The 57,671-nt window shown below is 32.5% G+C and carries 50 protein-coding genes (2 of these 50 running past the window's edge); 35 read left to right on the top strand and 15 right to left on the bottom strand.

Going from position 1 to position 57,671, the window contains the following annotated elements; genetic code table 11:
- Window positions 1-370 carry the 3' portion of a PDDEXK family nuclease gene (locus BXY80_RS09290; RefSeq protein WP_162843296.1) on the top strand. Its footprint begins 131 nt before the window's first position, so only the last 370 of its 501 coding nucleotides appear in the window; the start codon falls outside the window, past its left edge; its stop codon occupies window positions 368-370.
- Window positions 371-448: 78 nt separating this feature from the next.
- Here the strand turns inward: BXY80_RS09290 and BXY80_RS09285 are convergent, their stop codons facing one another.
- The 7 genes from BXY80_RS09285 to uvrA all read right to left on the bottom strand — a co-directional run bounded on the left by BXY80_RS09285 (window position 449) and on the right by uvrA (window position 12,094).
- Window positions 449-925 (bottom strand): hypothetical protein, encoded by a 477-nt coding sequence (locus BXY80_RS09285; RefSeq protein WP_120201247.1) that lies wholly within the window; start codon window positions 923-925, stop codon window positions 449-451.
- Window positions 922-1,188: a DUF202 domain-containing protein gene (locus BXY80_RS09280; RefSeq protein WP_120201245.1), complete on the bottom strand. Its 267-nt coding sequence runs from the start codon at window positions 1,186-1,188 to the stop codon at window positions 922-924. The genes BXY80_RS09285 and BXY80_RS09280 overlap by 4 nt, the downstream gene beginning before the upstream one ends.
- Window positions 1,188-2,792 carry a class I SAM-dependent methyltransferase gene (locus BXY80_RS09275; RefSeq protein WP_120201244.1) on the bottom strand — a complete coding sequence of 535 codons (1,605 nt, stop codon included), beginning with the start codon at window positions 2,790-2,792 and terminating at the stop codon, window positions 1,188-1,190. The genes BXY80_RS09280 and BXY80_RS09275 overlap by 1 nt, the downstream gene beginning before the upstream one ends.
- A gap of 100 nt (window positions 2,793-2,892) precedes the next feature.
- Entirely contained in the window at window positions 2,893-5,304 is a 2,412-nt protein-coding gene (locus BXY80_RS09270) for an alpha-ketoacid dehydrogenase subunit alpha/beta (protein WP_120201242.1), read from the bottom strand.
- A 152-nt stretch (window positions 5,305-5,456) separates the two neighbouring features.
- Window positions 5,457-8,288 carry a gluzincin family metallopeptidase gene (locus BXY80_RS09265; protein WP_245977235.1) on the bottom strand — a complete coding sequence of 944 codons (2,832 nt, stop codon included), beginning with the start codon at window positions 8,286-8,288 and terminating at the stop codon, window positions 5,457-5,459.
- Between the two features lie 136 nt (window positions 8,289-8,424).
- Window positions 8,425-9,114 carry an LOG family protein gene (locus BXY80_RS09260; protein ID WP_120201240.1) on the bottom strand — a complete coding sequence of 230 codons (690 nt, stop codon included), beginning with the start codon at window positions 9,112-9,114 and terminating at the stop codon, window positions 8,425-8,427.
- Window positions 9,115-9,262: 148 nt separating this feature from the next.
- Window positions 9,263-12,094 (bottom strand): excinuclease ABC subunit UvrA, encoded by a 2,832-nt coding sequence (uvrA, locus tag BXY80_RS09255; protein WP_120201237.1) that lies wholly within the window; start codon window positions 12,092-12,094, stop codon window positions 9,263-9,265.
- Window positions 12,095-12,197: 103 nt separating this feature from the next.
- Here uvrA and BXY80_RS09250 point away from each other — a divergent pair, with 103 nt between their 5' ends.
- Window positions 12,198-12,722, top strand: coding sequence for a hypothetical protein (locus BXY80_RS09250; protein ID WP_120201568.1), 525 nt, complete (start codon window positions 12,198-12,200; stop codon window positions 12,720-12,722).
- A gap of 34 nt (window positions 12,723-12,756) precedes the next feature.
- Here BXY80_RS09250 and BXY80_RS09245 read toward each other — a convergent pair whose 3' ends face one another.
- The 5 genes from BXY80_RS09245 to BXY80_RS09225 are packed head-to-tail and all read right to left on the bottom strand — an operon-like array spanning window position 12,757 to window position 17,352.
- A complete protein-coding gene (locus BXY80_RS09245; protein WP_120201235.1) occupies window positions 12,757-13,401 on the bottom strand; it encodes a class I SAM-dependent methyltransferase in 645 nt (214 codons plus the stop codon).
- Window positions 13,402-13,411: 10 nt separating this feature from the next.
- Window positions 13,412-14,134 (bottom strand): hypothetical protein, encoded by a 723-nt coding sequence (locus BXY80_RS09240; protein ID WP_120201233.1) that lies wholly within the window; start codon window positions 14,132-14,134, stop codon window positions 13,412-13,414.
- The gene (locus BXY80_RS09235; RefSeq protein ID WP_120201231.1) at window positions 14,124-15,035 is read right to left on the bottom strand and encodes an ATP-grasp domain-containing protein; all 912 of its coding nucleotides are present in this window, start codon (window positions 15,033-15,035) and stop codon (window positions 14,124-14,126) included. The genes BXY80_RS09240 and BXY80_RS09235 overlap by 11 nt, the downstream gene beginning before the upstream one ends.
- Window positions 15,036-15,044: 9 nt before the next feature.
- Window positions 15,045-16,748, bottom strand: a complete 1,704-nt coding sequence (ggt, locus tag BXY80_RS09230; RefSeq protein WP_120201229.1) for a gamma-glutamyltransferase — start codon at window positions 16,746-16,748, stop codon at window positions 15,045-15,047.
- 1 nt (window position 16,749) lies between these two features.
- On the bottom strand, window positions 16,750-17,352 hold the full coding sequence (locus BXY80_RS09225) for an acyl carrier protein phosphodiesterase (protein ID WP_120201227.1): 603 nt from the start codon (window positions 17,350-17,352) through the stop codon (window positions 16,750-16,752).
- A gap of 40 nt (window positions 17,353-17,392) precedes the next feature.
- Here BXY80_RS09225 and BXY80_RS09220 point away from each other — a divergent pair, with 40 nt between their 5' ends.
- The 3 genes from BXY80_RS09220 to BXY80_RS09210 are packed head-to-tail and all read left to right on the top strand — an operon-like array spanning window position 17,393 to window position 21,378.
- Window positions 17,393-18,463 (top strand): acyltransferase family protein, encoded by a 1,071-nt coding sequence (locus BXY80_RS09220; protein WP_162843295.1) that lies wholly within the window; start codon window positions 17,393-17,395, stop codon window positions 18,461-18,463.
- Window positions 18,460-19,848, top strand: coding sequence for a phosphoglucosamine mutase (gene glmM / locus BXY80_RS09215; protein WP_120201223.1), 1,389 nt, complete (start codon window positions 18,460-18,462; stop codon window positions 19,846-19,848). Before BXY80_RS09220 ends, glmM begins: the two co-directional genes overlap by 4 nt.
- 24 nt (window positions 19,849-19,872) lie before the next feature.
- Window positions 19,873-21,378: an aminotransferase class V-fold PLP-dependent enzyme gene (locus BXY80_RS09210; RefSeq protein WP_120201221.1), complete on the top strand. Its 1,506-nt coding sequence runs from the start codon at window positions 19,873-19,875 to the stop codon at window positions 21,376-21,378.
- Here the strand turns inward: BXY80_RS09210 and BXY80_RS09205 are convergent.
- A complete protein-coding gene (locus BXY80_RS09205; RefSeq protein WP_120201218.1) occupies window positions 21,373-22,272 on the bottom strand; it encodes a lysophospholipid acyltransferase family protein in 900 nt (299 codons plus the stop codon). The genes BXY80_RS09210 and BXY80_RS09205 overlap by 6 nt on opposite strands.
- A 62-nt stretch (window positions 22,273-22,334) precedes the next feature.
- Between BXY80_RS09205 and BXY80_RS09200 the strand changes: the two genes are divergently transcribed.
- Complete coding sequence (locus tag BXY80_RS09200) at window positions 22,335-22,985, top strand: rhomboid family intramembrane serine protease (protein ID WP_120201216.1); 651 nt, start codon at window positions 22,335-22,337, stop codon at window positions 22,983-22,985.
- A 35-nt stretch (window positions 22,986-23,020) separates the two neighbouring features.
- On the opposite strand, the gene BXY80_RS09195 is transcribed toward BXY80_RS09200, so the two are convergent.
- Window positions 23,021-24,181 carry a TlpA disulfide reductase family protein gene (locus BXY80_RS09195; RefSeq protein WP_162843294.1) on the bottom strand — a complete coding sequence of 387 codons (1,161 nt, stop codon included), beginning with the start codon at window positions 24,179-24,181 and terminating at the stop codon, window positions 23,021-23,023.
- Between the two features lie 132 nt (window positions 24,182-24,313).
- Between BXY80_RS09195 and mnmE the strand changes: the two genes are divergently transcribed.
- The 13 genes from mnmE to BXY80_RS09130 all read left to right on the top strand — a co-directional run bounded on the left by mnmE (window position 24,314) and on the right by BXY80_RS09130 (window position 37,199).
- Window positions 24,314-25,702 (top strand): tRNA uridine-5-carboxymethylaminomethyl(34) synthesis GTPase MnmE, encoded by a 1,389-nt coding sequence (gene mnmE / locus BXY80_RS09190; protein WP_120201213.1) that lies wholly within the window; start codon window positions 24,314-24,316, stop codon window positions 25,700-25,702.
- Window positions 25,703-25,823: 121 nt separating this feature from the next.
- Window positions 25,824-26,285: a helix-turn-helix domain-containing protein gene (locus BXY80_RS09185; protein ID WP_245977233.1), complete on the top strand. Its 462-nt coding sequence runs from the start codon at window positions 25,824-25,826 to the stop codon at window positions 26,283-26,285.
- Between the two features lie 7 nt (window positions 26,286-26,292).
- Window positions 26,293-27,387, top strand: coding sequence for a site-specific integrase (locus BXY80_RS09180; RefSeq protein WP_105473073.1), 1,095 nt, complete (start codon window positions 26,293-26,295; stop codon window positions 27,385-27,387).
- Complete coding sequence (locus tag BXY80_RS09175; RefSeq protein WP_105473072.1) at window positions 27,387-28,334, top strand: DUF6617 family protein; 948 nt, start codon at window positions 27,387-27,389, stop codon at window positions 28,332-28,334. The genes BXY80_RS09180 and BXY80_RS09175 overlap by 1 nt, the downstream gene beginning before the upstream one ends.
- A 160-nt stretch (window positions 28,335-28,494) precedes the next feature.
- Window positions 28,495-28,794, top strand: a complete 300-nt coding sequence (locus tag BXY80_RS09170; RefSeq protein WP_036122936.1) for a helix-turn-helix domain-containing protein — start codon at window positions 28,495-28,497, stop codon at window positions 28,792-28,794.
- The gene (locus BXY80_RS09165) at window positions 28,791-29,087 is read left to right on the top strand and encodes a helix-turn-helix domain-containing protein (RefSeq protein ID WP_120201211.1); all 297 of its coding nucleotides are present in this window, start codon (window positions 28,791-28,793) and stop codon (window positions 29,085-29,087) included. The genes BXY80_RS09170 and BXY80_RS09165 overlap by 4 nt, the downstream gene beginning before the upstream one ends.
- Window positions 29,074-29,982: a BT4734/BF3469 family protein gene (locus tag BXY80_RS14015; RefSeq protein ID WP_120201208.1), complete on the top strand. Its 909-nt coding sequence runs from the start codon at window positions 29,074-29,076 to the stop codon at window positions 29,980-29,982. The genes BXY80_RS09165 and BXY80_RS14015 overlap by 14 nt, the downstream gene beginning before the upstream one ends.
- Window positions 29,979-31,724, top strand: a complete 1,746-nt coding sequence (locus BXY80_RS09155; RefSeq protein ID WP_120201207.1) for a DUF3987 domain-containing protein — start codon at window positions 29,979-29,981, stop codon at window positions 31,722-31,724. The genes BXY80_RS14015 and BXY80_RS09155 overlap by 4 nt, the downstream gene beginning before the upstream one ends.
- A gap of 208 nt (window positions 31,725-31,932) precedes the next feature.
- The gene (locus BXY80_RS09150) at window positions 31,933-32,826 is read left to right on the top strand and encodes a bestrophin family protein (protein ID WP_120201205.1); all 894 of its coding nucleotides are present in this window, start codon (window positions 31,933-31,935) and stop codon (window positions 32,824-32,826) included.
- Between the two features lie 113 nt (window positions 32,827-32,939).
- On the top strand, window positions 32,940-33,464 hold the full coding sequence (locus BXY80_RS09145; RefSeq protein WP_120201203.1) for a YqhA family protein: 525 nt from the start codon (window positions 32,940-32,942) through the stop codon (window positions 33,462-33,464).
- A gap of 3 nt (window positions 33,465-33,467) precedes the next feature.
- Entirely contained in the window at window positions 33,468-33,968 is a 501-nt protein-coding gene (locus tag BXY80_RS09140; RefSeq protein ID WP_120201201.1) for a GreA/GreB family elongation factor, read from the top strand.
- A 177-nt stretch (window positions 33,969-34,145) separates the two neighbouring features.
- On the top strand, window positions 34,146-36,122 hold the full coding sequence (uvrB, locus tag BXY80_RS09135) for an excinuclease ABC subunit UvrB (protein WP_120201199.1): 1,977 nt from the start codon (window positions 34,146-34,148) through the stop codon (window positions 36,120-36,122).
- Between the two features lie 78 nt (window positions 36,123-36,200).
- Complete coding sequence (locus BXY80_RS09130) at window positions 36,201-37,199, top strand: NADP-dependent oxidoreductase (protein ID WP_120201567.1); 999 nt, start codon at window positions 36,201-36,203, stop codon at window positions 37,197-37,199.
- 107 nt (window positions 37,200-37,306) lie between these two features.
- On the opposite strand, the gene BXY80_RS09125 is transcribed toward BXY80_RS09130, so the two are convergent.
- Window positions 37,307-38,506 (bottom strand): alcohol dehydrogenase catalytic domain-containing protein, encoded by a 1,200-nt coding sequence (locus BXY80_RS09125; protein ID WP_120201197.1) that lies wholly within the window; start codon window positions 38,504-38,506, stop codon window positions 37,307-37,309.
- Window positions 38,507-38,748: 242 nt separating this feature from the next.
- Here BXY80_RS09125 and BXY80_RS09120 point away from each other — a divergent pair, with 242 nt between their 5' ends.
- From BXY80_RS09120 to BXY80_RS09045, 16 genes are all read left to right on the top strand, one after another.
- Window positions 38,749-39,219 (top strand): Dps family protein, encoded by a 471-nt coding sequence (locus BXY80_RS09120; RefSeq protein WP_120201195.1) that lies wholly within the window; start codon window positions 38,749-38,751, stop codon window positions 39,217-39,219.
- A 355-nt stretch (window positions 39,220-39,574) separates the two neighbouring features.
- Entirely contained in the window at window positions 39,575-39,877 is a 303-nt protein-coding gene (locus BXY80_RS09115) for a helix-turn-helix domain-containing protein (RefSeq protein WP_120201193.1), read from the top strand.
- Window positions 39,874-40,197 (top strand): 4-fold beta flower protein, encoded by a 324-nt coding sequence (locus tag BXY80_RS09110; RefSeq protein WP_120201191.1) that lies wholly within the window; start codon window positions 39,874-39,876, stop codon window positions 40,195-40,197. Before BXY80_RS09115 ends, BXY80_RS09110 begins: the two co-directional genes overlap by 4 nt.
- A gap of 17 nt (window positions 40,198-40,214) precedes the next feature.
- Window positions 40,215-42,257 carry a cytidine/deoxycytidylate deaminase family protein gene (locus tag BXY80_RS14055; RefSeq protein WP_120201189.1) on the top strand — a complete coding sequence of 681 codons (2,043 nt, stop codon included), beginning with the start codon at window positions 40,215-40,217 and terminating at the stop codon, window positions 42,255-42,257.
- Window positions 42,258-42,261: 4 nt separating this feature from the next.
- Complete coding sequence (locus BXY80_RS09100; RefSeq protein ID WP_147376122.1) at window positions 42,262-42,969, top strand: hypothetical protein; 708 nt, start codon at window positions 42,262-42,264, stop codon at window positions 42,967-42,969.
- 46 nt (window positions 42,970-43,015) lie between these two features.
- The gene (locus tag BXY80_RS09095) at window positions 43,016-45,127 is read left to right on the top strand and encodes a Piwi domain-containing protein (protein ID WP_120201184.1); all 2,112 of its coding nucleotides are present in this window, start codon (window positions 43,016-43,018) and stop codon (window positions 45,125-45,127) included.
- Window positions 45,099-45,497 (top strand): DUF6660 family protein, encoded by a 399-nt coding sequence (locus tag BXY80_RS09090; RefSeq protein WP_245977232.1) that lies wholly within the window; start codon window positions 45,099-45,101, stop codon window positions 45,495-45,497. Before BXY80_RS09095 ends, BXY80_RS09090 begins: the two co-directional genes overlap by 29 nt.
- A 92-nt stretch (window positions 45,498-45,589) precedes the next feature.
- A complete protein-coding gene (locus tag BXY80_RS09085) occupies window positions 45,590-49,924 on the top strand; it encodes a CusA/CzcA family heavy metal efflux RND transporter (protein WP_120201182.1) in 4,335 nt (1,444 codons plus the stop codon).
- Window positions 49,925-49,928: 4 nt separating this feature from the next.
- Window positions 49,929-51,134: an efflux RND transporter periplasmic adaptor subunit gene (locus tag BXY80_RS09080; RefSeq protein WP_120201180.1), complete on the top strand. Its 1,206-nt coding sequence runs from the start codon at window positions 49,929-49,931 to the stop codon at window positions 51,132-51,134.
- 2 nt (window positions 51,135-51,136) lie between these two features.
- On the top strand, window positions 51,137-51,550 hold the full coding sequence (locus BXY80_RS09075) for a Fur family transcriptional regulator (protein ID WP_120201177.1): 414 nt from the start codon (window positions 51,137-51,139) through the stop codon (window positions 51,548-51,550).
- 56 nt (window positions 51,551-51,606) lie between these two features.
- On the top strand, window positions 51,607-51,969 hold the full coding sequence (locus BXY80_RS09070; protein WP_120201175.1) for a DUF3703 domain-containing protein: 363 nt from the start codon (window positions 51,607-51,609) through the stop codon (window positions 51,967-51,969).
- Window positions 51,966-52,553, top strand: a complete 588-nt coding sequence (gene merTP / locus BXY80_RS09065; protein ID WP_120201173.1) for a mercuric transport protein MerTP — start codon at window positions 51,966-51,968, stop codon at window positions 52,551-52,553. The genes BXY80_RS09070 and merTP overlap by 4 nt, the downstream gene beginning before the upstream one ends.
- Before the next feature lie 5 nt (window positions 52,554-52,558).
- On the top strand, window positions 52,559-52,765 hold the full coding sequence (locus tag BXY80_RS09060) for a GDCCVxC domain-containing (seleno)protein (RefSeq protein WP_120201171.1): 207 nt from the start codon (window positions 52,559-52,561) through the stop codon (window positions 52,763-52,765).
- Window positions 52,766-52,775: 10 nt separating this feature from the next.
- Window positions 52,776-54,728, top strand: a complete 1,953-nt coding sequence (locus BXY80_RS09055) for a heavy metal translocating P-type ATPase (protein WP_120201169.1) — start codon at window positions 52,776-52,778, stop codon at window positions 54,726-54,728.
- A 71-nt stretch (window positions 54,729-54,799) separates the two neighbouring features.
- On the top strand, window positions 54,800-55,213 hold the full coding sequence (locus BXY80_RS09050; RefSeq protein ID WP_036122971.1) for an HYC_CC_PP family protein: 414 nt from the start codon (window positions 54,800-54,802) through the stop codon (window positions 55,211-55,213).
- 107 nt (window positions 55,214-55,320) lie between these two features.
- A protein-coding gene (locus BXY80_RS09045; RefSeq protein WP_120201167.1) for an efflux RND transporter permease subunit crosses the window boundary here: on the top strand, window positions 55,321-57,671 show its 5' portion. The gene runs 1,354 nt beyond the window's last position; the window shows 2,351 of its 3,705 coding nt (coding positions 1-2,351); it begins with the start codon at window positions 55,321-55,323; the stop codon falls past the right edge of the window.

The following is a 57,671-nucleotide window of genomic DNA, read 5'->3' as shown; positions in this document are numbered from 1 at the left end:
AGGTGTTATTCAACGAGATTATATTCCTGCATTACCAACATTTTACAATAAAGGAAAAGATTCAGAAAAAATATGTTTGTCTTATTTTATTACAATAGTTTATGAAGATGAAAATCTTAATATTTTAGATATAAATCTAATTTGTATGCCTAATGGTCAATTAGAAAATCATTATGGTAGTCGAGTTTTACAAGCTGGTAAAAATCCAGGGAAAACAAGATTTAGATTTACCGAAATTCCAACTTTCGAGTTGTTAGAAGTTCCAAAATCTAGAGTTAAGGTTATTTATTTTGATAAAAACATGGATGATGATTTAAAAAATAGATTGTCTTTTTATGAAGGAATTTTCGATGCGCAAGGAGATTCCTAGCTTGCTGCCAACTGGTTATATGGTAATAAATATAAGGTTTATCAGGGCTTATTTTCTGGATAAAGTAAGTTTTTTTGTTTAGTTTTCTAGTTCTTCTAAAGCCATGTTATAATCATACTGTAAGTCTTCATGCAGCTTACTTATAATCCTTTTAATTAATGCTATTTGTCGCTCGTAAATATTTGTTAAAGTAACATTTCTGTTAATTGATGGCGTAAAATTTTTAAGTTTTTTACAAAAATAGAGTAGGAGTTCTACTTCGGTTTCTTTCTTTAAAGAATAGCGTGCATACTTTTTTATGTTACGTAAAATCTTGCGCACACTCTTTTTAATATAGAAGTAGCTATCTCTATTAATAGTTTCAAATTGTTCATCTATTTCAACTTTTACAGTTTCTATATAGCCAGACTCGTCATGAGACTCAAACAATAAATAGGTAAGGAGCTCTTTGTTCTCCTTTTTAAATTTTGAAAGACGTAAACATAATTGCATTAACTCATCACTTGAGCGATGTTGTAATTCTTTTTTTATGGTAACTACAGATACTGCTTTCAAACTTTATAATGTTTTCTTATGGTGCGTTTAACTTTAAATAGCCGTATTAGACCAATGAGTAATATAATTGGAGATATACAAAGTAAAACAATTCCAAAAGGTTTTAACTCAGAGAAAATCTCTAATTTCATTATAGTAAATCCCGTACCTAAAAAAACTATAAAGGTTCTAAAATATGCCAAAAAGGTTCTTTCGTTTGCTAGTTTTGTTCGTTCTATTGCTAACCAATCTCTAATGATTAAAGGTGCTGTTTCTTTATCCATTACTTACCTTTAAGGAGATTTACACTTACTGTTGCTAACTCGTTATTTGGGAAAGTTGTAAAGTAATTTGGATCTGGATGTAATCCAGATTCTGCAGCGACTTTATTAAATACATCAACCTCTAATATGTATTGATCACTATAGCCATGAGTAGCATCATAAGCTGTAGCAGCTGTTTTACCAATATTTTTTGCTGTAAATTTTGGATTGATAGTATGTAATTCTATCATTAATAAGCCAAAGCGTTCAACGTAAGGTTTCCATTTTTGTAAATGTTCAAATAGAGAATCTTCAACCAAATTATTACTAATACGTTTACCTTGATATGTATAGGCTCCAGACGATTGACTTACTCTATTGGTTGCTTTTTTAGGAGCTTCCCAGATGCGATTGTGATCTAAAAAAGTACGTACATTAAGTAAATCTTTTAGCTCTATATTATAATCTTCTTTTAAGTCTTTTGCTAATAAATCTGGTCTACCAATATCTCCCCAAATTACTTTAGCCCAAATATCTGCTTTAATTAAATTAGCTCTTGTTACTTTTAAAGCTGCTTGATTAAAATCTGCTCCAACTAAAAGTAGCGGATGTTCGTCAAGCATTTTTCCTCTCTTGGTTTGATGCTCAATCACATCAAATATATGCTGAATAAATGCACCGTTACCACAACCCATATCCAAAATACCTTTAGGTTGCTCATCAATAGGTTTGTTAAATAGTTTAATAATGACTTGGTCAATAACCTTGAAATATGTTGAATGCGCGCCACCAGATCCCCAAACATTCATTTCTCTATCAACATGTTTTTCTGTGTCATCTGGAGAATCCGTTTTTAACACTAATGGATTTCCAAACATAAGTTCATCTAGCTTAACAAATGTTGGTAAGTAAGATACTGTAACACCATAGGCACTTGCACGTTTCGCAAAAAACAGCCCTTCATCTGTAAATTGATAGGTGTCTTTTTTCTTTTTAAACCAACCTAAATGCGTTAAAAAGTCTAGTATTTTTTTAAAACTTTCTGGGTCTTTGTGGTACTCTTGAGCTCTAAAAGAAGCTTCCATAAAGTATTTATGAAAAAACCCATTCATACCTAATAAAACAATAATTGGAGCAATGATGACACCTTCAATATGTTTTAAAATTTGATACTCTGTAGAAGCACTATTTTCTATGTTAAGTCCGAAATGAGATTTATAAGCTTTAAAAATACGTTCTAAAGCACTAAAAGCATCTGAGCCAATACGTTCTTCAGGAAATTTAACCGAATATGAAAGTAAGTTTACAGCATCTTTGTATGTGTGTGCTAAAGAAAATACAGTTTTGCTTTTCTCATTAACTTCATATTCAATATTGTCACTCGCATTATCGATGTGTTGAATTAGCCAGCCTTGAGATGATAAAATTCGTAAACCTATGTTTAGATAACCTTCATTAGCGTTAAACCGACTTGTTAAATCGTTAAGGTTTACTTTTTGATGTTCTAATAAATAATCTAAAACACCTTTTTTATGTAAAGCATATATTGTTGTTGCAGTAGCAATACCATCTAAATGTTTAAAGATAGTGCCTCTTAATTGTTCTTTATCTTGTTTTGAAAGCATATTAAATTGTTAGATTATAAATATAGAAAAAAAGCTCTTACTTATTAGTAGGAGCTTTGTTAATGTCTTTTTTTGATTTAAAATATGGTTAAATATTATGTTACCTCAATTTTGGAAAATCTGTAGGATTTACTTCATGCATTACATCATAAACAGCTTCAAAAATATCTTCTGCTGATGGTTTTGAAAAATAATCACCATCAGTTCCATAAGCTGGACGATGTGCTTTTGCTGTGAGTGTTTTTGGTTGGCCATCGAGATATTGAAATGCGTTTTGTGTATTTATAATTTCGTTTAAAATATAAGCTGAAGCGCCTCCAGGAACATCTTCATCAATAACCATTAAACGATTTGTTTTTGCAACACTCTTTACGATATCATGATTAATATCAAATGGTAATAACGATTGAATATCAATGACTTCGGCATCAATACCAACTTCTATAAGTTCTTTTGCAACTTGTTCAACAATTCTTAATGTAGAGCCATAAGAGACTAAAGTAATATCAGAACCTTCTTTTACAGTTTCAACAACTCCAATTGGTGTTTTAAATTCTCCAATATTATTTGGCATTTTTTCTTTTAACCTATAACCATTTAGACACTCAATTATTAGTGCAGGCTCATCACTTTTTAGAAGTGTATTATAAAAACCAGCAGCTTTAGTCATGTTTCTAGGAACTAAAACATGAATACCTCGTATTAAATTAATAACACCACCAAGTTGTGATCCTGAGTGCCAAATACCTTCTAATCTATGACCACGAGTACGAATAATAAGTGGCGCTTTTTGTCTTCCTTTTGTTCTATATTGTAATGAGGCTAAATCGTCACTCATTATTTGTAGTGCGTATAAGATATAATCTAAGTACTGAATTTCTGCTATTGGGCGTAAACCACGCATAGCCATACCAATACCTTGACCTAGTATGGTAGCTTCTCTAATACCTACATCTGCAACTCTAAGCTCACCATATTTTTCTTGCAAACCTTCTAAACCTTGATTTACATCTCCAATCGTACCAGCATCTTCACCAAAGATTAGTGTTTCTGGGTAATTGTTAAAAATGGCATCAAAATTATCTCTTATAATGACTCTTCCATCTACGTCGTTTGCATCAGTATCATAAGTTGGAAGGACTTCATTTATGTGTAGAGCAGATTTGTTTGATTCGCTATATAAGTGTGAGCTGTATTTTGGCTGAATTGTATTGATATAATTATTTACCCAAGATTTAAGAATTTCCTTTTCATCAGAAACTTCAGAAACTACATAACGTAGAACTTTTCTGGCTGCAGATAGAATATCTTTTCTAATAGGTTCTGTAATAGCAGTTAAATCTGAAATAATTTTATTAATAAAAACCTTATTAGCACTTACGTTTGCTATATTGGTTAATAATGTAATCGCTTCTTGTTGGTCTTCTTTTATTGGTTTAAGATAAGCGTTCCATGCGGCTTTTTTCCCATCTCTAACAGCTTTCTTTATAGTTTTATCAAAATCATCAAGTTCTTCTTGTGAGGCAATATTATTATTGATAATCCACTCACGCATTTTAACAACACAATCGTACTCGGCTTCCCAAGCTAAACGCTCTTTGCTTTTATAGCGTTCATGCGATCCAGAAGTAGAATGACCTTGTGGTTGTGTTAACTCAACTACATGAATCATTACCGGTACATGTTCTTCTCTAGCTATTTTTGATGCTTTTTGATATGTTTCTATTAAAGCAGCATAATCCCAACCGTTTACTTTTAATATTTCGTAACCTTTATTGTTTTTGTCCCTTTGTAACCCTTTTAAGATTTCTGAGATGCTTTCTTTTGTTGTTTGGTGTTTAGCATGAACAGAAATACCATATTCATCATCCCAAATACTAATAACCATTGGTACTTGTAAAACACCAGCAGCATTAATAGTTTCAAAAAACAAACCTTCACTTGTACTTGCATTACCAATTGTTCCCCAAGCTATTTCATTTCCTTTTTTAGAAAAATTGCTAGTGTCAATGTTTTTTACATGCCTATATATTTTTGAGGCTTGTGCTAAACCTAGTAAACGTGGCATTTGACCAGCAGTAGGAGAGATGTCTGCACTTGAGTTTTTTTGTTCTGTTAGGTTTTTCCAATCACCATTTGCATCTAAACTATGCGTGCCAAAATGACCACCCATTTGTCTTCCAGCACTCATTGGGTCTGCATCAATAGATGTGTGCGCGTATAAGCCAGCGAAAAATTGCTCAATACTTAGCTTGTTTATAGCCATCATAAATGTTTGATCTCGATAATAGCCAGATCGAAAATCACCATTCTCAAACACTTTTGCCCAAGCCAATTGCGGAACTTCTTTTCCGTCACCAAAAATTCCAAACTTTGCTTTTCCTGTGAGTACTTCTCTACGTCCTAATAAACTACACTCTCTACTTGTTACAGCAATTTTATAATCATTAATTATTTCTGATTTAAAATCATCGAAAGTGATGTCGTCTATAGTTTTAGAATTGCTTTGCATAGTAGAGTTATATAAGTTGCAAATTTAGCAAATTAGACTATCTTTTGCAAGATGCTAAAGTGTTATAATATTGAGAATATGATAAAAAAAACGTATTTTTTTTGATGTATCATAAAATAAATCTTAAAAAAAGGAACTTCGTTAAGAATTATTTAATACCATTTTCTTCTAAATAAACCTAATAATGTTTTAGGATCTACAGTAAAAATAAAGCGAATTTTTTGATCATAATTGTCTTGACCAATTTCCCATCCTAAGTTTGAATATATTGGAAAATATAATTCAAAATAATCTTGAACTAAGTTTAGTCGAATTCCAGAGTCATAAACAATTTTAGGGTCTAATCCTTTGTTTTTTAAGAAACCAAAATCACCATATGCTTGAATATAGCGCCAAATAGAAGTACTTACATTTGCGGTAGTCATCCATTGATTTGCAAATGGTGTATCTAGTTTAGATTTAAAGCCACCTTCAGAAATAACAAGTTGTTGACTAAAAATACCTGAAGCTTCAGAGCGCCCTAAGTAATTGTAATCAAATAAATAATCTGTTGGTCTATCTAATGCAAAACTAAAGTAGTCTGAAGAAGATTCTGTTTTATTATATAAAAATGTACCTGCAAAAAGCCTAATACTAAATTGCCTATTACTCTCAAAGAGTTTTCTATATTCATAATTTGCCGATACTTTACCAAATTTCTGACCAAACTGAAGGTCGTAGGATGCGTTAGAAAAATTAATTAAGCCAGGGTTGCCATATGAGTATCTTAAATTTACAACACTATAGTCTGGTTCATCTACATCAATAATGGCATTGTCACCAATATCTCTTGAAATACTTAAAAAGCGTAAGTTTAAATGCTGCCATTTGTTTGATCTAAAATCGTTATTGTTTCTAAAAGAAAAAGATAAGCTTGGTGTTAGTTTGGTTACAAAAGCATCTTCGGCAAATGATGAGTAACCAAGACCAACACCATAAGTAATACGATATAAATTTTTGTTTTCTATATTATGAGAATACGATATTGAACCGCCACCAGTTAATGACTTAGATTTAGTAGCATATTGTGGAGAAAGCTTATAGTTTAAACGTTTGCGCAATAACGTTTTGTTATAAAATTTAGTACCTAATGTTAGTCCATCATATATATTGTTAAACTCTACTAAAGGCATAATAAATATCTGATTGTAATTGGGGTCTTCAATATCTTTTACTAATCTAAATTGCAATGGTTTATTATTAAAAAAGAAACCTTTTAATGTTTTATAGTTATCTCTTAAATTAAATTCAGGTATGGTTTTATCATAATTTAGGGCCAATTTATTAGCACCTTCTCTAGGTATGGTAATTGTTTTGTCTTTAGCTATGTTTTCAATCCAAGATTTAGATAAAATAGAATCATTGTTAAGTGTAAACAATGAAATTGGCATATTATTATCTTCTTTATTTTTAATAGTTAATGTTATAGAATCTTCTGTTTTTATAACATCTTTAATTTTAAAGTCAATCTTTTTTCTTGAGTTAACATAATCTGTAAAAAACCAATCTAAATTTTTATTGGTTTTGCTTTTTAATAAGTTTTCGAATGCAATAGAATTTACTTGCTTTAACTTACTTTGTCTTAAAAACTCAGAAATTGTTTGTTCTAAAATGTTTGAGTTTATATAGTCGTCTAAATATTTTAAGCCTATACCTGCTTTATATTTTCCAGCAATATTGGCATTAAATTTTAAAAGAGAATCTTTAGATGTTGTTAAAGGCTGATCTCTATTTGTTCGAGCCATTTGCATAAAAAACAAATTGTATTGCTCATTATAGTGCAAATCTGAAGCATGAAAAGAGCGTATACCCCAAATATTGGCTAAAGTTCCTAAAAGCTTGGTGTCTGGATAGTTGGTTTCTACATACTTCATTAAAAAGTAAGTTTGTAATCCTTCAATAAGCCAATAATCTTTTCTAGGGTTTGTTAATAGTGTGTTCTTTAAATAATTATAAAGTGCTGTTTTAAGTAGTTTTAATTCATATTGAAAACTGTCAGGAAACGGTCTAATAAAATCTGGCAATTGATTTAAACCGTAAAGCGGGTCTTTTTTATAATCACTTTTTGTAATTAATAACCTCTCATGCGGATAGCTACCTAGATTTTCACTAACAAAATTTGTTATTTTATCAGTAATCATTGCTAGTTCTTCTGGAGGAAGACCTTCATTATTAAGGTTAGAAACTATTGTAAATTTATCTGTTTGAACAAATTTATAATCTGAAAATTTATTTAAGATTAAGTTTGTATTAACTCTATCCTTTCCGTTTAAAAAAACGGTTTGCGTACTGTCATTTTGTTTTAAACTAGCAGTGTTTAACTCAGAAACAAAAGCGTAATTTTTTGGGAACTCAATTTCAAAAGATAAATCTGCTTTTGGTATAAAAAGGTCATCAAGGTTTTTATTGCTGTAGTAATGCCATTTACCATTATAAACTGAAGGCGTGATGTACCAATATTTTAAATTAAAATTAGCATCTTCGCTTATACCGTAACCTGTAAATGTATCGTCTGGTAAAATAACATTATAGTCTAAAGTTATATTATATGAGTTTAACGGAAGCAGCGGCTGTTTAAGTTCTACTTTTATTACATCTGGATGATTGGCAACTCTGTTGAATAATAGCTGAACGTTATTTTCCTTAATACTATTAATAGAGGTTATACCTCTTTCTTCATCTTTAGCAAAGTGAAATTTATTGTTAAATTCTTCGGCAAATCGTTTTGCTAATGGTGTTTTTTTTGACGAATAGCTATTGTTCCAATCATTTAAAAATAGGGTATACAAAGTATCATTACTTGTATTTTGATATACTATGTTTTGAGTAATATTTATGCTCTTATTAGGGACATCAAATTTTGCTTTTAACTCAATACTGTTTTGGGCATGTATTTGAATATAAACAGTTGATAGAGCAACTAAAAAAAGAGTACGTAATTTCAATGTAATACAATAAATTTTTAAAGATTGTTATTTTGAAGCCTTATGTTGAAAACTTAATTAAAGGTTTTCTTCTTTAGATAACGAATGGTTTATAGTTATAGTCTTTACAAGTTGAGTTAAATTAGTTATACTTTGGTTAGAAGTTTGGACTCAACCCATATTCTTTATAGAAATTATCTAAAATACTTATTACTTCGTCTGAATTATCTACCATGTGAATTAAGTCTAAATCTTTAGCACTAATGTTTTCAAATTTTTCTAAAAGTGTGCTTTTTACCCAATCCATTAATCCTGACCAAAAATCAGTACCAACTAGAATAATTGGAAATTTTTCAATTTTATTAGTTTGTATTAAGGTGATAGCTTCAAATAATTCGTCTAAAGTTCCAAAACCTCCAGGCATAACAACAAAACCTTGCGAGTATTTTACAAACATTACTTTACGAACAAAGAAGTAGTCAAAATCTAAACTTTTATCGCTATCTATATATGGATTATCGTGTTGTTCAAAAGGTAATTCAATATTTAAACCAACAGAAGTTCCGCCAGCTATATGTGCACCTTTATTACCTGCTTCCATAATTCCTGGTCCACCACCAGTAATTACACCATAACCATGATTAACAATTTTTTCTGCTATTTCTGTTGCTAATTTGTAGTATTTGTGGTCTGGTTTTGTTCTTGCAGAACCAAAAATAGAAACACATGGTCCTATTTTACTTAGTTTTTCATACCCATTAACAAACTCTCCCATAATCTTGAAGATTGCCCAAGAGTCGTTTGTTTTAATTTCATTCCAACCTTTATGGTTTTGTTCTTTCCTCATATTTTATTCTTTAATTTTTAGCTTTTAGCTTTTAGCTTTTAGCTTTTAGCTTATAGCTTATAGCTTTTGGCTTTTGGCTTTTGGCTTTTGGCTTTTGGCTTTTGGCTTTTGGCTTTTGGCTTTTGGCTTTTGGCTTTTTTACAATCTGCTAATTTAATTCTTTTTTAAGGAATTTTGCAGTGTAACTTTTTTTATCTTTTATAATTTGTTCTGGTGTGCCTTTTGCAACAACTTGACCACCACCTTTTCCGCCTTCATATCCTATATCTATAATGTAATCGGCCATTTTAATAACATCAAGATTATGCTCAATAATTAAAATAGTATTGCCTTTATCTACTAGCTTATTTAAAACTTGCATTAAAACACGTATGTCTTCAAAATGCAAACCTGTAGTGGGTTCATCTAAAATGTAGAATGTGTTTCCTGTATCTCGTTTGCTTAGTTCTGTTGCTAATTTTATACGTTGAGCCTCACCACCAGACAGTGTTGTGCTTTGTTGACCAAGCGTAATATATCCTAAGCCAACATCTTTAATAGTTTTTAATTTTTTGTGAATTTTCGGAATATGCTCAAAGAAATTTACAGATTCATTAATGGTCATGTTTAGCACATCACTAATAGATTTTCCTTTATAACGAATTTCTAAAGTTTCTCTGTTAAAACGTTTACCTTGACAGGTTTCGCACTCCACATAAACATCAGGAAGAAAATTCATTTCAATAACGCGTAAACCACCACCTTGACAAGTTTCACAACGTCCGCCTTTTACATTAAAGCTAAAACGACCAGGTTTGTAACCACGAATCATTGCTTCAGGAATTTTTGCAAACAAACTTCTAATTTCACTAAATGTACCAGTGTAAGTAGCAGGATTGCTTCTTGGTGTTCTACCAATAGGTGATTGGTTTATATCGATTACTTTATCTATATGTTCTAAACCCTTTATGCTTTTATATGGCATTGGTTTTTTTACACCATTAAAATAGTGCGCATTCATAATAGGATATAGTGTTTCGTTAATTAGCGTCGATTTTCCGCTACCAGAAACTCCTGTGATACCAATCATTTTCCCAAGAGGAATATCTATAGATACATTTTTTAAATTGTTACCTGTGCACCCTTTTAATGCAATTGATTTACCATTGCCTTTACGACGCTTTTTTGGTGTCTCAATTTCTTTTGTTCCGTTTAAATAATCGGCAGTTAGCGTATTATGAGTTAAAAGCTCTTCGGGCGTTCCTATGCTAATAATTTCGCCACCATATTTCCCTGCTTTCGGACCTATATCAATTACATAATCTGCACGCTCAATCATGTCTTTATCATGTTCGACTACTATAACAGAGTTGCCTATGTCTCTAAGTGATACTAATGAATTGATTAGTTTTTCATTATCACGTTGATGCAAACCAATACTTGGCTCATCTAAAATGTATAATACGCCAACCAATTGAGATCCAATTTGAGTTGCTAGCCTAATACGTTGCGCTTCACCACCAGAAAGTGATTTTGAGCTTCGATTTAGTGATAAATAGTCTAAACCAACATCTAGTAAAAATTGAAGCCTAGACTTAATTTCTTTAATTATTTCTTCAGAAATTTTTAATTGTTTTTCTGACAGTTGATTTTCTAAATCCTGAAACCAAGATGCAAGTTCAACAATATCTTTATGTGCTAACTCAGCAATGTTTAATGCATTTACTTTAAAGTACAAGGATTCTTTTCGTAAACGAGAACCTTCGCAATTGTTACATTGTACTTTATCCATATACTCTTTTGCCCAACGCTTTAAAGAGGTAGAATCTGAGTTTTTATATTGGCTTTCTATAAAATTGGCTACACCTTCAAATTCAATTTTATAATCGCGAGTAACACCAAGTGTTTTGCTTTCTACAGAGAATTTTTCGTTTCCGCCATATAAAATCATTTGTTTGGCGTCTTCAGGAATATCCTTATATGCATCAGCTAAATCAAAATCGAAACGTTGTGCTATAGTTTCAAACTGCTTAAAAATCCAACTGTTTTTTTGAGGGCCATGAGGTGCTAAAGCTCCAGCTTTTATTGATAATTTATCGTCTGGAACTATTTTATGTTTATTTACTTGATATAACTCTCCAATACCATTACATTTTTGACATGCACCTTTTGGTGAGTTAAACGAAAAATTATTTGGTTCTGGATTTGGATATGAAATTCCAGAAGAAGGACACATTAGGTTACGACTAAAATAACGCGCTTCATTTGTGTCTTGATCAATAACCATAAGCACATCATCACCATGATACATGGCAGTATTTATAGTTTCAGTTAAACGCTTGTCATTATCAACAGTATCATCAATTTTGAGTCTGTCGATTACAATTTCAATATCATGCGTTTTATAACGATCAAGCTTCATGCCTTTAACTAAATCGACAATTTCGCCATCTGTTCTTACTTTTACAAAGCCTTGCTTTGCTATTTGCTCAAATAATTCTCTGTAGTGGCCTTTTCGTGATCTAATAACAGGAGCAAGGATGTTAATGCGCTTTCCTTTAAATGTTTCTGAAATAAGCTGTTTAATTTGATCATCGCTATAACTAACCATTTTTTCGCCAGTATTGTAGCTATAAGCATCGCTTGCTCTTGCGTAAAGCAATCGTAAGAAATCGTAAATTTCTGTTATTGTACCAACAGTAGATCGTGGCGATTTGCTTGTTGTTTTTTGTTCTATGGCAATAACAGGAGATAGGCCATCAATTTTATCGACATCTGGTCGTTCTAATCCGCCTAAAAATTGTCTCGCATAAGCCGAAAACGTTTCGATGTAACGACGTTGTCCTTCAGCATAAATTGTATCAAAAGCCAATGATGATTTTCCGCTACCAGAAAGCCCAGTAATAACTACTAGTTTTTCACGCGGAATTGTAACATTAATATTTTTGAGGTTATGTACTCTAGCACCTTTAACCTCTATATGTTCTTCAAATTGACTCATAGAATAGCAAAGTTGCAAAGGTACAATTTTAGTTGTTAAATTATTGTGAAGTATTGCTTCAGATTTCTTATAATTGTTAACAGATTTTTTAAAAACAAACAATATGAAATTATTAGGAATTGGCTCAAGAATTAATCATAATGAATTTGGAAAAGGTGTCGTTACCAATGTAACGTCTAAACACTATTGGGTAACGTTTATTGACAATGGATTAGAAACTATAGATTTAGATAGTGATTTTGAAGTTATTGAAGCTGCCGAAGATGATGTTGATACTGTTAGTTTTTTTGAAGTAGAACGTAGTTTGGTTAAGATTTTAAAAAAGTGGAGTGATGCTACTGAAGTTGTTGCTATTGCTGATAAATGGAAAGGAGGAAAGCTTATCTTAGAACCAGGAGATACTAATTTACAAAGTAAAGAATTACCTATTGACAGCTTTTTTCATAAGATAACGATGGTTAGAGATCGTTTACGAGTTATGGAGCAAAAAGTGAACTCTAGTAATTTAGAAGAACAAGAAAAGATTGACTTGCAGCAATATATTACGCGTATTTATGGGAGTTTGACTACGTTTAACGTGCTTTTTAAACTAAAGACGCAGCAGTTTGTAGGGCAAAGGAGTAAATAGGTTTATGCATGATTGCCTTAGTATTTTACTAATGCTATCTTTTAAATATGGTAAGATGGATTTCTTCACCCAATTCTGTTTCACTATTACTAGAATGAAAAATTTGTTTTAAACCCTGATTTTCAAAGGATTTAAAATAGTTATTATTTAAAAGCCATGGAGGTCCATTTTTGTAAGTTCTTTTTTCTTGTTGAATTTCAGTTATAATAATTAGTTTTCCATTATCTGCTACGAAGTCAGAAATATTCTGAATTAATGTCTTTTCATATTTTGGAGGAAGTGCTTGTATGGTAAAGATTTCTAGTACAAAATCAAATTTTCTATGCCATTCTGTAATTCCTTCTATTAAATCTGCTTGTAAAAATTTCACTTTAGAATTTGGGAACCTTGTTTTACAAAGCGCAATAGCATTATTTGAAACATCGAAAGCTGTTACAGTAAAACCGTGTGATTCAAGTTCAATGGCATCATCACCCATTCCACAACCAATAACCAAAGCAGTTTTTCCTTGACCTTTATTTGGGTTTTTAGTTATCCAATTTTTAAATATTGGATGCGGAGCCATATTTGCCCAAGGAATATCTTTTCCTCCTTCATTAGATTTAGAATAAAGAGTCTCAAACCATTGGTTTGGTTTGTTCTCATCTACTCCAAATTTTTTTCTTGTCTTTTCGTTCATTTGCAATTTTTTATTCTAAAGCCTGTCCTTTTATATCTTCAATTTCAAGTCCTAAAAATAACAGCTTGTGAAACGTTGGCAATTGAGCACCACTTTTGGTTATAGTCCAATCATTCCATGATGCTTTTAAACCATCAATAGGTAATATAGATGTCCACATTTGGTAGCTAGTTGGTTTTCCGTTATCATCAAAATGCCATAAATACGAATCGCCAGGAGTTGAGCCGCCAGATGTATAGGTTATTAATAATGCGTCTTTATTATCTTCTGTTTTTACTAATCTGCGTTCTACACCATCATCAAAAACCTTGTAAGGTGCCACCAGCCAAAAAGTATCATTATTAAAGTAGGATTCTGCTTTATGAATATAGTCGTGTACATCATCTTCGCTATAAACTTGTTCTGATAGATATACTTTTGACTTATCGTGATTTGCTAAATTTAAATCTACTTTAATGTTTTTCCAATATACCTCGCAAGTATTATTGGTTTTATTCCACTTATAATGATGTCTTTTTTTAAAGGTGAATTCAATATAGTCTGTTGTTTTATAAGCCTCATAATTTAAAACATTTAACATTTTTGTTGCTAATGCATCTGCTTCTTTGCCTTGTTTTCCTTTAGGTAAAGCTTCATTATATTTAAAGTAGGCGTAGCCAAATAATAAAAATGTAGGTAGCGTAAAGAATACTATGAGTCCTCCAATAATTTTTAAAATGCGTTTAATTTTCATGAGTCATTTTTTCTTTAATTGCTTTGGCTAAAACGTTGGCAGCTTCAGGGAAATGTCTAAACCATAACTCTGGCTCAATAAGTTCTAATTCTGATACTGCAATTTTACTATTATTATCTTCAAAAATATCGACTCTGGCATAAATAGGCAATTCTGGGCATGCTTTTACTGAGTTTTCTGCAAAGCTTATTTCTTCTTGTGTAGGTTTATAATCATGGACGCTGCCTCCAAAATCATCTTGTACTCTAAAATCACCAGCTTTAGCCTTTTTTAAAATGGCGTGTGTAAAAATACCATTAAAGACCATCATCGATACTTCACCTTTAGTTACAATGCTATGCTGAAATGGTTGTAGCATCATTGCTTCATCTTTAATTAATGATTTAAAAACAGCTTCATGTACCTCAAGGTTATCTAGATTTAATTTGTAAGTATGTCTTGCAGCTCCAGAAATACAAGGTTTTAAAACGGTGTCTTTCCAACCTAAAGTTTGATGTAGTGTTTTTAAAGTTGTAGTAGAGTTTTGTTCTATAAAGAGGCTTTCGGCAATATGTACACCATTATTTTCTAAATCATTGAGGTAATGTTTATCGATATTCCAAAGAATTAAATCTTTAGAGTTTAATAATTGCGTTTGTGTTGTAACTCTAGATAGCCATTGAGAAAATTCATTAAAGCGATGAAAATAATCCCATGTAGCTCTAAATAAAACAGCCTTTGTTGTAGACCAATCAAAAGTAGTATCATCCCAAGCTAAACGTAAGGTCTTTAAGCCTAAGTTGTTTAATGCGTTTTGAACCAATTGATCTTCATATAACACATTTTTTGTATATGTGTCAATATGTTTTGGGTTTACATATTTGTGTTCTGTAAGTATAATTACATCGTACGGTTTTGACATAGTAAAAAGTTAAAATCCAACAGCAGTATCATCACCACGATAATCAGCGCCTCCTTCTAATCGCCCGTCATCTAACACTAAAATGGCATCAACTTTGGAGGTGATTGGTGGCGCATCTTCATTTATAAAATAGCCTTTATTTGATAGTTGTTGTTTTAATTCTTGAGAAAAGAAGTTTACCTCCATTCTAATTTCATCTGGTAACCATTGGTGATGAAAACGTGCTGCATTAACTGCATCTTGCATAGTCATATCAAATTCGGTTACATTTAAAATGGTTTGCAATACAGATGTAATAATTGTCGAACCTCCAGGAGTGCCTAAAACCATATATAATTCTCCTTCTTTTTCAATAATAGTTGGTGTCATGGCACTAAGCATACGTTTTTCTGGAGCAATACTATTAAGTTCTCCACCAACCAATCCGTAAACATTTGGTACACCTGGTTTGCTACTAAAATCATCCATTTCGTTATTTAAGAAAAAACCGAGTTCATCTACAAATAGTTTTGACCCATAAGCTCCATTTAGCGTCGTGGTAATTGAAACTGCATTGCCAAATTGGTCTACAATAGAAAAATGCGTGGTTTCTTCCTTTTCTGAACCTAATATTTCTCCATAAGAAATAGTGTTTGAAGGTGTTGCTCTTTTAAATGAAAAATCTTTCATACGTTCTTGAAGATACACATCACTCAGTAATGTCTTGGTTGGAATTTCAACAAAATCTGGGTCACCCAAAAAGTAGCTTCTATCAGCATATGAACGCCTTTCGGCTTCTACTAAAACTTGTATGCTTTTAAGTGAATTATGTCCGTATTGCTTTAGATCGAAAGGTTCAATCATTTTCATTATTTGAGCTAAACATAAGCCACCACTTGATGGTGGTGACATAGATATAATTTGTAAATCTTTATAATTAAAACTTACTGGTTCACGCCATTTAGCTTTATATAGTTTTAAATCTTTAGAAGTAATGATGCTGCCTCTTTCTTTTAAGTAGTCTAGTAAAATAGTTGAAGTCTTACCTGTATAAAATTCATCTCTGCCATTTTCTACAATTCGCTTTAAAGTTTTTGCTAGTTGAATATTTTTAATGGTATCATTTACAGGTACATTTTTATTGTATATGATTTTTTTACCATTCACAGCATTAATAATGCTATCATACTCAGTAAGTTTTTTATGTTGTTTTTTAGTAACTATATGCCCTTTTTCAGCAAGTGCAATAACGGGTTGCATTAAATCTTTAATAGGTATTGAGCCAAATTTTTTGTGTGCAGCAAAAATACCAGCAATTGTTCCAGGGACACCAACTGCATGAGCGCCAACAGTACTCATATTTTCAATTACATTGCCATCTTTGTCTAGATACATGCCTTTGTTAGCAGCCAGTGGTGCTTTTTCTCGATAATCTAAAGCTCCAATTTCTCCATCTTTTAATCTATAAACCATAAAACCGCCACCACCTAAATTGCCAGCATAAGGATAGCAAACAGCCAGAGCCATATGCGTTGCGAACATGGCATCAAAAGCATTGCCACCATGTTTTAAAATGTCACTTCCTATTTTTGAAGCTTCTTCCCGAGCTGAAACTACCATTGCATTTTCTGTAATAAGTCCTCTTTTAGTAGTTGGCTCTGTGGTTTTTCTTTGGGAATCTTTACATGTGAAAAAACACATGGTCATGAGTGAAATTAGAAGCGTTTTTCTCATATTAATCATTAAATGTTTTGGTGATTTCTATTAGCTGTTGTTGTGTAAATGCTTCCAATTCTTTAAAAAAGTTAGTAAACTCTTTTTCAAATTCACTATAGTATAATTTAAGTTCTTTAGTAGCTTCATTCATTTTAGAAATATTTTTGGTACGTCTATTCATTCCATTTAAAACGCGTTGAATACCTTCAATTTTAGAATAGCTTAATAACCAATTATCTGCAATCATATAAGGCATCATTTTTTGAATGCGCAGCGGTAGCAATTCATAATTATCTTCTAAAGAATCGTAGAAGTCATCTACATATTTTTCTAAAGGGATTTTAGAATAATGTTTCCAGTTTTTTGCTAAATAATGATCGTATAAAATATCGACAATCACACCACTATAATGGCTGTAATTTTCGTGAAGTCTTTTTGTACTTTGTCTTACAATTGGGTGCGCATCTGTAAATGTATCAATTTGACGATGTAAAAGGATGCCAATCTGAATGTCTTTAGGATATTTTTTGTAGTGTTTACCTCTAATTCCGTCAGCAATAAAATTACCAATCGTTATCATGTTATTGTTGCCAGAAAGATATATGTGAGCTAAAAAATTCATATCATAAATATATGTATTTTTGAACTTTAAATTATCAAATTTGAAGAGATTACAAAACTTAGATGTTTTAAGGTTTTTGTTAGCTAGTATTGTGGTTTTTTACCATGTGCCAATGCTGTGTAGAAATCAAGGCTTGCCCTTTTTTTCTGACGCTCCTATTTTTAATAGAGGAAAAGAAGCCGTTTATATGTTTTTTGTTTTAAGTGGATTTTTAATAATAAGGCTCATTTATCTTGCTAAACAACGCGATGTGTTTTCAATTAAAAAGTTTTATATAAGGCGTATTCTTCGCATATTTCCATTGTATTATTTAATTGTGACTTTTGGATTATTATTCTATTATGTAATACTTCCTTTTTTTAAAATCCCTTATGAAAACAACTATAATTTATTTGAAGGTATCTTGTTATCTGTATTTTTTTTGCCTAACGTTTTTAGAGAATTATACATGCCAGGTGGAATTCTTGAAGTTTTATGGTCTATAGGTATTGAAGAACAGTTCTATATTATTATTGCTCCTTTATTGTTTTTTATTAAGAAGAATAGAGTTCTTAAAACTTTAGTTATCCTAACATTAGTGTATTTCGTTGTCTTTCATTTAGATGTTTTATATTATTTAGAGAAGTTTAGACTGGTGTATTTTTTGTTGTTTTCTGGCGGTATAGTTGCAATTTTAGAAGAGAAAAAGAAACTTGAATTTTTAAAAACATCATTTGTTATACCACTATTTATAACCGTGACTACTTTATTATATTTTATTACAGATGTAATAGTTTTTAATACTGTATGGTTAAATAACTTGATAATAATGGTTTTGTTTAGTTTATGCATACATACATTAGCACATAATAATTTTGGGGTTGCAATAAAAAACAAAACATTAAATTATTTTGGCGAAATATCTTATGGAATATATATGTATCATGTTATTGTTTTAAATGCAGTAGTGTTTATATTTTTAAAAGTAGATACCATAAATATTTTTAACGATACAATAACAATACTTTTAATTTATATGCTCACTTTTGCATTAACACTATTAATTGCTCATTTTTCATATACTTATTTCGAAACTTATTTTTTAAAACTTAAAAACAAATTTAGAGAATGACACTTATAAAATCTATATCAGGAATTAGAGGCACAATTGGAGGAAACGTTGGTGATAATCTTACACCAATAGATGCCGTTAAATTTGCCTCAGCATATGGTTCATGGATTAAAGAGCAGAGAGATAAAGAATATTATAAAGTTGTGGTAGGAAGAGATGCAAGAATTTCTGGAGAGATGATTCAAAACTTGGTAATGAATACGTTAGTAGGTTTAGGAATTCATGTAGTAGATTTAGGGTTGTCTACAACGCCAACTGTAGAAATAGCCGTACCAATGGAACATGCAGATGGCGGCATTATTTTAACAGCCAGCCATAACCCAAAACAATGGAATGCACTTAAGCTTTTAAATGCTAAAGGCGAATTTTTAAATGGAGTAGAAGGGGCTAAAATTTTAAAGCTAGCAGAAAGTGATGCTATAACTTTTGCAGATGTCGATAGTTTAGGAAAGATTACAAAAAATCAAGCTTATATAGATTTGCATATAGATGAAGTTTTAGATTTACCATTAGTAAATGCAAAGGCAATAGAAGCCGCTAATTTTAAAGTAGTTGTAGATGGTGTAAACTCAACAGGAGGTATTGCAATACCATTACTCTTAGAGCGTTTAGGCGTACATCCAGTTAAACTGTATTGCGAACCTAATGGGCATTTTCCTCATAATCCAGAACCTTTAAAAGAACACTTAACAGACTTGTCTAAAGCAGTTGTTAAAGAGCATGCAGATTTTGGTATTGTTGTCGACCCAGATGTAGATCGTTTAGCATTTATAGATGAAAAAGGAGACATGTTTGGAGAAGAATACACTTTGGTAGCATGTGCAGATTATGTGTTAAGTCAAACACCAGGAAACACAGTAAGTAATATGAGTTCTACTAGAGCCTTAAGAGATGTTACTCAAAAGCATGGCGGTGTTTATGAAGCAAGTGCAGTTGGCGAAGTAAATGTTGTTGAACTTATGAAAAAGAATAACGCTATAATTGGTGGCGAAGGTAATGGAGGAATCATTTATCCTGAATCTCATTACGGTAGAGACGCTTTAGTTGGAGTGGCTTTATTTTTAAGTTTACTAGCAGAAAAGAAAATGAATGTTAGTGAGTTACGTGCTTCATATCCAAATTATTATATGAGTAAAAAGAAAATTCAATTAACACCAAAATTAGATGTTGATACTATTTTAGATCAAATGGAATCACGTTATCAAAATGAAAACTTAACAACGGTAGATGGTGTAAAAATTGATTTTTCTAATAGTTGGGTACATTTGAGAAAAAGTAATACCGAGCCAATTATTAGAATTTATACAGAAGCACCTTCGCAAGATGAAGCTAATGATTTAGCTGATAAAATTATTTCTGAAATTAAAGCTATAGCAAATATTTAGTATCTTTAACTATTCACTTTTATTATGATAAAGACCAAAACTATAGCTGCTAAGTTATCAACATTAGAAACTTATTTTCAACAATTTAGACAGCACATTATTGGTATAGATCAAGAGTTTGAATCACCTTTTGGAACTCAAAAAATCATTTATACAGATTGGACAGCTTCGGGTCGTTTATATAGACCAATAGAGGAGAAACTCTGTAATGAGTTTGGACCTTATGTAGCAAATACACATACAGAAACCACTGTTTCTGGTACTGCAATGACTAAAGCTTACCATAAAGCAAAGCATATTATTAAAGATCATGTTAATTGTAATGATGATGATGTTTTAATAGTTTCTGGAAATGGAATGACTGGTGTTGTAAATAAATTTCAACGAATTTTGGGATTAAAAATACCTGAAAATTTAAATAAGTATACTAATATACCTGAAGAGATTAGACCTGTTGTTTTTGTATCACATATGGAGCATCACTCCAACCAAACTTCTTGGTTAGAAACGATGGCTAAAGTTGAGGTAATTCCGCCAGGAGATGATGGCTTGTTTAGTTTAGAAAACTTAGTAATACTATTAGATAAGTATAAAGATTGTACGTTAAAAATAGCTTCAGTTGTTGGAGGTTCTAATGTTACAGGTTTGCAAACTCCATATCATGATATTGCTAAACTAATGCACGAGCATGGCGGCGTTTGTTTTGTGGATTTTGCATGTTCTGCACCTTATGTAGATATTGATATGCACCCAAAAGATGAAACTAAATCTTTAGATGCCATTTTCTTTTCGCCTCATAAGTTTTTAGGCGGTCCAGGTACTTCAGGTGTTTTAATTTTTAATAAAAAACTGTATAAAAATATGATTCCCGATTGTCCTGGTGGTGGAACCGTTAGTTGGACAAACCCTTGGGGAGAACATAAATACATAGATAATATTGAGGATCGTGAAGATGGAGGAACGCCTGGTTTTTTACAAACAATAAAAACAGCACTCGCCATTAAATTGAAAGAGCAGATGGGAGTCAATAATATTCTTAAACGTGAACATGAGTTAGTATCTAAAGTTTTTAAAGAATTGTCTCCTATTGAGAATATAAACATTCTAGCTGATCAACATCAGGACCGTCTTGGTGTTATTTCGTTTTATATTGATGATTTACATTATAATCTAGGAGTGAAATTATTGAATGATCGTTTTGGCATACAAACAAGAGGTGGTTGTAGTTGCGCTGGTACGTATGGGCATTTTTTATTACATGTAGATGTTGAAACGTCTAATGCCTTAACAAATGAAATTTCTATAGGTGATTTAGTTAGAAAACCGGGTTGGATTAGAATGTCTATTCATCCAACTACAACAGATCAAGAAATGAACTTTGTTTGTAAAGGTATAATGTCACTTGCAAAGCATCATAAAGAATGGGCAAAGGATTATGATTATATAAAAGTTTCAAACGAATTTATTCATAAATCCCTTAAAGAGAAACCTTCTAAAGACACTCAAATAGAGTCTTGGTTTGAACTATGATTTTTTGATAAAATCTTCTGGAAATTTATCCCTGTGTTTCCAACGTTTATGAGTCCAAAGGTAGTATTGCGGTGCTTCTTTAATTTGTTTTTCAACTAATTTAAAGTACAAGTCAGTAATCTCATAGTTTTTATAATCTTTTGGGCGTTCTGTTATGGTTTCAAAAGTAGTTTCGTAATACCCTCTTTTTAAGCGTTTTACTCTAAAAAAAACAACGGCCATATCTAAACGCTTTGCTAGGGTTTCTGCACCAGTATGCATTGGCACTTGAATATTCATGAATTTTCCCCAATGTAATGCTGTATGCGGTTTTGCTGTTTGATCTGAAACGAAGCCACATAAAGTTACATTACCCTCAACTTTAGATCTTAATAATACAGGTACGGTTTCTTTTGTAGTGATGAGATAGCTGTTATACTTTGCTCTAATACGCTTTACCAATCGATCAAAATATTTATTTTCTATTTTTTTATATACTGCATAGCCTTTAGTGCCAATATATGATTGTAGAATAAAAATCCATTCCCAACTACCATAGTGCGCGCACATTAAAGCAACGCTTTTTTTGTTTTTTTCTAAATTTTGTAGTAATTCTACATTAGAAAAAGTAAAACGTGTTTTCATTTGTTTTTCTGTGATAGTTAAAGACTTTATAGCTTCAACAATCATATCACATAAATGATGGTAGAATTTTTTAGTAATTAAATGAATCTCTTCTTCAGATTTCTCAGGAAATACAAGGCGCAAGTTCTCTAAAACTGTTTTTTTTCGGTATCCAAAAATGCGATATACAAAAAGATAAATTAAATCAGAAAAAGCATATAGCAATCTAAACGGTAATATAGAAATCATCCATATAAATGGATAAACTAAAATGTAAACAAGAAATTGCATTTATTAATATTAGATTTGTAGGGACAAATATATGTTATATTTAATTTAAACGTTTAGAGTTTATGGGTAATTTAAGTCTTGTAACTATTGTAATAATTGTAGCCAATGTTATAATCTCTTTTAAAGGTTTTAATGACTATGTTTTTTTTGAACGTTACAAATTTAATGTAGGTAGTGTAAGGCGCGGAGAACAAATACGTATGTTTAGTTCTGGGTTTTTACATGTAGATACTACACATCTTTTTTTTAATATGTTCACTTTGTATTTTTTTGCAGATGTAGTAGTTAGTTATTTGGGAGACACTAATTTTATTATAGTTTATATTATAAGCTTAGTATTAGGAAGTCTATTATCCTTATATTTTCATAAAAATGAATATCATTATAGTGCAGTAGGCGCAAGTGGAGCAGTAACAGGCATATTATATGCTGCAATATTGTTAGAACCAAATATGAGCTTATATATGTTTTTTATTCCGATACCAATTCCGGCCTATGTTTTTGGTATAGGTTATCTTTTATATTCAATTTACGGAATGAAAAAACGTATCGGTAATATTGGTCATGATGCGCATTTTGGAGGTGCTATAGGAGGTTTTATTGTAACATTAATGCTTATGCCATCTTTGTTTAAAACAGACTTATTGATGATTGGTTTATTATCTATACCAATTATAATTTTGTTTGTAATGCGTAAGCTAGGGAAGTTATAAAAAAAAGAGCCTTCATTTATTTGAAGGCTCTTTTTTTAGTTTAATAATTCGGCAATCTTATCTTCTAAAGATTGACCTCTTAAGTTTTTGGCGACTATCTCACCTTTTTCATTTAAAATAAATGTAGCTGGTATAGATTTTACATTATAAGCTCTAGCAACTGGATCATTAAAGTAGCTTAAATTCGAGACGTGATGCCATGTTAGTTTGTCATCATCAATTGCTTTAAGCCAAGCTTTCTTAGGGTCTTTTTGACTTCTTGCACCATCAAGCGAAACGCCTATAATTTCTAAGCCTTTACTATGATATTTATTGTAAATTTTTACTACGTTTGGGTTTTCACGTCTACAAGGGCCACACCAAGCAGCCCAAAAATCAATAATGGTTACTTTTCCTTTTATGTCATTTAAAGCTAAAGTTTTGTCATTAGTATCAGGTGCGGAAAAATCTGGTGCAACCTTGCCAATATTGGTAGCTTCAATACTTTTAGCTTCTGCTGTTTTTACTAGTATTGTATTGTATACAGTTTTTCCGTAGCCTGAAGATTTAATATCGTCATTTAATGTTTTAAAAGTATTATCTACTGTTTTAATTGGGATGCTTTTATTACTAAGCATAGTTTCAATTAGAGATAATGAAAAGTAATTATCTGGATTTTCGGCAATAAATTCTTGTGGTAAGTTATTTCTTTCCTTAGAAAGAGAAACAAGTTCTTTGGTTAAAAACCCCGTTTTTGCAGTATCTTGAGCTTGTCTTGCTTGCCTTACTTCTGTACTTAAAGCTTTTTGTTTGTTAGCTAATGTATTTGATTTTTTAGCATAAGCCATAAGTACATCGTTACTTTTTGTTCCGCTAATTTTAGATTGAGATAAATTATTTTTATCAAGTTCAATATTTATGGCTGCATTTTCTACAAGTATTGGTAAATTTCCGTTAACACTATTTATGATGAGAGATTGCATTTCTGGATGATTTACTTTGCCTTCAAAAACAAATGTTTCATTCATAACAATAGCTGTGTCTTTCATTACTTGTCTACCTCGTTGGTCTTTAGTAGCTAAATAAGCACGAACACCATTATAGACACCAGGAGCATTACCAGTGATAAGATACGTATCTCTTTTTTCTTGTTCTACTTTAGTATTACAAGATGAAAGAATTATACAAATCATTAAAAATCTAAGACTATTTTTCATTAGTATAAAATTTAGAGTCATACAAATATATAAAGTTATCTAAATGTATTTTATATATTCATTAATTAATAAAATTTTAAAGAAGTGAAGTTAAATACTAATTTACATTTATTTTTGTTTAAAATTTTATAGATGATTAATACTGATACTATAGTAGCTTTAGCTACGCCTTCTGGTGCTGGAGCGATAGCTGTGATAAGACTTTCGGGAGAAGATGCAATACATATAGCTTCAAAATTTTTTAAATCTGTTTCGGGTAAATTATTAGAAAAACAGAAAACACATACAGTACATTTAGGTCATATTGTAGATGATAAGCGGCTAATAGATGAAGTATTATTATCAATTTTTAATAATCCAAATTCATATACAGGAGAACATGTAGTTGAGATTTCTTGTCACGGCTCGTTGTATATTCAACAAGAAATCATTCAATTGTTTCTACGAAATGGTTGTAGAATGGCTAATGCAGGAGAGTTTACTTTACGTGCTTTTTTAAACGGAAAGTTAGATTTAAGCCAAGCTGAAGCTGTTGCAGATTTAATTTCTAGTGATAATGAAGCGTCGCACCAAATAGCAATGCAGCAAATGCGAGGTGGTTTTTCTTCAGAAATTGCCAAGCTACGAGAAGAGCTTTTAAATTTTGCTTCTTTAATAGAATTAGAACTTGATTTTGCTGAGGAAGATGTAGAATTTGCAGACCGTACCCAATTTAAAAATTTAGTAGAGCGCATTACCTTTGTGTTAAAACGCTTAATTGATTCTTTTGCGGTTGGTAATGTGATTAAAAGTGGTATTCCAATTGCTATAGTTGGAGAGCCAAATGTTGGGAAATCAACACTGTTAAATGCGCTTTTAAATGAAGATAGAGCTATAGTTTCTGAAATTGCAGGAACCACAAGAGATACAATTGAGGATGAAATTTCTATTGGTGGAATTGGCTTTAGATTTATTGATACTGCAGGAATTAGAGACACAAAAGATGTTGTTGAAAGTATTGGAATAAAAAAAACCTTCGAAAAAATCGAACAATCTCAAGTCGCTATATATTTGTTTGACGCTTTAAAGAGTATAGAGAGTTTGCAGCAAGTAAAAATTGAGATTGAAAAAATAAAAAACAAATACCCTCAAAAGCCATTATTGATTATTGCTAATAAAATTGACAAGTTAAATAAAACTCAACTTAAGATTTTAAGAGCTGAAATCTCTGAGGTTAAATTATTATCTGCTAAGTCAGGATTAGGAGTAGAGGCACTTACAGATTCTTTATTAAACTTAATAAATACAGGTGCACTTCGAAATAATGAAACCATAGTTACTAATTCTAGACACTATGATGCACTTTTAAAAGCTCTTGAAGAAATTCAAAAAGTCAAATATGGTTTAGATTCTGGTTTATCAGGCGATTTAATGGCTATAGATATACGTCAGGCTTTATACCACTTTGGTGAGATTACAGGTGAGATTACCAATGATGATTTATTAGGAAATATTTTTGCTAATTTTTGTATCGGGAAGTAACTTACTTTCTTTTATTTGTTAATCCTTTGTTATTGTTGGTTTTATAGTGTTTTATCTTCTTTTATTTGTTGCTTATTTACTCTTTTTTGATTAAATTTGTTGTATATCTGTTGCCTTAAATATGGATTTGTTGCCCAAATCTGTTGACGAAAATAAAGGCGAAATGATGCACCATAACGCACCACGTTGCACCATTACGCTACATAAAGCACCATTTATGAGCAGTAATTTATTCATTCCTAAAACTTGTAAGCATTGCGGTAATGCGTTTACAGCACGCACAACAGTTACTAAATACTGTGGTGATACTTGTGCAAAAAGGGCATATAAGGCTCGCAAGCGTCAAGAAAAAATCCAAGCTACTCTTACTGAAGATATGCAACAGCAAAAACAAGTTGTTGAAGTTTACAATCCTAATGCTGTAAATAACAAAGATTTTTTAAGCGTTACAGAAGCCTCACAACTTATTGGTGTGAGTAGATGGACCATTCAAAGAATGATTCAACAAGGACGTTTAAAAGCAGTTCCTTTTGGTAGAAAGCGTATTGTGGCCAGATGGCAAATAGAAAACCTCTTTAATTAATTCCATTATGAAAGTAACATTAAGACAACGCAAGAAGAACGACAAAATAAGCCTGTATTTAGATTACTATCATAAAGGTAAACGTAAAACCGAATACTTACGCTTATACCTTACACCAAATCCTAAAACCAAAACGGAAAGAGAGGTAAACAGGAAAACGAAGCAACTTGCAGAAACTATTTGTGCACAACGACAGATTGAAATTCAAAACGGTATTTATGGCTTTCAAGATATTGAAAAGCTAAAAGGCAGTTTTATTACTTATATCACAGCTTTAGCAGAAAAGAAAAATACAAGCTCTGGCAATTATGGTAATTGGAATAGTATGCTAAAACATTTAAAAAAGTTTTGTCCAACTGATGTTAGTTTTCAAGATATAGACAAATCATTTGTTGAGCGTTTCAAAGAGTATTTAGATAAAGATGCAATAGGTAGAGCAGGTAAGCAATTGTCTCAAAATTCAAAATATTCATATTTCGGGAAATTTTCAGCAGCATTAAAACAGGCTGTAAAGGATGGTATATTAAAAGTAAATCCTGCAAATGGTGTTGAATACTTTAAACAAGGCGAACCTCAACGAGAATTTTTAACGCTTGATGAATTACAAAAGGCAGTTAATACAGAATGTGAACTGCCTATTTTAAAGAATGCTTTTATTTTTTCAGCTTTAACCGGATTACGTTGGTCAGATATTGAAAAACTAATATGGTCAGAAATCCAGCACTCTAAAGAAATGGGATATTATATCAGGTTTAGACAAAAGAAAACTAAAGGTGTTGAAACCTTACCAATATCAGACCAAGCAAGAAATCTATTAGGAGAAAAAGGTAATCCAGATGATAAAGTGTTTGATGGCTTACATTATAGTGCCTGGTCTAACTTAAAGCTACAACAATGGATGATGAAAGCAGGTATTACTAAAAATATAACCTTCCATTGCGCGCGCCATACCTACGCTACCTTACAATTAACATTGGGTACAGACATATATACAGTATCAAAATTATTAGGTCATAAAGAATTACGCACTACACAGATATATGCTAAAGTAATTGACGATAAAAAGAAAGAAGCTGCTAACCGTATTCAACTGGATTTATAATGAAAGGAAGTGTATTTTCAAGTTTGGTTTCTATAACCAATGGCTTACATAGAGATAATAGACAAAAAAAGGATTTTAAATACCTACTGTCTGATTTTAAATTGAATCCAAAAGCCAATAATGCAGTTTTTAAAGTAAACTTTAAAAAGCCTTTAAATGCGAAAAAAGAATACTACCAAAAGCTAATCTTTATTGAAACAGAAAATACAGTAGCATCATTTTCAAAAGAATTTCCCGTAAATGCAACTACACCGGAAAATAAATATAGCTATACTATTCTACTTAATAAATTTGATAAGTACTTAAATGACATTGCAACTTATATCAATAAGAGAGGAATAACAGCAGATTTAAATAATGATGATAATTATATCATAAACTACTTAAAAGTGTCTGCTATAAGATTGTATGCTGAACTACAAGAGCAATACGGTCAGTTTTCAGAAAACACAACATTTTCTATTTCAGAAATTGCAGAAAAATACTTTAATGATGAAACTTTTGATGTTAATGTGATAGAAAAGAGCACCACTAAAAAAGTTGCTACCAAAAAAACATCAAAAACGAAAGCAAAACCAAAGACTTCTTTCGGATATAAAAGTAATGACACTTCAACTTTGCTAACTGTGCTCAAACTGGTAAATCTAAAAATAGATTTGTTAGATAACCGTACAACTGTAGAACAGTTGCACGAACTCTTATTAGCAAAAGATTTCACAAATACAGAATCGCAAATTTATCTTCAATGCGAGACGACACAGTTTAGTTACCTTGTAACAAAACTTAAACCATTTTTTATTTATTTCAATCCTACGGCAATAGAACGTTCTGGAAAATTTGTTACCAAAACAGGTACGCTATTAAAGGCTAATAATCTTCACAAAAACAAAGTTCATAACCCAAAAGAAAAGGAAGAAATAGATAAAATTATCCAACAACTGCAATAAAAAACAGTAAGAATAGTAAGAAACCTTACTGTTGTCTTACCCTTGTTTTACACTCTTACTAAAATCGAGAAGCCAATTTTGAACCTTTGTCCTGTTCTTGAAAACCAAGAATGACATTTGGCCAGATGTCCATTTACTATAAACTAAAATTTTATTAGTTATGGACGAAATATTAGAACGTCTCAAAATTATTGAACAGCACGTTTTAGACAGAAACATTATTGTAAAAAACGTATTGAGCTTCAACGAAGCGTGTAAGTTTTTGGAATTATCACAATCCCATTTATACAAACTTACAAGTACAGGAACCATTCCACATTATAAACCGAATGGAAAGAAAATTTATTTTAACAGAGTCGAATTAGAAGAATGGTTATTAAGTAACCGTGTTGATTCACAAGATGAAATCGAACAGCAAGCTGCCGATTACCTAATTAAGAAAGGAGCGGTGAAGTTATGACTGAAATAATCGATTTAATCTTGGCACTCTCGCAAGAAATAAAGGACATTAAAGCACGTATCGAATTGTTACGACAATCGAGAGCAGAAGTATTAAAAGATACGTGGATAGACAATCAAGATGTATTACAGACCTTACATATAAGTAAGCGAACACTACAAACTTTAAGAACCAATGGCACTTTGCCTTACAGCAAAGTAAAAGGTAAATTTTACTATAGAGTTGCTGACATTGAGCAGTTGCTTCAAGACAACTACTACAACCATAATTTCAAGCGAGATGGAAATAAGTAGAGAAGCAATTTTAGACAAAACACATTATGGTTTAAAAATCTATGCCTATGTGTTGAGACAGTATTATCCTAATCAAACAGTCCTTTCTGTAAAAGGAAGGGACTGTGGGATAACTCGCAATCCATTTAATGGTGGTAAAGAAACCTTACGGATTCATATTGATGGTGTAATAGCAACACATCGAGATACTGAACTAAAAACTTTTAACGGTGATGTATTCGATTTTGCACAATATCATTTTAGAATAACCGATGAAGAAGAATTGTTGCATAAGATTAACCAAGAGTTGCATCTCAATTTAGAAGTCAAGGAAAAGAGCGAATTAGATTGGTTGAATGGTCCAGACGATACTTGGTATGCTTACTGTAGCTTTTTCAAAGCCCCAGTTCGCAATGTGTTTCCTGCGGAAACTATGCGGTTATATCAAGTATTTGCATTAATCACAAGTGATAAATACAAAAGAATTACTGAAGATTTAAGAGCAATAAGCGATGTAAAAGAAGCACGTAAATTCAAAGCTAATCGCTTTGATTACGTCACTTTTTCAGGAACGTTTGAAAAGCGGAATGATAACAATTTGTTACAGCATTCCAATCTATTAACTATTGATTTTGACCATTTAGAAAATCTACAAGAGTTAAGAACACAATTATTGAATGATGAATACTTTGAAACCGAAATGCTATTTACATCACCTTCTGGTGATGGCCTAAAATGGATTATCAGAATAGATGTTTCAGAAGTAACACATTCAGAGTATTTCACGGCAGTAGCCAATTATATTAAGCATACTTATAACATTGAGGTTGACCAGTCAGGTAAAGACGTTTCCAGAGCTTGTTTTTTACCATACGACCCAACAGCCTTTTTACATAAAAGACACCAAGCATTATGACCAAAATATTTAATCCAAAAGAATGGTTGGAAGTTCCAGAAGAGCAACCGCAACCAACAAGCAACAAAGCAACAACGAATGTTGTTGCTGTTGCTGATAACGACATTGAAACCTACATTTCAGCAATTGAGCAATCAGGTATAGACATAACAGGAAATTATGCCACTTGGAGAGATTTAGGATTTGCTTTAGCTGAAGAATATGGCGAAACAGGAAGAGACTACTTCCACAGAATAAGCAAAAACTATGTAGGTTATGATTCAAAAGAATGTGACGAACAGTTTAACAAATGCCTAAATGCTAAAGGTCACGGCATTACCATTGCAACGTTTTACCATTATGCGCATCAGGCAGGTATAAAACCAATGAAGCAACAAAACAACAACGAGGTTGCAACAAATGTTGCAACTGTTGTTGATGTACCAGAGCAAGCAATGCCAACAATACCAGATGAGGTATTTAATACCTTACCGCAGTTTTTACAACAAGTTGTAAACCCTTCGAGCAGTCAAGAGGAAAAGGACATTTTGTTGTTAGGAGCTTTAACGGCTTTTAGTGCCTGCTTTCCTAAACTCTTTGGTATCTACGACCAACGTAAAGTCTTTGCCAATTTATACCTGTTTGTTACCGCACCTGCATCTGCAGGTAAAGGCAGACTTAACCAAATTAAGAATTTGGTAGACCCTGTACATAAGTTAAAACGTGAACAAGCCAAAGTACTAAAACAACAATTTAATACAGAAATGGCAACGTATAATATGAACAAGGGTAAAGATGAAAACTTGGAGAAACCAGGTAAACCACCCGAAAGGATGTTGTTTATTCCTGCCAACAATAGTGTTACTGGAGTATATCAATTAATTTCTGATAATGAAGGTAAAGGATTGATTTTTGAAACTGAAGGAGATACATTAGCACAAGCTTTTAAGAGCGATTACGGTAATTATAGCGATGGTTTTCGTAAAGCTTTCCATCACGAAACAATAAGCTATTATCGTAGAACAGATAGAGAGTATGTAGATATTGAAAAGCCTTGTTTATCAACAGTATTGTCAGGTACACCTAAACAAGTAGCAACCTTAATTCCAAATGCCGAAAATGGTTTGTTCAGTCGTTTTATGTTCTATTATATGAATATAAAACCTACTTGGAAAAACGTATTTTCAAGTAACAACAATGTTGGTTTAGATGATTACTATTCACAATTGGGTAATGAGTTTTTGGGCTTATATAAAACACTAAAGAATAACCCAGAGATTGAAGTAAGGCTAACAACACCTCAACAACAGATATTCAATACGTTTTTTGAATCCTTACAAACCAAATACATCAACTTACAACCCGAAGAGTATATTGCAACCATAAGGCGATTAGGCTTAATTGCATTTCGTTTAATGATGTTATTTACGGTATTTCGCATTATGGAAGATGGTGATGTTAACCAAGTAAAAGAATGTGAGGATGTCGATTTTCAAAATGCGCTTACTATTATTTCTATTTTGGTAAAACACAGTAGTAAAGTGTTTAACGATTTACCGATAGAACAGAAAGCGGCAAAACGTTTAAATCGAAAGGAAAGGTTTTTAGAAACCCTACCAAAGAAATTCAGTAGGCAAGATTATTTGGATCTGGCAATCAAACAAAGCATCCCACACAAAACAGCAGAGGGTTATATTACAAAGTTTGTAGAAGCAAGATTAATACATAGAGAAGCACACGGTGTCTATTTAAAGATTGTTTGATTGTCAAAGGGTTTTGAATTGCAATGATTTAGTTTCTTTATTTCAAAAAGAGAAAAAACTATACATAATTTGCGACTATAACCTACATTTTTTAGTATAGGCATCTGTAATATTTTCATCAATTGCTTAAAAATTGTACATTAGTTTTATCGATTGAGTTTAATACTCATTATTATGAACTTTTCATTTTTAGTTACCATAAACCACCATGATAATAAACCGCAAAATCCCTTTTAAATTTTTACTTAACGAAATAAAAATTCCATTAATAATAGTTGTCCTTTTAGGCTTTATTTTTGGCTTGTTACCAAAATATTTCCCCAATTTTTCACCTGAAATACCGATAGGTATTGCCACCACGTTAGGTATAGCCATATCTATTTTGCTGTCATATAAAATCAATCAATCGTACAATCGCTGGTGGGAAGCCCGAACCATTTGGGGAGCCATAGTGAATGATAGTCGTTCTTTGGTATTACAACTTCAACTTTATTTGAATGAGAATGATGAACTTTTGCGCAAGATAGCCCACTATCAAATTGCTTGGTGTTATGCTTTAGACAAGTCATTAAGAAAACAAGATGTTCTTTCCGGATGGGAAAACCTGTTAAATAAAGAGGATTTGGAAAAAATAAAAAAACAATCCAACATACCTTTAGCTATAAATCAACTTCAAACAGAAGCCGTTAGAAAGCTATATGAGAAAAAAACGATTGAAGAGTTTGCAAGAACACAACTTGAAGTAACACTAACGAGATTAGTAGCTTCTATGGGGAAATGTGAACGCATAAAAAACACCGTTTTTCCACCAACATATGGTCAAGCTTTAAATATATCTATCTACTTGTTTGTTGTTTTTTTAAGTTTATCCCCTGTGCTTCAACTTAATCTTTTCTTACAAATCATTATTCTACTTTCTATTTCTATGTTGTTTTTCATTTTACAAAAGTTAGCACATCAACTTCAAGACCCATTTGACAACCATGAGACAGATACACCTATGACTTCTTTGTCCAGAACAATTGAAATTAATATCCGTCAATTATTGGACGAAAAAGATATTCCCGAACCTATTCAACCAAAAAAGTTTTATTTAATGTAGTAAAAGCTTTCAAATTGATAAAATGGCAAAGCTGGGTGTCATTTCGAGTTAGAATAAAGGCCTATTTTATGTTATATTTGAAGTATAATAAATAAAAATATTTAAAGAATTAAATGAAAAAATTATTTTACATCTTCCGTTATGTGAGTTGGATTGCAGTTATATGCTCTTTAATAGGGTCATTACTTTTGTTTGTGGTAGGAGCTTTAAAAACCATTAATGCGTTACGGGTGGTATTGTTTGATTATGTTCCGAAGGATAAAGCGCATTTACATAGTGCTGATGTAGCTACAACCTACCTTATCAAATCGTTGGACACCTTTCTTATCGCTTTAATTCTATTTATTTTCGCTCATGGTGTATATACATTGTTCATTTCCAATAAAAAATATGAAGATGGAAATGGCGTACTAAAATGGGTTCGAACTCCTAATATTGGACATCTCAAAAATGTACTTGCAGAGGTTATTGTTATAATTTTGTTCGTGAAGTTTCTTGAAACGGTCTTTGTTAACATAAACAACCTTAAATGGGAAATTGCCATTCTTCCTATTTCAGTGTTGTTGTTAGCTCTTGGTCTCAAATTTTTGCATCTTGACAAAGAAGAAAACTCAAACAAAAAAGATAAACCTGAATAAATTATGAGCAGAGGATTTGTAAAAGAAGATGACCAAGAGGAAATCCCTATAGTACCACCAAGAGCCCACTTACCAGAAGGTGTAACAAACTATGTAACTCCAATGGGAATGGATGAACTATTGACTGAAAAGCAAGTGCTACTTGATGAAAAGAATGAATTAAGTATTAAAGATGAAAACGAACGTCGTATAGCTTTAAATCATATTGATGCAAAATTAAATTTGCTAAACAGCAGAATTTCTTCAGCAAAAGTAGTAGATTTAAAAACACATCCTCCGCATGAAATTCGTTTTGGAGCATCTGTAACACTCAAGAAAGAGAGTACAAAACAAATCGAAAAATACCAAATTGTAGGTGTGGATGAGGCTGATATTTCTAAAGGGAAAATTTCCTTCATTTCACCATTGGCCAAAATGCTAATTCATAAAAAAGTGGGTGACAGGGCTATTTTAGAATTGCCACAGAAACAAAGAGTTTATGATGTTTTAGAAATAGAGTATTAGTCTGACTGACAACTTTTTTTTAGCCTTTCCCGAAATATTCACAATAGAAACATCCATATCCAGTTACTGGTGAAATTGTGGTTAAAGCACATAAGTTACTATAATGTGTATGCCAGAAATTTGACTATCTTTATGTCTGTACATCATTTTTAAACAGAAATAACAGAAACCATTTTTATGTCAACAGGCGTTTTTATTTTACATTCCAATAACACCCCAGCAGGTGACCAACCCGAAGCAATCGCACAAATTGTTTCTGGAATAGAGTCGGGAGCAACCCATCAAACACTTAAAGGTATTACAGGTTCAGGTAAAACCTTCACAATGGCAAACATCATCCATCGGTTAAAACGTCCAACGTTGATTCTTGCACCCAACAAAACACTAACAGCACAGTTATATCAAGAAATGAAACAGCTTTTTCCTGAAAATGCGGTTGAGTTTTTTGTTTCGTATTATGATTATTTTCAACCTGAAATGTACCTACCTGGTAGCGACCGTTTCATAGAAAAAGATTCGTCAATTAATGAGCAATTAGAACGATTACGTCTTTCAACTACAAAATCACTTATTGAGCGAAAAGATACAATTGTAGTAGCATCCGTTTCATCTATTTATGGATTGGGTGACCCTAAAGATTATAAGGCGCTTCAAGTGCATCTTGAACTCGGGATGCCGATTCTTATTGATGAGTTCGAAAAACAACTTTCATCAGTACAATATGACCGTACACAGCATAGTTTAAAAAGAGGGGTTTATAAAATTGATGGAAATACAATCGATATTTTCCCTGCCGATTCTGAATATAAGGCAGTACAGTTGGTAATAGATAATGGAAAGGTTAGTTCGTTAAGATATATCGATTCAGCATCAGGAAACCATATAGAAGACATCACACAATACGCTGTGTCACCAAAAACGTTATTTGCACCGTCCCATGTACAGGCATCCGAAGCGGCAGACCAGATTTTATTAGAGATGGAAGAGCGTATTGCCCAACTTAATCAAGAGAATCGATTAATAGAAGCAGACCGTCTCTACGAACGCATTACAGATGATGTTAATATGCTCAAAACTGTTGGGTATTGTTCCGGAATGGAAAATTATGCAAGTTACTTTAGTGGGCGTGACCCAAAACTACCGCCAACAACACTTCTCGACTACTTGCCTAAAGACGGTCTTTTGTTCATCGATGAATCTCACGTAATGATTCCGCAAATATCGGCAATGTATAAAGGCGACCAAGCACGTAAGGACACGCTTATTGATTACGGTTTTAGATTGCCTTCGTCAAAGAATAACCATCCATTGAGTTTCGAGGAGTTTGAGAAATTAAAACCACAAACAATTTTTGTTTCTGCGACTCCAGGAGCATATGAGTTAAAAGTCTCAAAAGGAAGGGTTGTTGAACAAGTTGTTAGGCCTACAGGCTTACTTGACCCTGTTGTAGAAGTACGACCTAAAGATAATGCTATTGAAGATTTGTTGGGCGAAATAAAAACCTGTGTAGAAGCAGGCAATCGAGTTTTGATTACTACACTCACAAAGGTTGCAGCAGAAAGTCTTCACGAATTTATAGTAGATAAAGGTTTTAGGGCACGATATTTACATTCGGATTTTAAAACTATTGAGCGTACAGAAATCATCAACGGATTAAGAGCAGGCGAATTTGATATTTTAATAGGAATAAGCCTATTGCGTGAAGGATTGGACATTCCAGAAGCTTCCTTAATGGCTATTTTAGATGCTGACCATGCAGGGTTTTTGCGTTCGGTTAATGCATTAATACAAATGATTGGTCGTGTGGCCCGTAACGTCAACGGAAAAGCTATTATGTATGCAGATAATATTACACCTGCTATGAAAGAGGCTATTGATGAAACCGAAAATCGCAGGAAACGACAAATAGCCTATAATGCAGAACATAATGTTACACCAGTAACTTCGGCAAGAAAACTGAATGTTGAAGATGAGAGCGTGGAAGAAACATTCTCCCACCCAAAAGATTTTTGTGAGAATCTTGATGAACTTTGTGAAAGGATTACAGAAAAAGAGCAACAACTTTTGGTAGCTTCTAATGATAAGGATGAACAAACTATAATGAAAATCCGTCAAGAATTAGATAATCTATACAGGCAGTATATTTATATGTGATAGAATAGATATTTAATACAGTTAGTTTTTCTATTGTTTCAAGTAAAACTAAATGAACTTTTAGTAAAGCATCAAAAAATGAAAGCAATACAATTTACAGGCTACGGTGATATTTCTGAAAAAGTAATAATTTCTGAAATACAAAAACCAATCTTAAACAAAGATGAAGTGCTCATTGAAACCCGTTCTGTTAGTGTTAATCCTTTGGATATTAAGGTAATTGAAGGAAAACTTAAAGCAGTACGTAAATTCAAACTGCCAGCTACTTTAGGATATGATGTCAGTGGTATTGTAGTGGATAAGGATAAAAATGTAACTGATTTCAATATTGGAGATGAAGTTTTTTCAAAAGTTAATAAACAAGGAACTTTTACAGAGTTCGTAGTTGTACACAAAGATATTATTAGCCTAAAGCCCAAGAATGTAAATTTTGAGGAAGCTGCCAGTTTACCACTTGTAGGATTAACAGCAATTCAGGCTTTAAAACGCGGAAAATTAAAAGAGGGAGATAAGGTTTTAGTTCATGCTGGTTCTGGTGGTGTAGGTTCATTTGCTATTCAATACGCAAAATACAAGGGAGCCTATGTGTATACTACTACCAGTACAGAAAATGTTGAATGGGTGAAGAAACTTGGGGCTGATGTTGTTATTGATTATAAAAGTCAAAACTATTTAGATATTGTAAGTAATGTTGATTTGGTATTAGATACACTTGGCAACAAATTTACCGAAGATGCTTTTAAGGTTATTAAAACTGGAGGGAAAGTAATATCGCTTGTTGGTCCTATTGACAAAGAAACTGCCAGCCGGATGAAGTTGAATTTTTTCGTTAAATTAATTTTAGCTTGGCGAAGAAGAAAAATCACTAAACATATTCGATTAAAGTCAGCCTACTACAGTTTAATTTTTATGAGAGCTAATGCAAAACAACTCAATGAAATTGCTGAACTTGTAGAATCAGGAATAGTGAAGACCAATTTAGATAAGGTCTTTACCTTTAATGATGCTTTGCAAGCATTGCTTTATGTTAAAAAAGGACGAACAAAGGGAAAAGTTGTTATAAATGTAAAGGCATAACAAGTAAAGCCTTGAACAATAACAAACAATTTTTTATTACTAAATCGGTATAAAAAAGGGGATAATTTTTAAATCATCCCCTTTAATTTTATCTATTTTCTTTGAAATTAATAACGTCCCTTTAGCATACCGTGTGGATCGATAACAAACTTCTTATTCGAGCCATCAGAAAAATCTTGATAAGCTTGAGGTGCTTCATCTAAAGTAATAACCTCTGGGTTCATAATAGTTTTCATAGAGATTCTATCCCAAAGAATGGCTTGCATTATCTGATAATTGTATTTCCCTATCGGTGCCATACCTGTCTGGATACGTAATGATTTTAACCAGCCTTTACCCCAATCAACAGTCAGTTTTCCTTGTTTAGCGTTTTCATCTCTTCCGCCCGGGTCAACAGGAGTATAAATCCCTGGAATGCCTATACCACCACTTGCACGTACAACGTCAAAGAGGTCATTGATTACGGCATTCGGATTTTCTTTCTTATAATCCTCATCCCCATGTCCGTGTGCTTCATATCCAACAGCATCTACTCCTGCATCTACTTCAGGAACTCCAAGAATTTGCTCAATTTGTTCAGCTACGCTTGCATCCAAAGTTAAGTCTACGGTTTCCATTCCTGCTTTTTTCACCAGTTCTAAACGGTCTTTGTTCATATCACCAACAATGACGCATGATGCTCCCAAAAGTTTAGCAGATTCGGCAGCACATCGACCTACAGGTCCTGCACCAGCAATATAAACAGTCGACCCCGTAGTAACACCTGCGGCAAAAGCACCGTGGTATCCTGTTGGAAGAATATCAGACACTAATGTTAAGTCCAGCATTTTATCCAATGCCTGCTCCCTGTCTGGAAATTTCAGTAATTGAAAATCAGCATAAGGTATTAAGCAATATTCCGATTGTCCACCAAGCCATCCGCCCAAATCAAAACCATAAGCACCTACAGGAGCTTCTGGATTAACTGTCTCACATACATCAGTATTTCCTTTCTTACAATTTCTACAACGTCCGCAGGAAACATTGAAAGGTACGGAGACTATATCTCCTACTTTTAGAAATTCAACATCTTTACCAATCTCTACAACTTCACCCGTAATTTCATGACCCAATACATGTCCAACAGGAACAGTAAAACGTCCTCTAAAAATGTGTTGGTCACTACCACAAATGTTGGTAGAAACCACTTTAATGATTACGGCATGATGAATATCTTTTCCTCTTGGATCTTGAAATTTGGGATAGGCAATATCATTTACTTCTAAATTCCAAGCCCCTTTGTAGACAACTCCTCTGTTACTTGACATACTTTTTTGTGTTTTAGTTAATTGATTTCTTTTTTACCAACCTTTTGGTGATGACGGTAGATCCTAAATATAAGCAAATTATTGCTAATTATAAAGTTAAATTATCCTGTTTCGTATCATTTAGAGTTACTTTTAGTATCTAACAAATGTTTCTTGAACAAATATTTCAAGTAAAATTTAATCCTTAAATTAGACAGATTATCATTACACTTAATAGAAACACCTTATAAACATCATTAATTATGAAAACACATATTGGATTAACAAGTGAAAATGCTAATGCAGTTGCAGAAATATTATCTAAACTATTAGCAGATGAGTATATACTTATCACAAAGACTAAAAAGGCACACTGGAATATAGAAGGAGCAGACTTTAAACCGATGCATTTGTTTTTTGAAGAACAGTTTGGACAAATAGATGGTTTTATTGATACCGTTGCAGAACGTATTAGAAGTATAGGTCATTATACACCAGGTACTTTAGCCGAATTTTTGGATTTAACCCATCTTACAGAAAAATTCGAAGGCAAGAACAATAGTAACGATTATATTAAAGCATTACTGTCTGACCATGAAAGTATTGTTTACTCTATTCGTGAAAACATAAATAACATAAATAATTCTTACAATGATGAAGGTACTTCTGGTATGTTGGGGTCATTATTGGAAGAGCACGAAAAAATGGCTTGGATGCTTCGAGCAAGCTTATAATAAATGAGTTGTTAAGGATTTAAAGGAATTGAGGATTTAGAGTAATTTTATTTTGGTCAATATTCCTGTAAATATCTTAAATTCAATGCTGTAATTACATCAGCAGACGAATTTTGGTCGTAGGTCTTTTGAGAATACTGCTTAAACAAAAACCTGAAAAAGACCACCGCATCAGCTGTACGAACACGGTTAAGGAAACGAGGATTTTAAATCCTCATTTCTTTGTGTAGTAATACAGTTTCCTTATTTCCTTAACTTCCTCACTTTCTGTTAATAACTGTTTATATCTTTTTCTTACTTCTTTTTTTCTTTTTCTTACATTAGACAAAATCTGACAAGTCTAATTAATGCTATTATGGAGTTTGGCGAATACATACGCTCATTACGCGAAAAGCGCAATTTGCTATTAAGGGAAATGGCTGCTAATATCAATATGGATGTGGCTTATTTAAGCAAGATTGAACGAGGAAACCGTTTGGCAAGACGAGAGCAGGTAATAGCATTTGCAAAAGAATTAAAAGTAGATGAAAGCAAATTAATTAAGCTTTGGATGTCCGAACAGATTGTACAAATGATAAAAAACGAAAAAGACAGTACGGAAATCCTCAAAATAGCTGAAGAAAAAATTAGTAAGATTGAAAAAAATGAGAGTTTATGAAATATTTGTTTAACTCAAGCGGTAACTGGATTGCTTTTAAAATAGATAGTTATCTTTTTAATAGTAATGCTAATTGGATTGGTTGGTTCCCTTGGGATGACGAACACGCAGTTGATAAAAAAGGTAATTATTTGGGGAGTATTTTTGATAATGACCGTTTCTACAAAATACTCAATTTTCCTTATAGAGGTTATCCTGGTTACCCTGGTTATCCTGGTTACCCTGGTTATCCTGGTTACCCTGGTTATGCAGGCTATTCTATTCGTCCACAAAATACAAAAGACTATACTGTTGAAGAATTAAAAAAATTAGAGAACTAACTTCTTAAAATATGTAAATGAAATTAGACAATTTATATTCATTAAGGCGAGATTTTGTAGTAATAGGTTTAACAGGCCGTACGGGGTCAGGTTGTACCAAGGTAGCAAATCACTTAACTTATAGCTACACTAAATTCAAAAAGCAAGATGGGTTAAGACCTCTTTCCGATTTCGACCCAAGAGATCTTTTTTATAGGAAGTATAAGATTTTAAATGAATTTATGGAGTTCAAAGGAAATTGGATTCCTTTTGAAAAAATAATGTATAAAAACGTAATTGTTTTTTATCTATTTAACAAAGAGGGAGGTAACCTAAAGTTTTTAAGAAAGATTTTAGAGAAATATTTTGTAGAAAAATTAGGTGAAGATAATTCGGATATTGTATCAAATGTATTTAAAGATATTGTCAATCTTCATTTGGAATACAAGGAATTAATAGATGACATAAAAAGTTTAGGTGAGGTAAAAGATATTAAATCTAAAGATGATTTGTCTAAACTAAATGAGATTTTCTTTAAATCAGACTTTAAGCATTTTTGTCATAAATTATTTATGGCTTTAGAAAAATATGGATTTTTCAGACGTACACTTTTCTTACATTATTTAGCATGTAATATTAGGCAAACAGGCCATCCTCTTAAAGAGAAAGGGGAAGGAATTAAGCATGTTTATACAATTGCGGAGGTTATAAATAGGCTAATTAAGGCACGAAAGGCTAATAATAATGGTATGCCAACAAGAATAGTAATAGACTCTTTAAGAAACTCATTAGAGATAATGTTTTTTAAAGAAAGATATTCAGCATTTTACATGCTCGCTACTAAAGATGTAATAGGAAATTCAAAAAGAAGAATACAAAAAAGACTTGAACATATTATAGATGACGAGATAGAGAGGGAAAAGGTAGCAAATAAGCTGTTGGAGCTTGATGAAGTTGAATATAAAACAGGTGATTTTTCAAAAGGTTTATTTTCTTCCCCTGATGTTGAAAATTGTATTCAGAAAAGCGATTATCATATACTTAACTTAAAAAAAGAGGATATAAAGACGTTTTTTGATTTGCATTTAAATGAAAAATTCAAGGAACGTAATTTCATTACAAGAGAAGAGCAATTATTAAAGTTAATGGCTTTAATTGCTCAACCGGGTTTATTAACCCCGAGTTCACCAGAAAGGTGTATGCAAATAGCTCATACGGCAAAATTAAATTCAGGGTGTATTTCAAGAAATGTTGGCGCAGCTATTAGTGATGAAGATTTTTATATTAGGTCGGTAGGATGGAATGATGTTGCAAAAGGACATACACCATGTAATTTAAGGAACATTAATGATATAATTAATCCAAAATCTAAACAAGAATTAGAAGAATCAAATCATTACAGTCCGTTTGAGAAGGGGAATCACTCACAAAATGCCTCATTCAAATACAAAGGGGAGTATCCAGAGAATTTCCCAACTGCTTTGACAGATTATTTTAAAGATAGCTACAGCAAGAATAAAGATGATTTAAATGGTAAAAATTGTTCATTCTGCTTTAAGACTGTTCATAATCATTATGAAGGTGAAGCAAATCAGGTGCATACACGTTCTTTACACGCTGAAGAAAATGCAATGTTACAAATTACTAAACTTGGAGGACAAGGTATTAAGAATGGTATACTTTTTACAACAGCAAGCCCTTGTGAGTTATGTGCTAAAAAAGCCTATCAATTAGGTATTAGAACAATTTATTTTATTGACCCTTATCCAGGTATTTCAAGTGATCAGATTTTAAAAGGTGGAACAGAAACACCAACAATGATACCTTTTGCTGGAGCCATAGGTAACGTTTATCATAAATTATATGATTCTTTTATGGCTTATAAAGATGAGGTTTCTATGACACTTGACATTAAACAAAAAAATAAGTTTGGTATTCAATTTAAAAGTTTATTAAAAAGTTTAAAAAAATCAGATAAAGAAATCGAAGAGTTTCTTGAAAGTAAAAACCAATTCTCTGATGAGGATGTTATAGAATTGATTAAAAATGGACTTTTAAAAAGTGAGCAAAAAAAAGAATAATGAAATGTCAAGAATAAACGCACTTTCAAATTTCAGAAAAGATAACAATATTTTCTTTTTAGACTTGGAGTTACAAACCTTTCGCAATTATGCAAAGTTTGTCGAAGACCATTTTGATAGTTCCTTGACTAATCACGAAAAGGAATATACTAAAATAATGAAGAAAATTGAAGCTGAACCTAAAAAGTATGCGGATGAATATTTAAATCATTTACAGGATACTTTAGTTGATAAAGTAATCGAAATTGATAGGGATTTTGTACAAAGTTTTAGGGCTTCAATGATTACACAATTGTTTTCTTTTATAGAACGGACTATTCAAGACGTGTGTAATTCTTATTGTTTAATGCATAATAAAGAGTTTGGTTTGGATGATTTACGTGGTAATAGTGAATTTGAAAAAGCAAAGTTGTTTTTAACAAGAGCTGCTAAAGTTGATATTAAAGAATTAGAACCTCATTGGTCATATATAAATAATTTAAGGAGAGTGAGAAATTGTATTGTACACAATAACAGTACAGTCTTTGGTGATGAAATTAGAAAATATAATACTCTAAAATCCTTTTCTAAAGGAAGATATATTTTATTGGAGAAAGATAGGGATATTGTTTATTACAACTTGGTATTTGACAACAAGAATTTTATTAATGAAATCATTGAAAATATATTAGGTCTATTTGAAAAACTTGAAAAGTACGATGTCTATTTATAACCTATAATCACTCACTATATGTAAATACAAAAACACCTCATTATTTATGCAAGAACACTTAAAGACGAACATACTCAATTTTAAATGGCCAAGTAGTACACCTGTTATATATCTATCGTTAGAAGATATTGAAGGTAGCCATCCAATCCATAGATCAAAGTTTTCAAAGCAGGTAAAAGAGGCGTTTCCAGATACAGATTTATCAAGTTTAGAGCATATTTTCACCACATTTACCCAAGAAATACCCAATGCCCCAAGTATCAAAATAAATTTAATAAAGGATAAAGAACTACGCATATACAAACAATTCCTTAAACACCAATTAAAAACCTACTTTTTAGAAAAGGGTTACATCGTGGTCAAAAACTTTGTACGTGATGTACAGGTTTGGATGCCTTCAAAAAAAGGAAATACAGCAGACTATAATTTATACTATAAATTCTCATTCAAAATACTGTTTGCAACACTAACAGACTTACCAGAACTTGTGGTATCGTATGATGGTACGTCAAAAGTCCTCACAAAATCAGTTAATGATATTGAGGAAACAGAGTATATTAAGCGTTGTGTGTATGGTCAAAAAACCTTCAATTACCAAATGAACCTTGATACAGAGGAAAAAGAAGAATTTTACAATGCTATTCAGTTTGAGCAAGCATACCCAATTTTTAATTTGTCATTAGCACGAGCATTAGATATACCTATTGAGGAACCTATAAGACCAATTAATAAATATCAAAAGTACGTAGCACTTATTAATAATTTTGCAACCAACTATCTGTTTGCAGAAGATTTTAAAGCCATATTTCCATTTAAGACTGATGCCTTTATAGATGTGCCACTTAATCGTATTAATCACATCGACCCACAAGTAGGATTATTGGAATTTGGTAAAGACCAATACGGTAATAAAAAAACACATTTAGTGCCTAAATTGGCAATGAATAACCTCAACCCTTACAAAAGACCCAACAACCAAAACATTAAGTTTTTCTTTGTGTACCATACGTCACATAAAGAAGCAATTAAAACCTTTTACAACAACCTTAAAACTGGTGTTACTGCGGATAAAAAGTATTTTAAAGGGATTGAGGCTTATGTAAATATTAAGGCTTCAACGTCTAAAGAACATTTTATTGAGTTTGCCAACGAAAACAACCCAATACCAGAAATCACAGAGCAGTTGGAGAACCTTTCGTTCGACCAAGAAAATGTAAGTTATGCAGCTTTTTATTTAAGCCCATTCGATAAGTTTACACCAAATCCCGAAGACCGAAACATCTATATTCAAATAAAAGAACTCTTTTTAAACGAAGGTATTGTTACACAGGTTGTAGATTATGAGAAAATGGTAGTCAATATCGAGAACCAATATAACTTCCAATTCTCATTACAGAATATGGCATTAGCAATTCACGCCAAATTAGGTGGTGCACCTTGGAAACTTGCAGTAACCGATAAAAAAGAATTAGTAATTGGTGTTGGTGCATTTACCAATCAAGGCGAAAACAGGCGGTATATAGCAAGTGCCTTTAGTTTTCAAAACAATGGCTTATTTAGAAAGTTCGAATATTTTGACCAAAACGAAACAGACCTATTGGCAGGAAGTATATGTAAAGCCATTAGAGATTTTACATCGGTTGCAGAAGCAGATAAAGTAGTCATTCACTTCTATAAGGAAATGAGTTACGAGGAACTAAAACCAATTATTAGAGGGATGCATACATTAGGGTTAAAAATTCCGCTTTACATTCTAAATATCAATAAAACAGAAGCAGAAGATATTATTGCTTACGACCTTAATTGGAACAAAAAGTTAATGCCTGTAAGTGGTACATACATACGTATTAGCGAAAATCAATTCCTACTGTTTAATAATGCGCGTTACCCTAATTCACAGAGATATGCAGATACAGATGGTTATCCGTTTCCAATAAAAATTAAGGTAAGCAGTCCAGATGAAGATGCTTTTGAAGATGCAGACGTAGTGTTAGAACTATTAACACAAGTATATCAGTTTAGCAGATTGTATTGGAAATCACTTCGTCAACAAAATGTACCAATCACTATAAAATATCCAGAAATGGTAGCACAAATAGCACCACGATTTAATAATGGTGTTCCAGACGATGCTAAAGATGCGTTATGGTTTTTGTAATTTACCAATCAATTTATTTGCACAACCATTGCATTTAATAATTTGTATATTTGCTACGATGAAATTTTTAGCATTCATATTAGCTATAACAATGTTAGCATTATCTGCAATGCCTTGTTCTGATGGTCAAAATTTTGAAGACCAACAGCACGAGGAAATTGGTGCTGAACACAATCACCAAGAAGATAGTGACGATTCTTGTCCTGTTACTTGTATTTGTAATTGTTGCGGTATATCAATAACCTATGAGCCATTGGCGACATTTGAACTATTAAATTTTCATAAAATTTCTACGCAATTAATATCTACATATCAGTCGAACTATCGTTTCGATTTCCATTTCAATATTTGGCAACCGCCACAAGTTTAATTCAGTTTTTATAGGATAGTTATATCCTTTTTTAATGTTTTCACTTTCAGGAAAGCATTTGCATTTTTTTTAACTGAATTAATACATTTTCTATGATTAATAAAATCATTGATTTTTCAATCAATAACAAATTCATTATTGGTTTGCTTACGCTGACCATAATTGGAGCAGGTATTTGGAGTATGACCAAAGTGCCTATAGATGCCGTTCCAGATATTACTAATAACCAAGTACAAGTTATTACACAATCACCCAATTTAGGTACTGAAGATATTGAGCAAATTGTTACTTATCCTATCGAGGTGGCAATGAGCAATCTTCCCGATGTACAGGAGATTAGGTCAATTTCTCGTTTTGGCTTATCGGTTGTTACCATCGTATTTGACGATGATATGGGAACTTATCTACCTCGACAGTTGGTAGCCGAAAAACTAAACGAAGTCAAAGAACAAATTCCTGCTGGTTTTGGCGAACCTACAATGGGTCCTATTTCAACAGGTTTGGGAGAGATTTATCAATACACCTTAAAAGTAGTACCAGAGTATAAAGACAAATACGACATTGCAGATTTACGCTCAATGCAAGATTGGATTGTACAACGTCAAATGGCTATGGTTGAAGGTGTGGTTGAGGTAAACGCTGTTGGCGGAAAAATAAAACAATACGAAGTTGCGGTTGACCCAAACGATTTGAATGCTATTGGTTTGACTATTACAGATGTATTTAATGCACTTGAAGCCAATAATCAAAATACAGGAGGTGCATATATTGAAAAGAACCATCAAGCTAATTTTATTCGTGGAGAAGGCTTGGTGCGAAGTTTAGAGGATATTAAAAAAATTACGGTTAAGAATATAAACAATATTCCCGTAACTATTGGTGATATTGCTACAGTACAATTTGGTTCTGCAATTCGTTATGGTGCATTGACGCAAGATGGTGAAGGGGAAGTCGTAGGTGGTTTGGTGATGATGCTAAAAGGTGCTAATTCCAATGATGTCATCGCCAATGTAAAAGAGCGAATGGCTCAAATAGAAAAATCCTTACCTGAAGGTGTAATTATAGAACCATTATTAGACCGAAGTAAATTAATTGGCGAAACAACTTCTACCGTTACAACGAATCTTATCGAAGGTGCATTGATAGTTATTTTTGTGCTTATCTTCTTATTAGGAAATTGGCGAGGTGGTTTAATCGTAGCTTCAACCATACCATTATCCTTATTATTTGCCTTTATTTTAATGAACGTGTTCGATGTTTGGGTAAACTTAATGAGTTTGGGAGCAATAGACTTCGGAATTATAGTAGATGGTGCTGTTATTATTGTTGAAAGTACAGTATTTCTCATTGCATCACAAGTTCTGAAAAAGAAACAGCTTACGTCCAAAGAACGAGATAAAGTGGCTTCTAATGCTTCAAAAAAGATGATGAATGCTGCATTCTTCGGTCAGTTGATTATCCTTATCGTATTTCTACCCATTTTAGCCTTACAAGGTATTGAGGGAAAGATGTTTAAACCAATGGCATTGACCTTTATTTTCGCTATGATTGGTGCAATGGTACTTTGTTTAACCTATGTGCCAATGATGTCTGCTTTAGTTTTAAGAGCACCAAAAAACGATAAAAAATCTTATGGAGACAGATTTGTACATTGGGTTGAAGACAAATATCAACCTTTATTGGTTAGAGCCTTGCGAAAAGGTAAATGGGTAATTGGTATTGCAGTTGTGTTGTTCGGAATTACAGTCTTTATGTTTACTCGAATGGGTGGCGAGTTCATCCCACAACTCGATGAAGGTGATATTGCATTTCACGCCATATTAAAACCAGGTAGTTCACTTACCGAAACTATTGAAACTACTACCAAAATAGAACAAATAGTAAAAGCAAAATTTCCAGAAGTTGATAAAATTGTAAGTCGTATTGGTGTTGCCGAAATTCCAACAGACCCAATGCCTATGGATATTGCGGATGTTTTTGTGATTCTGAAACCCAAAAGCGAATGGACAACAGCAGAATCAAAGGATGAATTGATTGAGGCAATGAAAGAAGCAGTTGAAATCGTTCCTGGTGTAAATTATGAGTTTACGCAACCTATTGAAATGCGTTTTAATGAATTGCTTGAAGGTGTCCGTGAAGATATTGCTATAAAACTCTATGGTGAAGATATTGACATTCTATCTCAAAAAGCCGAAGAAATATCTAAAATTATTGCAGGTACTGAAGGTATTGGAGATATGAAAGCGGAAGCCACAACAGGTTTACCACAAATGACCATTAATTACAACAGGAATAAACTGGCACAATACGGACTTCAAATAAATACGCTCAATCAAACCATACAATCTGCATTTGCAGGTGGTACAGCAGGTGTCATTTTTGAAGGTGAAAAACGCTTCGATTTAGTGGTGCGTTTAAGTTCTCAAAACCGAAGGGATATTTCTGATGTTCAAAATTTATACATCAATTTACCTTCGGGTGCTCAAATTCCTTTACGTGAAATTGCTGATATCAGCTACAAAGCAGGACCAATGCAAATCAGTAGAGACAATACCAATAGAAGAACCTATGTCGGTGTTAATGTTAGAGGTCGTGATGTAAAATCGTTAGTAACAGAAATTAAATCAAAATTAGATGCACAACTGGAATTACCATCGGGTTATTTTATTCGCTATGGTGGTGCATTTGAAAATCTGGAGCGCGCCAGCAACCGATTGCAAACCGTTGTGCCTATTGCATTGTTACTCATATTTATTTTGATATACTTTGCATTAAAGTCTTTACCCCAAACCTTAATGATTTACATAGCAATCCCAATGGCAACCATTGGTGGTGTTGTAGCCTTATGGTTGCGTGATATGCCATTTAGTATTTCAGCTGGTGTTGGTTTTATTGTGTTGTTTGGTGTTGCGGTATTAAATGGATTGGTAATGATAAGCGGACTCAACGAATTAAAAGACGAAGGTGTAACCAATCTAAAGGATAGAATAGTTGAAGGTACTAAACGAAGAATCAGACCTATTATGCTAACTGCTTTTACAGATGTATTAGGCTTTTTACCAATGGCTATTTCATCATCAGCAGGTGCAGAAGTGCAACGTCCATTGGCAACTGTTGTGATTGGTGGATTATTAACATCTACTTTGCTAACGCTGTTCGTTTTGCCTATTTTATACCATTGGGTAGAAAACAAATCTTTTACGTTTAAACCAAACAAAAAGTTAGTAACAGCAACAGCATTGGTATTATTACTATTTGGCTTTTCACCACAAAGTAATGCACAAGAGTTGAATGATACAATTCCTGAAATTTCATTACAGGAAGCTGTTAAACTCTCAAAAAGTAATTATCCAATATTAAAGCAAAAGCAGTTGGAAATTACAAAGCAAGAGCAATTAAAAGCGACTGCTTATGATTTCGGAACTACTCAAATTTTTACAGGTGGAGAAGAAGTTAATAGTGGTAATGGGATTTATACAACCATTGGTGTTGGTCAATCTAATATTGATGTGTTTGGTATTGGTTCAAAAAAGAAGTTACAAGAACAACGCATACTATTGGCTCAAAAAGCCTTTCAACTTTCCGAGTTGGAATTAGAATTGGAAGTTAAAAAAGCGTGGTCAAAATGCTATCAAATGAAACGAAACTATAACTTGTATAAAGAGCTGGATTCCATTTATTCCAAATTTGAACAAGCAGTAGCTTTAAATTATGAAGTCGAAGCCATTTCTAAATTGGAGTATTCGGCAGCTAAAAATCAAGCGTTTCAAATTCAGAATAAAAAAGCGCAAGCCTATAGTGATTATCTTATTGCCTTACAGCAATTCAATTTGTGGTTAGTTTCAGAAGAAATTTTTACAGTTTCAGATGAATTTGATGTAGCGATGGATAATGATATGGAAACGTTCAGTATTGAAAACCATCCAATGTACAGTATGTCGCAGAACATTGTAGATGAAGCAGAAGCCAAATACAAAGCAGCAAAAGCAAATAATTTACCAAAGTTCAATCTACAAGGTGGTTTACAAAGAGTAAATGGCAATTCAGGATTTTATACGTATCAAGCAGGTATTTCCATTCCGTTTTTATCAGGTTCTAACAAAGCACAAATTAGAAGTGCCAGAATTGATAAAGAAATAGCTGAAACCAATGTAGCGTTCAAAAAACAGGAAGTACAATCAAGGTTTGTTCAGGCTAAAGAAAATTATATCAAATGGAAAACATCTTGGGAGTTTTACAAAGACCAAGTTTTACCATTAACAAAAGAACAAAAAACAGGTGCATTACTGGCATACAGAGAAGGCGAAATAGATTATACTGCATTTACACAGTTAATTAAAGAAGCCATTCAATCGGAATTGGAGGCACAAACAGCATTAGTAAACTATTTAGAAAGCACATTTCAATTACAATATTTTAATCAATAAGACAATGAAAAATAAAATATATAAAATCCTTACCGTAATGGTGTTAGCCATATTTGTTACAGCTTGCGGAAATAAAGAAAATCATAACGAGAATGATGGTCATTCCCACAATGAAGAACAAAACACAGAGGTTAACGAAGAACATAATGAGAGTGAAGAAGTAATGCTTTCACAGCAACAATTTGATGCTTTAAAAATGAAAGTCGACACCTTGGCATTACGCAATATGAGTGGTTATGTTGAAGCAAATGGAACATTAGAAGTACCACCACAAAATGAGGCTGCCATCACTACAGTTGTTGGTGCAAATGTTGTTTCAATTGAAGTGATTGAAGGAGATAAAGTCAATAAAAATCAAGTTGTGGCTTATCTATCGCACCCAAATATTATACAAGCGCAAACCGATTATTTAAATGCTTATAGCAACAGTAATTTTTTGAAAAAGAATTACGAACGTCAACAAAAGTTATATGAAGCTGGTGTTGGTTCTGGTGCTAATTTTCAAAAAGCAGAAGCAGAATATCAGGCATCAAAAGCAATGGTGAAAGGTATGGAAGCGCAATTACGACTCTTAAATGTTAATACCACTTCTGTTCGTAATGGCACAATTGCGCAGCGCATTGCTTTGCGGAGTCCAATAGAAGGATTTGTGCAAAAAGTTGAAGTAAAAACAGGTCAGTATGTAGAGCCACAAACTGAACTATTTGACATCGTAAACACGCATCACGTTCACGCAGATTTAATGGTTTTTGAAAAAGATGTCTATAAAGTAAAAAAAGGTCAAAAAGTTAACTTTACGGTACAATCCATACCAGATGCAGAACTTACCGCAGAAATCTATTCCGTGAGCAAAACGTTTGAAGACAACCCAAAAGCAGTCCACGTTCACGCAGAAATAGAAAACAAAAAAGGCAACTTAATTCCTGGTATGTATATTCAAGGTAAAATTCAAGTAGATAATACCCAAACAAAAGCTTTACCAGAAAGTGCAATTATAAAAGAAGGCGATAGATATTATGTGTTTTCAGTAGAAAAAGAAAATGACGATTGGAGTTTTAAACCTATCGAAGTTGTTTTAGGCACTAAAGATGGTGATTGGGTGTCAATTCAATTTATTGAAGAGATAGAAAGTACCACACAATTTGCCTATAACAATGCTTATTACCTAATTGCTGAAATGAAAAAAGGTGAAGCCGAACACGCACATTAATTATGAAAACAATAGAACAACTATTAGAGTCAAAAAACATACGTGTTACCGCAATGCGTCTATTAATTTATAAGTTTCTTGCTAAAAAAAAGGTTGCAGTAACTTTGAGTGATATAGAAAACGCATTTGCAAAAGCAGATAGAACAACACTTTATAGGACTATTAAAACCTTTGAAGAGAAAGTCATTGTACATCAAATAGACGATGGTACAGGAATTACCAAATATGCGTTATGCGAAGAGGGATGTAATTGTGATATTAAAAACGATTTGCATTTACATTTTCATTGTAATAATTGTAATGAAACAACTTGTTTAACCGACCATAAAATTCCACAAATTAAAGTACCTGATGGCTTTGTTTCGGAAAATGTAAACTTGGTTGTAAAAGGTATATGTGATAAGTGTAGTGGATAACAAATGCACTTCCATTGCACTTACTATTAAATTACTTTTATCCAAAATTAGTGGATATGAAGTTTAATACTAAAATACCTAAACATATCAAACAGGCTTATATCGAAGAATTAAAACAATACAGTTTCTGTTTAGAAAATAAGCGGTTTGGTAATGCTTGGTTTCATTTAGAACGCAGTCATATAATAGGACAGTCTTATCCTATAGAACATACCTATTCACATTGGCTAATGCTAAAGTTTGGATTTAGACAAAAAGATACTAAAGAAGTATTCGGTCAAATTATTAGATTGCTTGTTGGTGGTTGGAAATCATTTATAAATCACGTTCCTCTTGGTAATACAGGTGGCGCAAACGTACCACCATTAAAACGTATGCCTATTCCAAATGACATTGAAAAAGTATTAGATATAGAATGAAAAATAAATTAGCGGTTACAAGTATCCTAACAGCAATCACAGCTTCATTGTGTTGCATCACACCAGTTTTGGCATTAATTGCAGGAACAAGTGGTGTAGCTTCAACTTTTTCTTGGATAGAACCATTTAGACCTTACTTAATAGGGCTAACTATATTAGTTCTTCTCTTTGCTTGGTATCAAAAATTAAAACCAGAAAAAGAAATCGACTGTGAATGTGAAACGGATAAAAAATCAAAATTTATTCAGTCAAAAACCTTTTTAGGAGTTGTAACAGTATTCGCAATAGTGATGTTGGCATTTCCATACTACTCAAGTATGTTTTATCCAAATTCAGAGAAACAAATTGTTGTCGTTGATAAATCAAATATCAAAACAACAGAGTATAAAATAAGAGGAATGACTTGTCCCAGTTGTGAAGCTCACGTAAACCACGAAGTAAATAAACTTAACGGAATTGTGAACTCAAAAACATCATACAAGAATGGTAACGCAATCATTGAGTATGACCAAACTAAAACTAATGAATTAGAAATTGAGAAAGCAATTAATTCTACAGGTTATAAAGTAACTGATAAAAATTAAAATTGATGCAAACTATATTAAAATCTGAAATCACTTGCCCAACCTGTGGTCATAAAAAGGAAGAAGATATGCCAACAAATGCCTGTCAATTCTTTTATGAATGTGAGAAATGTAAAACAGTTTTAAAACCAAACAAAGGAGATTGTTGTGTGTATTGTTCTTATGGTACAGTTCCTTGTCCACCAATTCAACAAAACAAAAGTTGTTGTTAAAACTAACTTGATGAAAAAAAAGAAAATCAATTTAAAAGATTTAAAACCAAATTCAGAAGCACAACATTCTCACGATGATGGTCATAATCACGGTAATGGAAGTGCATTCAAAACATACATTCCTGCTATCATAAGTTTTGTTATGTTAATGGTAGGTATCGCTGTAGATTATTTTGATGCGATTCCTCAATTTCAAGGATGGATTCGAGTAGTTTGGTACACTTTAGCATATATTCCAGTTGGATTTCCTGTAATTAAAGAAGGTTGGAAAAGTCTTATAAAAGGCGATGTTTTTACCGAGTTCTTTTTAATGTCTATTGCCACCATTGGTGCGTTTATCATTGGTGAATATCCTGAAGGTGTGGCAGTAATGCTATTTTATGCAGTAGGAGAATTATTTCAAAACGCAGCAGTTAATAGAGCAAAAGGAAATATTAAAGCCTTATTAGATGTTCGACCAAAAGAAGCCAATGTATTTCGTGATGGTGATTATGTTAGTGTGTCGCCAGAAGCTGTAAATATTGGTGAAAAAATACAAATTCGAGTAGGTGAGAAAATACCGTTAGATGGGATTTTATTATCCGAAAAAGCATCTCTAAACACCGCAGCGTTAACAGGCGAGAGCAAACCAGATTCCATTCAGAAAGAAGCAAAGGTTTACGCAGGTAGTATCAATTTAGAAAGCGTTATTGAAGTTGAGGTAACTAATAAGTTTGAAGATAGTTCTATTGCCAGAATATTAGAATTGGTTCAAAATGCTACTGCACGTAAATCTAAAACAGAATTATTCATTAGACAGTTTGCTCGTATCTACACGCCAATTGTAGTATTCTTGGCTATTGGTGTTATTTTTATACCTTACTTTTTTGTAGATGATTATGCTTTTAGAGATTGGTTATACAGAGCATTAATATTCTTGGTGATTTCTTGTCCTTGTGCGTTAGTGATTTCAATACCATTAGGTTATTTCGGTGGTTTAGGTGTAGCTTCAAAGAATGGTATTTTATTTAAAGGGGCTTCATTTTTAGACGCTATGACCAAGATAAATACATTGGTAATGGACAAAACAGGAACCGTTACCAAAGGTGTATTTAAAATCAAAGAAATAAAAACTATTGGTTGGGATGAATCTGATTTTATGAAGTATTTAATGGCTATGGAAGAACAATCCACGCATCCAATAGCTAAAGCCATAATGGTATATAAAGGAACTGAAAATAGCTATGAAGCAAAAGAAGTTTCTGAAATTGCTGGTAAAGGATTAAAAGGTATAGTAAACGGTAAAACTGTTTTAGTAGGTAACCAAGCCTTAATGATTGCCAATAGTATTGATGTTCCAACTGAAACGGAATCTATTGTAGAATCGATAGTATTAGTTGCAATCGATAATCAATTTGCAGGTTATGTAGTAATAGCAGATGAATTAAAAGAGGATGCAAAAGAAACAATTACAGATTTACATAAAGTAGGCATTAAAAATATTATGATGCTTTCTGGTGATAAAGATTCTATAACTCAACAAGTCGCTAAAAAGTTGAATATTGAAAATGCTAAAGGTGGTTTACTACCAGAAGATAAATTAAACGAAGTTGAATCTTTAAAGAAGAATCCTGAAAATAAAGTAGCTTTTATAGGTGATGGTATTAACGATGCACCTGTTTTAGCATTAAGTAACGTTGGTATTGCGATGGGTGGTTTAGGTAGTGATGTAGCTATTGAAACAGCAGATGTCATTATTCAAACAGACCAACCATCAAAAGTAGTGAGAGCCATTAAAATTAGTCGTTCTACACGCAAAGTAGTTTGGCAGAATATCATTTTAGCGTTTGGAGTTAAAGTTATTGTCTTGATATTAGGAGCAGGTGGTTTAGCCACAATGTGGGAAGCTGTTTTTGCAGATGTAGGAGTAGCATTATTAGCAATTTTAAATGCAGTTCGATTGCAGAAAATGAAATGGGATTAAGCAGATTAATCAATTAAACTTCTGTTAAACAAAATCAATAGTTGTTAAAATTTCGTAACTTCGCAATCAATATGAAGCAGATTTTCCATAAAATAATGTCTTTAGCAATGACTTTTGTAGTGTTATTCTCTACAATGTCATTTACTGTGAATATGCATTATTGTGGAGATACTTTAGTAGAATCTGCTATCTTTCAAAAAGCCAAAGGTTGCGGAATGGAAATGGAAAAGCCTTCAACCGAAGAATGTTCTATTACCAAGAAAAATTGTTGTGATGATAAACAATTAGCAATTGAAGGTCAAGACGAATTACAATTGCAAGTTGACAAAATCACGTTTGAGCAACAAGTATTCATCGCTTCATTTGTTTATACTTACATTAACCTTTTTGAAGGTTTAGACAGTAATGTATCTACCTACGAAGAATACAAACCACCACTCGTCATAAGGCAACTCTACAAGATTGACGAGACATACTTAATTTGATTTTTAAACAATAGACTCTTTTATCCTATGACTGCAATGTCGTAAGGATAATTTACTGTATTCGGTGTTTTTACAACACTATTGTCTAATTGTTTAAAATCAATCATATGCTAAATAAAAGCATCAAATTTTTAATAGAAAACAAACTCGTTGCAGTTTTACTACTTGTCCTTTTTATTGGATGGGGAACTGTTAATGCACCTTTTAATTGGGATACAGGATTTTTGCCAAGTAACCCTGTAGCAGTAGATGCTATTCCCGATATAGGTGAAAATCAACAAATCGTATTTACCAAGTGGGATGGTCGTTCCCCACAAGATATAGAAGACCAAATAACCTATCCATTAACCACATCATTATTGGGTATTCCTGGAGTGAAAACCATTCGTAGTTCCTCTATGTTTGGGTTTTCAAGCATCTATATCATTTTTGAAGAGGATATAGAATTTTACTGGAGCAGAAGTCGTATTCTCGAAAAACTTAATTCCTTACCAAGTGGTTTATTACCCGAAGGTGTTAATCCAGCGTTAGGTCCAGATGCCACAGGATTAGGACAAATATTTTGGTACACACTTGAAGGTCGTGATGAGAACGGTAATGTAACAGGTGGTTGGGATTTACACGAATTACGTAGTATTCAAGATTACTATGTTAAATATGCCTTGTCCTCTGCAAGCGGTGTTTCTGAAGTTGCATCAATTGGTGGTTATGTTCAAGAGTACCAAGTGGATGTAAACCCAGAACTAATGCGTCAATATAACATTGGGTTACATCATATTGTTAAAGCTGTAAAAGAAAGTAATAAGGATATTGGCGCACAAACCTTGGAAATTAACCAAGCTGAATATTTAGTTCGTGGTTTGGGGTATGTAAAATCCATTGCAGATATTGAAAATGCTGTAGTTGATTCTGAAAATTTCACTTCAATAAAAATTAAAGACATTGGAAAAGTTTCATTAGGTCCAGCAACAAGACGAGGTTTATTGGATAAAGAAGGTGCTGAAGTTGTTGGTGCTGTTGTGGTGGCTCGTTATGGAGCAAACCCAATGGAAGTCATTAATAACGTAAAGGAAAAAATTAATGAATTAAGTGCAGGATTACCTTCAAAAGTTTTGGCAGATGGAAGAACATCACAAGTTACCATAGTGCCTTTTTATGACAGAACAGAATTGATACAAGAAACTTTAGGTACACTCAATGAAGCCTTAACTCTTGAAATATTGATTACCATTTTGGTTATAATCATTATGGTGTTTAATCTTCGAGCTTCTGTCTTGATTTCAGGATTATTACCAGTTGCAGTCTTAATGGTATTTATTGCGATGAAACTCTTTGGCGTCGATGCTAATATTGTCGCATTATCTGGTATTGCAATTGCTATCGGAACAATGGTCGATGTTGGTGTTATACTATCAGAAAATATCATTCGGCATTTAGATGAAGATGATGGAACACAATCCATTAATACAGTAGTTTACAACGCAACAGCCGAAGTTTCTGGTGCAATCGTAACCGCAGTAATGACTACAATTATAAGTTTCATTCCTGTATTTACAATGATTGGCGCTGAAGGTAAATTGTTCAGACCATTAGCATTCACAAAAACCTTTGCATTAACAGCTTCAATAATTGTAGCATTGTTTTTAATTCCACCTTTTGCAGCGTTTTTATTCAGAAAGAAAAGCATAAAAACGCATTTTAAATATGCTTTAAATGGCGTTTTAATAGTATTAGGGATAATAGCAATAATCTATGGTTATTGGTTAGGATTAATATTGATAGCTTTTGGTATCACAGCATTGTTAAGTACTCAAAATAAAATAACAGAAAAACAATCCAACTTAATTAATATCATAATATGTACAACTGCAATAGTATTTCTGTTAGCGGAATATTGGAGACCTTTAGGAGTTGATAAAAGTATCTTCTGGAACCTCATCTTTGTTGGTGTCATTTGCTTTGGCTTATTGGGTGTTTTCTCATTGTTTATCAGGTATTATACACGAATTTTAAGATGGTGTTTAGATAATAAATTACTATTTCTTTCAATTCCAACTGCAATTGTCATTGCTGGTTTTTTCATTATGAAAAACACAGGCAAAGAATTTATGCCATCGTTAAATGAAGGTTCTTTTTTATTGATGCCTACTTCTATGCCACATTCTGGTGTAGAAGAAAATAAGCGTGTTTTACAGCAGTTAGATATGGCAGTTGCCAGTATTCCTGAAATCGAAACTGTAGTTGGAAAAGCAGGTCGTACAGAATCTGCATTAGACCCAGCACCACTATCAATGTATGAAAATGTTATTCAGTATAAGTCAGAATATATGCTGAATGAAAACCGAGAACGTCAACGCTACAAAGTGAATAATGATGGCTTGTTTGAATTAAAAGATGGTCGATTTATCGCAAATCCAAATAATACAGAAAATGTCACCTTGAGCACAGTCGAAAGGTC

The sequence above is a fragment of the Ichthyenterobacterium magnum genome, assembly GCF_003610635.1.
In the GTDB taxonomy this organism is placed as follows: Bacteria; Bacteroidota; Bacteroidia; order Flavobacteriales; family Flavobacteriaceae; genus Ichthyenterobacterium; species Ichthyenterobacterium magnum.
This window is presented reverse-complemented; position numbering and strand designations above follow the sequence as displayed.

Coding starts and splice junctions, on each gene's coding strand:
- BXY80_RS09120 (WP_120201195.1), top strand. CDS start 38,749: ATGAAAACACATATTGGATTAACAAGTGAAAATGCTAATGCAGTTGCA.
- BXY80_RS09125 (WP_120201197.1), bottom strand. CDS start 38,506: ATGTCAAGTAACAGAGGAGTTGTCTACAAAGGGGCTTGGAATTTAGAA.
- merTP (WP_120201173.1), top strand. CDS start 51,966: ATGAAAAATAAATTAGCGGTTACAAGTATCCTAACAGCAATCACAGCT.
- BXY80_RS09250 (WP_120201568.1), top strand. CDS start 12,198: ATGAAATTATTAGGAATTGGCTCAAGAATTAATCATAATGAATTTGGA.
- mnmE (WP_120201213.1), top strand. CDS start 24,314: ATGATTAATACTGATACTATAGTAGCTTTAGCTACGCCTTCTGGTGCT.
- BXY80_RS09165 (WP_120201211.1), top strand. CDS start 28,791: ATGACTGAAATAATCGATTTAATCTTGGCACTCTCGCAAGAAATAAAG.
- BXY80_RS09070 (WP_120201175.1), top strand. CDS start 51,607: ATGAAGTTTAATACTAAAATACCTAAACATATCAAACAGGCTTATATC.
- BXY80_RS09085 (WP_120201182.1), top strand. CDS start 45,590: ATGATTAATAAAATCATTGATTTTTCAATCAATAACAAATTCATTATT.
- uvrA (WP_120201237.1), bottom strand. CDS start 12,094: ATGAGTCAATTTGAAGAACATATAGAGGTTAAAGGTGCTAGAGTACAT.
- BXY80_RS09270 (WP_120201242.1), bottom strand. CDS start 5,304: ATGCAAAGCAATTCTAAAACTATAGACGACATCACTTTCGATGATTTT.
- BXY80_RS09225 (WP_120201227.1), bottom strand. CDS start 17,352: ATGAATTTTTTAGCTCACATATATCTTTCTGGCAACAATAACATGATA.
- BXY80_RS09060 (WP_120201171.1), top strand. CDS start 52,559: ATGCAAACTATATTAAAATCTGAAATCACTTGCCCAACCTGTGGTCAT.
- BXY80_RS09130 (WP_120201567.1), top strand. CDS start 36,201: ATGAAAGCAATACAATTTACAGGCTACGGTGATATTTCTGAAAAAGTA.
- BXY80_RS09155 (WP_120201207.1), top strand. CDS start 29,979: ATGACCAAAATATTTAATCCAAAAGAATGGTTGGAAGTTCCAGAAGAG.
- BXY80_RS09090 (WP_245977232.1), top strand. CDS start 45,099: ATGCTAAAGATGCGTTATGGTTTTTGTAATTTACCAATCAATTTATTT.
- BXY80_RS09145 (WP_120201203.1), top strand. CDS start 32,940: ATGAAAAAATTATTTTACATCTTCCGTTATGTGAGTTGGATTGCAGTT.
- BXY80_RS09115 (WP_120201193.1), top strand. CDS start 39,575: ATGGAGTTTGGCGAATACATACGCTCATTACGCGAAAAGCGCAATTTG.
- BXY80_RS09200 (WP_120201216.1), top strand. CDS start 22,335: ATGGGTAATTTAAGTCTTGTAACTATTGTAATAATTGTAGCCAATGTT.
- BXY80_RS09275 (WP_120201244.1), bottom strand. CDS start 2,792: ATGCTTTCAAAACAAGATAAAGAACAATTAAGAGGCACTATCTTTAAA.
- BXY80_RS09185 (WP_245977233.1), top strand. CDS start 25,824: ATGGATTTGTTGCCCAAATCTGTTGACGAAAATAAAGGCGAAATGATG.
- BXY80_RS14015 (WP_120201208.1), top strand. CDS start 29,074: ATGGAAATAAGTAGAGAAGCAATTTTAGACAAAACACATTATGGTTTA.
- BXY80_RS09180 (WP_105473073.1), top strand. CDS start 26,293: ATGAAAGTAACATTAAGACAACGCAAGAAGAACGACAAAATAAGCCTG.
- glmM (WP_120201223.1), top strand. CDS start 18,460: ATGACACTTATAAAATCTATATCAGGAATTAGAGGCACAATTGGAGGA.
- BXY80_RS09075 (WP_120201177.1), top strand. CDS start 51,137: ATGAAAACAATAGAACAACTATTAGAGTCAAAAAACATACGTGTTACC.
- BXY80_RS09245 (WP_120201235.1), bottom strand. CDS start 13,401: ATGAACGAAAAGACAAGAAAAAAATTTGGAGTAGATGAGAACAAACCA.
- BXY80_RS09150 (WP_120201205.1), top strand. CDS start 31,933: ATGATAATAAACCGCAAAATCCCTTTTAAATTTTTACTTAACGAAATA.
- BXY80_RS09110 (WP_120201191.1), top strand. CDS start 39,874: ATGAAATATTTGTTTAACTCAAGCGGTAACTGGATTGCTTTTAAAATA.
- BXY80_RS09210 (WP_120201221.1), top strand. CDS start 19,873: ATGATAAAGACCAAAACTATAGCTGCTAAGTTATCAACATTAGAAACT.
- BXY80_RS09205 (WP_120201218.1), bottom strand. CDS start 22,272: ATGCAATTTCTTGTTTACATTTTAGTTTATCCATTTATATGGATGATT.
- BXY80_RS09055 (WP_120201169.1), top strand. CDS start 52,776: ATGAAAAAAAAGAAAATCAATTTAAAAGATTTAAAACCAAATTCAGAA.
- BXY80_RS09100 (WP_147376122.1), top strand. CDS start 42,262: ATGTCAAGAATAAACGCACTTTCAAATTTCAGAAAAGATAACAATATT.
- BXY80_RS09240 (WP_120201233.1), bottom strand. CDS start 14,134: ATGAAAATTAAACGCATTTTAAAAATTATTGGAGGACTCATAGTATTC.
- BXY80_RS09050 (WP_036122971.1), top strand. CDS start 54,800: ATGAAGCAGATTTTCCATAAAATAATGTCTTTAGCAATGACTTTTGTA.
- BXY80_RS09175 (WP_105473072.1), top strand. CDS start 27,387: ATGAAAGGAAGTGTATTTTCAAGTTTGGTTTCTATAACCAATGGCTTA.
- BXY80_RS09260 (WP_120201240.1), bottom strand. CDS start 9,114: ATGAGGAAAGAACAAAACCATAAAGGTTGGAATGAAATTAAAACAAAC.
- uvrB (WP_120201199.1), top strand. CDS start 34,146: ATGTCAACAGGCGTTTTTATTTTACATTCCAATAACACCCCAGCAGGT.
- BXY80_RS09080 (WP_120201180.1), top strand. CDS start 49,929: ATGAAAAATAAAATATATAAAATCCTTACCGTAATGGTGTTAGCCATA.
- BXY80_RS09280 (WP_120201245.1), bottom strand. CDS start 1,188: ATGGATAAAGAAACAGCACCTTTAATCATTAGAGATTGGTTAGCAATA.
- BXY80_RS14055 (WP_120201189.1), top strand. CDS start 40,215: ATGAAATTAGACAATTTATATTCATTAAGGCGAGATTTTGTAGTAATA.
- ggt (WP_120201229.1), bottom strand. CDS start 16,748: ATGAGAAAAACGCTTCTAATTTCACTCATGACCATGTGTTTTTTCACA.
- BXY80_RS09170 (WP_036122936.1), top strand. CDS start 28,495: ATGGACGAAATATTAGAACGTCTCAAAATTATTGAACAGCACGTTTTA.
- BXY80_RS09235 (WP_120201231.1), bottom strand. CDS start 15,035: ATGTCAAAACCGTACGATGTAATTATACTTACAGAACACAAATATGTA.
- BXY80_RS09140 (WP_120201201.1), top strand. CDS start 33,468: ATGAGCAGAGGATTTGTAAAAGAAGATGACCAAGAGGAAATCCCTATA.
- BXY80_RS09095 (WP_120201184.1), top strand. CDS start 43,016: ATGCAAGAACACTTAAAGACGAACATACTCAATTTTAAATGGCCAAGT.
- BXY80_RS09195 (WP_162843294.1), bottom strand. CDS start 24,181: ATGAAAAATAGTCTTAGATTTTTAATGATTTGTATAATTCTTTCATCT.